The 57671-nt window shown below is 68.2% G+C and carries 50 protein-coding genes (2 of these 50 only partly in view); 26 read left to right on the forward strand and 24 right to left on the reverse strand.

Annotated elements, in window-relative coordinates:
• From ACFXHA_RS13950 to mqo, 9 genes are all read right to left on the reverse strand, one after another.
• A protein-coding gene (locus ACFXHA_RS13950) for a DUF222 domain-containing protein (protein ID WP_379356412.1) crosses the window boundary here: on the reverse strand, window positions 1–140 show its 5' end (the start). Its footprint begins 1381 nt before the window's first position; 140 of the gene's 1521 nt are visible here — the first part of the coding sequence; its start codon is at window positions 138–140; the stop codon falls past the left edge of the window.
• Window positions 141–208: 68 nt separating this feature from the next.
• Entirely contained in the window at window positions 209–562 is a 354-nt protein-coding gene (locus tag ACFXHA_RS13955) for a cobalamin biosynthesis protein (protein WP_379356414.1), read from the reverse strand.
• Window positions 563–566: 4 nt separating this feature from the next.
• The gene (locus ACFXHA_RS13960) at window positions 567–1976 is read right to left on the reverse strand and encodes a cobyrinate a,c-diamide synthase (RefSeq protein ID WP_379356416.1); all 1410 of its coding nucleotides are present in this window, start codon (window positions 1974–1976) and stop codon (window positions 567–569) included.
• Window positions 1970–2590, reverse strand: coding sequence for a cob(I)yrinic acid a,c-diamide adenosyltransferase (cobO, locus tag ACFXHA_RS13965; RefSeq protein ID WP_379356418.1), 621 nt, complete (start codon window positions 2588–2590; stop codon window positions 1970–1972). The genes ACFXHA_RS13960 and cobO overlap by 7 nt, the downstream gene beginning before the upstream one ends.
• An 87-nt stretch (window positions 2591–2677) precedes the next feature.
• On the reverse strand, window positions 2678–3061 hold the full coding sequence (locus ACFXHA_RS13970; protein WP_379356420.1) for a hypothetical protein: 384 nt from the start codon (window positions 3059–3061) through the stop codon (window positions 2678–2680).
• Between the two features lie 90 nt (window positions 3062–3151).
• Window positions 3152–3295 carry a hypothetical protein gene (locus tag ACFXHA_RS13975; protein WP_379356422.1) on the reverse strand — a complete coding sequence of 48 codons (144 nt, stop codon included), beginning with the start codon at window positions 3293–3295 and terminating at the stop codon, window positions 3152–3154.
• 2 nt (window positions 3296–3297) lie between these two features.
• Window positions 3298–5445 carry a VWA domain-containing protein gene (locus ACFXHA_RS13980; RefSeq protein WP_379356423.1) on the reverse strand — a complete coding sequence of 716 codons (2148 nt, stop codon included), beginning with the start codon at window positions 5443–5445 and terminating at the stop codon, window positions 3298–3300.
• A gap of 195 nt (window positions 5446–5640) precedes the next feature.
• Window positions 5641–6090, reverse strand: a complete 450-nt coding sequence (locus tag ACFXHA_RS13985) for a GNAT family N-acetyltransferase (protein ID WP_379356425.1) — start codon at window positions 6088–6090, stop codon at window positions 5641–5643.
• 18 nt (window positions 6091–6108) lie between these two features.
• Window positions 6109–7656 (reverse strand): malate dehydrogenase (quinone), encoded by a 1548-nt coding sequence (gene mqo, locus ACFXHA_RS13990; RefSeq protein ID WP_379356427.1) that lies wholly within the window; start codon window positions 7654–7656, stop codon window positions 6109–6111.
• A 238-nt stretch (window positions 7657–7894) separates the two neighbouring features.
• On the opposite strand from mqo, the gene ACFXHA_RS13995 reads away from it, so the two are divergent.
• Entirely contained in the window at window positions 7895–8833 is a 939-nt protein-coding gene (locus ACFXHA_RS13995; protein ID WP_379356689.1) for an alpha/beta hydrolase, read from the forward strand.
• Here the strand turns inward: ACFXHA_RS13995 and ACFXHA_RS14000 are convergent.
• From ACFXHA_RS14000 to map, 4 genes are all read right to left on the reverse strand, one after another.
• Complete coding sequence (locus tag ACFXHA_RS14000) at window positions 8813–9376, reverse strand: alpha/beta fold hydrolase (protein WP_379356429.1); 564 nt, start codon at window positions 9374–9376, stop codon at window positions 8813–8815. The two genes, ACFXHA_RS13995 and ACFXHA_RS14000, sit on opposite strands and share 21 nt — an antisense overlap.
• A 65-nt stretch (window positions 9377–9441) precedes the next feature.
• Window positions 9442–10983: a cobyric acid synthase gene (locus ACFXHA_RS14005; protein WP_379356431.1), complete on the reverse strand. Its 1542-nt coding sequence runs from the start codon at window positions 10981–10983 to the stop codon at window positions 9442–9444.
• Window positions 10980–11261: a hypothetical protein gene (locus tag ACFXHA_RS14010; RefSeq protein ID WP_379356433.1), complete on the reverse strand. Its 282-nt coding sequence runs from the start codon at window positions 11259–11261 to the stop codon at window positions 10980–10982. Before ACFXHA_RS14010 ends, ACFXHA_RS14005 begins: the two co-directional genes overlap by 4 nt.
• Window positions 11262–11269: 8 nt before the next feature.
• Window positions 11270–12133, reverse strand: a complete 864-nt coding sequence (map, locus tag ACFXHA_RS14015) for a type I methionyl aminopeptidase (RefSeq protein WP_379356435.1) — start codon at window positions 12131–12133, stop codon at window positions 11270–11272.
• Between the two features lie 129 nt (window positions 12134–12262).
• Between map and ACFXHA_RS14020 the strand changes: the two genes are divergently transcribed.
• A complete protein-coding gene (locus ACFXHA_RS14020) occupies window positions 12263–13276 on the forward strand; it encodes an LLM class flavin-dependent oxidoreductase (protein ID WP_379356437.1) in 1014 nt (337 codons plus the stop codon).
• 101 nt (window positions 13277–13377) lie between these two features.
• Here the strand turns inward: ACFXHA_RS14020 and ACFXHA_RS14025 are convergent, their stop codons facing one another.
• Window positions 13378–13998: a TetR/AcrR family transcriptional regulator gene (locus tag ACFXHA_RS14025; RefSeq protein ID WP_379356439.1), complete on the reverse strand. Its 621-nt coding sequence runs from the start codon at window positions 13996–13998 to the stop codon at window positions 13378–13380.
• 111 nt (window positions 13999–14109) lie between these two features.
• Between ACFXHA_RS14025 and ACFXHA_RS14030 the strand changes: the two genes are divergently transcribed.
• Together ACFXHA_RS14030 and ACFXHA_RS14035 are read left to right on the forward strand one after the other, a co-directional pair.
• Window positions 14110–15312, forward strand: coding sequence for an alpha/beta hydrolase family protein (locus ACFXHA_RS14030; protein WP_379356441.1), 1203 nt, complete (start codon window positions 14110–14112; stop codon window positions 15310–15312).
• A 209-nt stretch (window positions 15313–15521) separates the two neighbouring features.
• Window positions 15522–15959: a hypothetical protein gene (locus ACFXHA_RS14035; protein WP_379356443.1), complete on the forward strand. Its 438-nt coding sequence runs from the start codon at window positions 15522–15524 to the stop codon at window positions 15957–15959.
• A 102-nt stretch (window positions 15960–16061) separates the two neighbouring features.
• On the opposite strand, the gene ACFXHA_RS14040 is transcribed toward ACFXHA_RS14035, so the two are convergent.
• Window positions 16062–16754 (reverse strand): GntR family transcriptional regulator, encoded by a 693-nt coding sequence (locus ACFXHA_RS14040; protein ID WP_379356691.1) that lies wholly within the window; start codon window positions 16752–16754, stop codon window positions 16062–16064.
• A gap of 247 nt (window positions 16755–17001) precedes the next feature.
• Here ACFXHA_RS14040 and ACFXHA_RS14045 point away from each other — a divergent pair, with 247 nt between their 5' ends.
• The 7 genes from ACFXHA_RS14045 (at window position 17002) to ACFXHA_RS14075 (ending at window position 24805) form a co-directional block, all read left to right on the forward strand.
• On the forward strand, window positions 17002–18117 hold the full coding sequence (locus tag ACFXHA_RS14045) for a TIGR03364 family FAD-dependent oxidoreductase (RefSeq protein WP_379356445.1): 1116 nt from the start codon (window positions 17002–17004) through the stop codon (window positions 18115–18117).
• Window positions 18118–18141: 24 nt separating this feature from the next.
• Entirely contained in the window at window positions 18142–18828 is a 687-nt protein-coding gene (locus ACFXHA_RS14050) for a phosphonatase-like hydrolase (protein WP_379356447.1), read from the forward strand.
• Window positions 18829–18924: 96 nt separating this feature from the next.
• Window positions 18925–19992, forward strand: a complete 1068-nt coding sequence (locus ACFXHA_RS14055) for a 2-aminoethylphosphonate ABC transporter substrate-binding protein (protein ID WP_379356449.1) — start codon at window positions 18925–18927, stop codon at window positions 19990–19992.
• A 28-nt stretch (window positions 19993–20020) separates the two neighbouring features.
• Entirely contained in the window at window positions 20021–21202 is a 1182-nt protein-coding gene (locus tag ACFXHA_RS14060; RefSeq protein ID WP_379356451.1) for an ABC transporter ATP-binding protein, read from the forward strand.
• Window positions 21199–22092 (forward strand): 2-aminoethylphosphonate ABC transporter permease subunit, encoded by an 894-nt coding sequence (locus ACFXHA_RS14065; protein ID WP_379356453.1) that lies wholly within the window; start codon window positions 21199–21201, stop codon window positions 22090–22092. Before ACFXHA_RS14060 ends, ACFXHA_RS14065 begins: the two co-directional genes overlap by 4 nt.
• Window positions 22093–22095: 3 nt before the next feature.
• Complete coding sequence (locus ACFXHA_RS14070; RefSeq protein ID WP_379356455.1) at window positions 22096–22893, forward strand: ABC transporter permease; 798 nt, start codon at window positions 22096–22098, stop codon at window positions 22891–22893.
• 169 nt (window positions 22894–23062) lie between these two features.
• The gene (locus ACFXHA_RS14075) at window positions 23063–24805 is read left to right on the forward strand and encodes a hypothetical protein (protein WP_379356456.1); all 1743 of its coding nucleotides are present in this window, start codon (window positions 23063–23065) and stop codon (window positions 24803–24805) included.
• Window positions 24806–24823: 18 nt separating this feature from the next.
• Here ACFXHA_RS14075 and ACFXHA_RS14080 read toward each other — a convergent pair whose 3' ends face one another.
• Together ACFXHA_RS14080 and ACFXHA_RS14085 are read right to left on the reverse strand one after the other, a co-directional pair.
• A complete protein-coding gene (locus ACFXHA_RS14080) occupies window positions 24824–25096 on the reverse strand; it encodes a hypothetical protein (RefSeq protein WP_379356458.1) in 273 nt (90 codons plus the stop codon).
• Window positions 25097–25173: 77 nt separating this feature from the next.
• On the reverse strand, window positions 25174–25656 hold the full coding sequence (locus ACFXHA_RS14085; protein ID WP_379356460.1) for a hypothetical protein: 483 nt from the start codon (window positions 25654–25656) through the stop codon (window positions 25174–25176).
• Between the two features lie 65 nt (window positions 25657–25721).
• On the opposite strand from ACFXHA_RS14085, the gene ACFXHA_RS14090 reads away from it, so the two are divergent.
• Together ACFXHA_RS14090 and ACFXHA_RS14095 are read left to right on the forward strand one after the other, a co-directional pair.
• Window positions 25722–26300: a hypothetical protein gene (locus ACFXHA_RS14090; RefSeq protein ID WP_379356462.1), complete on the forward strand. Its 579-nt coding sequence runs from the start codon at window positions 25722–25724 to the stop codon at window positions 26298–26300.
• 61 nt (window positions 26301–26361) lie between these two features.
• Window positions 26362–26997 (forward strand): LysE family translocator, encoded by a 636-nt coding sequence (locus ACFXHA_RS14095; protein ID WP_379356464.1) that lies wholly within the window; start codon window positions 26362–26364, stop codon window positions 26995–26997.
• Between the two features lie 98 nt (window positions 26998–27095).
• Here ACFXHA_RS14095 and ACFXHA_RS14100 read toward each other — a convergent pair whose 3' ends face one another.
• Both ACFXHA_RS14100 and ACFXHA_RS14105 read right to left on the reverse strand, forming a co-directional pair.
• The gene (locus ACFXHA_RS14100; RefSeq protein WP_379356466.1) at window positions 27096–27473 is read right to left on the reverse strand and encodes a hypothetical protein; all 378 of its coding nucleotides are present in this window, start codon (window positions 27471–27473) and stop codon (window positions 27096–27098) included.
• 307 nt (window positions 27474–27780) lie between these two features.
• Entirely contained in the window at window positions 27781–28140 is a 360-nt protein-coding gene (locus ACFXHA_RS14105) for a DUF4254 domain-containing protein (RefSeq protein WP_379356693.1), read from the reverse strand.
• Window positions 28141–28402: 262 nt separating this feature from the next.
• Between ACFXHA_RS14105 and ACFXHA_RS14110 the strand changes: the two genes are divergently transcribed.
• The 9 genes from ACFXHA_RS14110 (at window position 28403) to ACFXHA_RS14150 (ending at window position 48818) form a co-directional block, all read left to right on the forward strand.
• On the forward strand, window positions 28403–29284 hold the full coding sequence (locus ACFXHA_RS14110) for a helix-turn-helix domain-containing protein (RefSeq protein WP_379356468.1): 882 nt from the start codon (window positions 28403–28405) through the stop codon (window positions 29282–29284).
• Window positions 29285–29449: 165 nt separating this feature from the next.
• A complete protein-coding gene (locus ACFXHA_RS14115; RefSeq protein ID WP_379356470.1) occupies window positions 29450–29854 on the forward strand; it encodes an AMP-binding protein in 405 nt (134 codons plus the stop codon).
• A gap of 62 nt (window positions 29855–29916) precedes the next feature.
• A complete protein-coding gene (locus ACFXHA_RS14120) occupies window positions 29917–43272 on the forward strand; it encodes an amino acid adenylation domain-containing protein (RefSeq protein ID WP_379356472.1) in 13356 nt (4451 codons plus the stop codon).
• Entirely contained in the window at window positions 43269–44348 is a 1080-nt protein-coding gene (locus ACFXHA_RS14125; protein ID WP_379356474.1) for an ATP-binding cassette domain-containing protein, read from the forward strand. The genes ACFXHA_RS14120 and ACFXHA_RS14125 overlap by 4 nt, the downstream gene beginning before the upstream one ends.
• Complete coding sequence (locus ACFXHA_RS14130; protein ID WP_379356476.1) at window positions 44345–45178, forward strand: antibiotic transporter; 834 nt, start codon at window positions 44345–44347, stop codon at window positions 45176–45178. The genes ACFXHA_RS14125 and ACFXHA_RS14130 overlap by 4 nt, the downstream gene beginning before the upstream one ends.
• Window positions 45178–45999: an ABC transporter permease gene (locus ACFXHA_RS14135; RefSeq protein ID WP_379356478.1), complete on the forward strand. Its 822-nt coding sequence runs from the start codon at window positions 45178–45180 to the stop codon at window positions 45997–45999. The genes ACFXHA_RS14130 and ACFXHA_RS14135 overlap by 1 nt, the downstream gene beginning before the upstream one ends.
• Window positions 46000–46061: 62 nt before the next feature.
• Entirely contained in the window at window positions 46062–47819 is a 1758-nt protein-coding gene (locus ACFXHA_RS14140; RefSeq protein ID WP_379356480.1) for an LCP family protein, read from the forward strand.
• Window positions 47820–47896: 77 nt separating this feature from the next.
• Window positions 47897–48409 carry a peroxynitrite isomerase gene (locus ACFXHA_RS14145; protein ID WP_379356482.1) on the forward strand — a complete coding sequence of 171 codons (513 nt, stop codon included), beginning with the start codon at window positions 47897–47899 and terminating at the stop codon, window positions 48407–48409.
• A gap of 208 nt (window positions 48410–48617) precedes the next feature.
• A complete protein-coding gene (locus tag ACFXHA_RS14150) occupies window positions 48618–48818 on the forward strand; it encodes a hypothetical protein (protein WP_379356484.1) in 201 nt (66 codons plus the stop codon).
• A gap of 21 nt (window positions 48819–48839) precedes the next feature.
• On the opposite strand, the gene ACFXHA_RS14155 is transcribed toward ACFXHA_RS14150, so the two are convergent.
• From ACFXHA_RS14155 to ispG, 3 genes are all read right to left on the reverse strand, one after another.
• On the reverse strand, window positions 48840–50627 hold the full coding sequence (locus ACFXHA_RS14155; RefSeq protein ID WP_379356486.1) for a penicillin-binding transpeptidase domain-containing protein: 1788 nt from the start codon (window positions 50625–50627) through the stop codon (window positions 48840–48842).
• A gap of 87 nt (window positions 50628–50714) precedes the next feature.
• Complete coding sequence (locus tag ACFXHA_RS14160; RefSeq protein WP_379356488.1) at window positions 50715–51578, reverse strand: GNAT family N-acetyltransferase; 864 nt, start codon at window positions 51576–51578, stop codon at window positions 50715–50717.
• 551 nt (window positions 51579–52129) lie between these two features.
• Window positions 52130–53263 (reverse strand): flavodoxin-dependent (E)-4-hydroxy-3-methylbut-2-enyl-diphosphate synthase, encoded by a 1134-nt coding sequence (ispG, locus tag ACFXHA_RS14165; RefSeq protein ID WP_379356695.1) that lies wholly within the window; start codon window positions 53261–53263, stop codon window positions 52130–52132.
• A gap of 207 nt (window positions 53264–53470) precedes the next feature.
• Here ispG and ACFXHA_RS14170 point away from each other — a divergent pair, with 207 nt between their 5' ends.
• Together ACFXHA_RS14170 and ACFXHA_RS14175 are read left to right on the forward strand one after the other, a co-directional pair.
• On the forward strand, window positions 53471–54157 hold the full coding sequence (locus ACFXHA_RS14170) for an endonuclease V (RefSeq protein ID WP_379356490.1): 687 nt from the start codon (window positions 53471–53473) through the stop codon (window positions 54155–54157).
• A 2-nt stretch (window positions 54158–54159) separates the two neighbouring features.
• Window positions 54160–54576, forward strand: coding sequence for a hypothetical protein (locus ACFXHA_RS14175; RefSeq protein WP_379356492.1), 417 nt, complete (start codon window positions 54160–54162; stop codon window positions 54574–54576).
• Here ACFXHA_RS14175 and ACFXHA_RS14180 read toward each other — a convergent pair.
• Both ACFXHA_RS14180 and dxr read right to left on the reverse strand, forming a co-directional pair.
• Window positions 54560–55765 carry a M50 family metallopeptidase gene (locus ACFXHA_RS14180; protein WP_379356494.1) on the reverse strand — a complete coding sequence of 402 codons (1206 nt, stop codon included), beginning with the start codon at window positions 55763–55765 and terminating at the stop codon, window positions 54560–54562. The two genes, ACFXHA_RS14175 and ACFXHA_RS14180, sit on opposite strands and share 17 nt — an antisense overlap.
• A 22-nt stretch (window positions 55766–55787) precedes the next feature.
• Window positions 55788–56951: a 1-deoxy-D-xylulose-5-phosphate reductoisomerase gene (dxr, locus tag ACFXHA_RS14185; protein ID WP_379356496.1), complete on the reverse strand. Its 1164-nt coding sequence runs from the start codon at window positions 56949–56951 to the stop codon at window positions 55788–55790.
• A 169-nt stretch (window positions 56952–57120) separates the two neighbouring features.
• On the opposite strand from dxr, the gene ACFXHA_RS14190 reads away from it, so the two are divergent.
• Both ACFXHA_RS14190 and ACFXHA_RS14195 read left to right on the forward strand, forming a co-directional pair.
• Window positions 57121–57405, forward strand: coding sequence for a DUF2631 domain-containing protein (locus tag ACFXHA_RS14190; protein ID WP_379356498.1), 285 nt, complete (start codon window positions 57121–57123; stop codon window positions 57403–57405).
• 139 nt (window positions 57406–57544) lie between these two features.
• On the forward strand, window positions 57545–57671 hold the start of the coding sequence (locus ACFXHA_RS14195; RefSeq protein ID WP_379356500.1) for a hypothetical protein. Its footprint extends 185 nt past the window's final position; 127 of the gene's 312 nt are visible here — the first part of the coding sequence; its start codon is at window positions 57545–57547; the stop codon falls past the right edge of the window.

Below are 57671 nucleotides of genomic sequence, written 5' to 3' on the forward strand. Positions count from 1 at the left end.
AGGTGCTGCAGCATCGCCACGAAATCGGGGTCGCTGATGGGTGTGAGGGTGGCGTGCAGGATGGTGGTCGAAAAGTTCTGCACTGCGGTTACCAGGGCGGTGATGCCGCAGCTGTCGAGTGATTCCCCCTTCGAATTCATGTGCTAATACTACCGCTGAATTCGAATGACGGGAACCCGAAATGTCCAGTATTGCAAGGGTTTTCAGATTAGTGTTCGCCAATGATGGCGGCTGCAATAACAATCCCGGATGTTATCGTTTTCGATAGCACCAATTCTCCTCCGCCACTGGCCAAGACAGCTGCGGCCTCGGCGACGCTGCCAGTCCGTGTCGCCGCCGCGACCTGAGGCGAGGGATTCGGGACCGCCGCCTGTGAGAGTTCCTCTGCCGAGAATCCGATTGCCTCTACTCCGAGTCTCTCGGCGGCGTCGATGAATCCGGGTTCCACGGCCCGGCGGTCGAGGGTGGCCAAGCGGCGGATCGCCCCGGACCACACCTGCGCCTGGATCGCGCCGATAATGTCGTCGGCCGATGCGCCCGGGCGGAAGCCCACCCCGACCACCAGGTCAGGCAATGACACGGGAGTGGGCGAAATCGGCTGTGGCGGAGACGAAGCGGGCGATGGCAGTGGGGTTTCCGGCGGGGTGGGTGTGCAGGTAGGAGGCGTGTACTCGGCTCGAGATCGCGCCTTCGCGGACAGCCTCACCCGACGGGGAGCGCCAGGCCCAGGCGGGAGTGGCGGTGCCTGGTGTCGTGAGGCGGGTGCGGTGGAATTCGTGGCCGCGTACCCGTTCGCCCGCGCTCCAGAGCGGAGAGTCGGTGAGGGCCACGGCATCTCGATAGCCGAGCGTGAGGCGGGGGCCGAATTCGGCTTCGGCGTCGATCACTCCGGCCATGCGGTGGCCGTCCAGGGAGCGGGCCAGGTAGAGGAGGCCCGCGCATTCGGCGTGGATCGGGAGTCCGCGGCCGGCCAGTTCGGCGATGGTGGCGAGTAGGTGCGCGTTCGCGGCGAGGTCGGCTGCGTGTTCCTCGGGGAAGCCGCCCGGGACGACCAAACCAGCGGTACCGGAAGGCAATTCGTCACGCAGTGGATCGAAGACCCGGACTCTCGCACCCGCCGCCGACAAGAGTTCCCGATGCTCGGCATAGCCGAAGGTGAACGCCGGGCCGCCCGCGATCGCCACCAGCGGACCGGATTCCCCACCACCCAGGTCGGCCGCCGCCGAACCCGCGAGCTCGGTCGCCGGATCCCAGGCTGGGCCGGAGGTGTCGGAGGCGGCCATTGCCGCGACCGCCGCGATATCGATGTGTGCCGCAACGAGATCCGTCATCGCGTCCACGGCGGACTGGGCTGCCGAACCGTGTTCGATGGCGGGGATCAAGCCCAGATGGCGTGAAGGGACGGCTAATTCGGCGAGGCGGGGCAGCGCACCCAGGACCGGGAGGCCGACGCGGGCGCAGGCGGCGCGCAAGACCTGTTCGTGGCGTTCGCTGCCGACCCGGTTGAGAATCACGCCACCGAGCCGGATTCCGCTGTCGTAGGTGGCGAAACCGTGCAGCAGCGCGGCCAGGCTCTGGCTGTGGCCGCGCGCGTCGACCACCAGGATCACCGGTGCGCCGAGCATGGCGGCGATCTGGGCGGTGGAGCCCTCGGCGATCGGGTCCGGATTGTGTTCGTCGATGCGGCCGTCGAACAGGCCCATCACGCCTTCGACCACGGCGAGATCGCAACCCGCACTGCCGTGCCGGTAGAGCGGCACCACTCGCTCGGCACCGGCCAGCACCGGGTCCAGGTTGCGGCCGGGCCGCCCGGCGGCGAGGCCGTGATAGCCGGGATCGATGTAGTCGGGGCCGACCTTGAACGGCGCGACCCGGTGTCCGGCCCGCCGCAGCGCACCGATCAAACCCGTGGCCACCGTGGTCTTTCCGCTCCCCGAAGCGGGTGCGGCGATGACCACCGCGGGCGTGCTCACCATTCGATTCCGCGCTGGCCCTTGCGGCCCGCGTCCATCGGATGCTTCACCTTCGTCATCTCGGTGACCAGGTCGGCCGCGTCGATCAGCGCCTGCGGCGCGTCTCGGCCGGTGATCACCACGTGCTGGTTGCCGGGCCGGTTGGTGAGGGTCTCGACGACCTCGTCCACATCGACCCAGCCCCACTTGAGCGGGTAGGTGAACTCATCGAGAACGTAGAAGCGATGCTCCTCGGCTCCCAGGCGGCGCTTGATCTCCTGCCATCCGGCCAGCGCGGCCGCTGCATGGTCCTCATCGCTGCCCTGCTTGCGGGTCCACGACCAGCCCTCGCCCATCTTGTGCCATTCGACGGCACCGCCGAGGCCCTTCTCGTCGTGCAGCTGCCCGAGGGTGCGGAAGGCGGCCTCCTCCCCCACCTTCCACTTGGCGCTCTTCACGAACTGGAACACCGCGACATCGAAGCCCTGATTCCAAGCCCGCAACGCCATCCCGAATGCCGCCGTGGACTTCCCCTTCCCCGGCCCGGTGTGCACCGCGAGCACGGGCAGATTCCGACGCTGCCGCGTCGTCAGCCCATCATCCGGAACACTCTCCGGCAGCGGCACACCCTTCGGCATCGACTCCAGCTCCTTCCACGACCGACAATCCCGGCTTCACGGTGCCATACGCGCACGACGCGACGGCTCCCGGCCCCGGGCTGCGGGTCAATGGAAGTCGAGGGTGAGGATGCTTTTGACGACCCCGAGAAAGCCGTGGACGAAGCCGTCCACGACAGCGCCGGGAACAGGTGTCGGCCCCAGCAGGGCTATCCCGGTTTCGACGGCCGCCTCACCGTACTTGCGCTCGCCCGAGGTTCGACCACCTGCACCGCGTCGAGCGGGATACCCGGCCGCCGTGCCATTCGAGGCGGCACGCGTCCTCTCGCGATCGGCCTTGGCGCGCAGCGCCATCTCGGCCTCGATTGGCTTGGACGCCTCTCGCCCGACATCATGGATGCCGCCGTGCGATTCGGCCCAGCCGTGTGTGTAGAACCCCATGATCCACCCGCCCGTACTCCGGATGATCTCGGCGAACGAATCGCCGACCACTACCGCCAATTGTAGTTAGCCGCCGCAGATTTCAGCAGCACCGCAAGGCGCTCGCGGCCGCCCTCAATTATCAGGGCCGCCCCCAACCGGTCAGGTCAAGGCGTGTGCGATGGCCTTGACGACGGCGACCAAGCCGCGGATCAGGATTTCCCCGAGAGCTTGACCGGCGACGTCGGCCGCGACCTCGCGGGAGGTGGAGGAGGTGCGCTCGCCCTTGCGGCGGAACAGGCGCACGGTCAGGCCGCCCGGGTGGCGCGGACGATGCCTGCGACGGAATCGCCGGTGAGGTCGCTCAATTGCAGGTAGCCGCCGCGTAGTTCGGCGGCGAGGTCGCGGGCCAGGCCGAGGCGGATCATGCCGCGTTCGCAGTCGACGACCATGGCGGTGACCGAATCGTGGGCCAGCATGCGGGCGGCGGTGCGGGCGCGCGGGACCGGGTCGGTGCCGCCGGTGGCGCGGCCGTCGGTGAGCAGGACCAGCAGGGGGCGGCGGTGCGGGTCGCGGACGCGTTCGCGGCGAAGGAGGTCGCGGGCCTTCAGGAGTCCTTGGGCCAGTGGGGTTTTGCCGCCGGTGCGCAGGTCGGCCAGGCGGCGGACGGCGATGTCGACCGAGGAGGTCGGGGGGAGGACCAGTTCCGCGTCCTGACCGCGCATGGTGATGACGGCGACCTTGTCGCGGCGCTGGTAGGCGTCGCGCAGCAGGGCTACCACGGCATTCGTGACGGCGGAGAGGCGGTCGCGCGCGGCCATCGAACCGGAGGTGTCGACCACGAAGACCACCAGATTGCCTTCGCGGCCTTCGCGATACGCGCCGCGCAGGTCGTCGGCGGCGAAGGCGAGCGGGCCGGTCAGGCGACCGCGTTCGTACTGGCGCGGCACGGCGGCGAAGATCGTGCCCAGCAGGTGCAGGCCGGTGGAGGTGTCCTCGATGGCTTTCACGACACGGCCCTGCCGGGTGCGGGCGCGGGAGCGGCGGCCGGGTGCGCCCTCTCCGACGCCGGGGACCTCCCAGCGCGGGGGTTTGGGCAGGGCCGCGGTAGGCGCGCCGGTGCGACCCTCACGGGCGGGGCGGTCGGCCGACGGTTCCCGTTGATCGGGGTCGGTCTGCCGCGAGTCGTTCGCCTGCCGAGGATCGGTTCCCGGCGGCCACGGATCGCGGGAATCCTGTTCTGCCCCAGGCGAGTTCGGGTCGCCGTCAGCAGCGTCGGGTCCGTCGTCGGACGCATCCGGTCCGCCGTCATGCGGATTCGGGCTGCCGTCCTGCGCTTCCGAGTCAGCGCCGGAGTTCTCTACATCCGTTTCGCCCGATTCATCCTGTGGGTCAGGCTGATCCTGCGGTCCCGCACCCGGGACCGCCTCACCTTTTCCCAGGCGGTCATCCCCTTCGGCCCGCGCGGCTTCCTCGGCGGCCCGGTCCATGGCCTCGTCCAGCTGTTCCTCACTGATGCCGGGTTCGTCGAACGGGTCGCGCCGACGCCGGTGCGGCAACGCCAGTTCGGCGGCCACCCGGACATCGGCCTCGGCCACGGCGGTCGCGCCCCGCCAGGCGGCGTGCGCGGTCGCGGTGCGCGCCACCACGAGATCCGCGCGCATGCCGTCCACGTCGAAGCTCGCGCACAGGGCCGCGATCCGGCGCAACTCCACATTGTCCAGCGCGACCTCGGCGATGCGATCGCGGGCGGTCAGGATGCGTTCGGCCACTTCGCGATCGGCGGCGGCGTACGCGGCGGCGAAGGCGGCCGGATCGGCCTCGTAGTCCAAGCGCCGGCGGACCACGGCCATGCGCACGTCCACCTCGCGGGAGGCGACCACGTCCACGGTGAGGCCGAAGCGGTCCAGCAGCTGCGGCCGCAGCTCACCTTCCTCGGGATTCATGGTGCCCACCAACACGAATCGCGCGGGATGCGTGTGCGAGACGCCGTCCCGCTCGATGTGCACCCGGCCCATGGCGGCCGCGTCCAGCAGCACATCCACCAGGTGGTCGTGCAGCAGATTCACTTCGTCGACGTAGAGCACGCCGTGATGTGCGGCGGCCAGCAGTCCCGGCTTGAACGCCTGCTCCCCGTCCCGCAGTACCCGTTCCAGATCGAGCGAGCCGACCACCCGGTCCTCGGTCGCGCCGACCGGCAACTCCACCAGCCGCGCGGGCCGCGCCCCGGACTCGTCCACCACCGGCGGCAGCAACTGCGCGAGCGCCCGCACCACCGTGGATTTCGCCGTCCCCTTCTCCCCGCGCACCAGCACGCCACCGATTCCGGGATGCACCGCGCACAGGATCAGCGCCAGCTGCAACCGCTCCTGCCCCACTACAGCGGAGAACGGAAACCCGGCCTCATCGGCGGCCGCACGAACACTCTCGGGATAAGTCACAGGGGAAACGGACACGCCCCCAACTCTAAGCACGCCCACCCTTCCCCCTCCGCCCGCCCCAACCCCGCACCTTCGCCGAGCGGCACAATCTGGCGGGCGACCCGGACAAATCCCCACCAGCATGTGCCACTCGACGGCTGGGGTGAGGTGGAAATGGCCGCGCCCGCTGCGGGTTTCGCAGCGGGCGCGGACGTCGGGATGGGGGCGGGGTCAGCCGCGACGCATCGGGATGTGCGGAATGCCGTCTTCGATGTACTCCTCGCCGTCCGGCTTGAAGCCGTGCTTGGTGTACATGTCGACCAGGTAGGTCTGGGCGTTCAGGCGGACCGTGGCGGAACCCGCCTCGGCCAGCGCGGCCTGGAGCAGGCGGGTGGTGTAGCCGTGGCCGCGAGCCTCCGGAGTGGTGCAGAGGCGGCCGATGCGGAAGGACTTGACGCCGTCCTCATGCTCTTCCATGAGGCGGAGGGTGCAGATGACCTGTCCCTCGTCATCGAGCCAGAAGTGGCGGGTTTCCGGCAGCAGGTCGAATCCGTCCAGTTCCGGATAGGCGCACTTCTGCTCGACGACGAATACTTCGACGCGAAGTTTCAACAGCTTGTACAGCGTCGTGGTGTCCAGGTCTTGGGACCACGACCTTTTGAGAGCAACCGTTGACATCATCGAGTCTTGCTATCACATCTAGGCGTGAGAAGCGATACCGCCATGCTTGGGCGTGTTGTCCGCATCGAGCTGCAGGGTCTTGGAAGTCCAGTCCCACACCTCGCGGTAGAGGGCCTGGTTCTCCGAGAGCTTGACGCCCAGCGACGGCACCATTTCCTTGAGTTTCGGCTCCCACGTGGAGAATTCGCGCGGGAAGCAACGCTTCATCACATCCAGCATGGCGCTCACACAGGTCGACGCGCCCGGCGAGGCACCGAGCAGGCCGGCGATGGTGCCGTCCTCGGCCGCGACGACCGCGGTGCCGAGTTCCAGCACGCCGCCCGCGCCCTTGCGGCGGATCACCTGCACACGCTGACCGGCGATGATCAGCTCCCAGTCGCGGCCGTCGGCGCGCGGGATGAACTCGCCCATCGCGCCGATGCGGTCGGCCTGCGAGTTGAGCAGCTCACCGACCAGGTAGTTGACCAGGCCCATCTCGGTGACACCGACACCCAGCATGGAGAACAGGTTGTTCGGCTTCACCGACTTGAACAGGTCGGTCAGCTTGCCGTCCTTGAGGAACTTCGGCGTCCAACCGGCGTACGGGCCGAACAGTAGGCCCTTCTCACCGTTGATGACGCGAGTGTCCAAGTGCGGCACCGACATCGGCGGTGCACCGACCGACGCCTGGCCGTACACCTTGGCCTCGTGCTGGGCGACCAGCTCCGGGTTGGTGGCGCGCAGGAACAGGCCCGACACCGGGAAACCGCCGAAGCCGTTGATCTCCTTGATGCCCGACTTCTGCAGCAGCGGCAGCGCGCCGCCGCCCGCGCCGACGAACACGAACTTGGCGTTGATGACCCGCACCTTGTGGCTGCGCAGGTTGCGCACCTTGACCAGCCAGGAGCCGTCGGACTGCTTGGTCAGGTTGAGCACCTCGTGGCCGAACGCGATATCCGCGCCGGACGCGCCCAGGTTGGCCAGCAGTTCCTTGGTGAGCTCACCGAAGTCGATGTCGGTGCCGTGCTCGGACCAGTTCAGGCCGATCGGCTCGGAGAAGTCGCGCCCCTTCGCCATCAGCGGTAGTCGCGAGCTGAATTCCGCTGCGTCGTCGATGAATTCCATACCCTCGAACAGCGGGTGCCGCGACAGCGCCTCGTGGCGCTTGCGCAGGTACTCCACGCCGTCCGCACCGTGGGTGTAGCTCACGTGCGGAATGGGGTTGATGAAGTTCGACGGGTTGGCCAGCACGCCGTTCTCGACGGCGTAGGACCAGAACTGGCGCGACACCTGGAAGCGCTCATTGATATCGATGGCCTTGGTGATCTCCACCGAGCCGTCGGCGTTCTGCGGCGTGTAGTTCAGCTCGCAGAGGGCCGAGTGGCCGGTGCCCGCGTTGTTCCACGGGTCGCTGCTCTCACCCGCGGCCTCGTCCAGGCGCTCGAAGATATTGATCGACCAGTCCGGCTGCACCTGCCGGAGCAAGGCGCCGAGGGTGGCACTCATGATGCCGGCTCCGATGAGGACTACATCGGTCTTTTCAATCGTGGCAGCATTCGACACGGCGTTCGTCGACTTCCTTGTCATTTGGGGTCACCAGGTGGGAGTTAGGTTACCCGTCGTTCACTTGGACTCAATTCTGCCCCTGACCATTCCCGGATCCCGCTTCGAAATCCCTGAATGTGAGAGATCCCTCCCAAATGGACATCGTTGTGGTGCGGTCTATCTTGGGCACGTGACCTCCGATACGTCATCCTCCACTTCGTCCACCACCACCTGGCAGCCGGACGTGCTGGGCGACGACTACCAGCAGCTGACCATTCCGATGGGACCGGACCCGGACGGCGAGGGTGACGTGGTCGCCACCCTGGTCCGGTACACCCCGGCCGACGCGCCCGTCACCACGCGGGCCGTGCTGTACGTGCACGGATTCACCGACTACTTCTTCCAGGAACACCTGGCCCAGCACCTGGCCGCGCAGGGGTACGCCTTCTACGCGCTGGACCTGCGCAAATGTGGCCGTTCACAGCGGGCGGGACAGACCCCGCACTTCGTCAGCGATCTGGCGCTCTACGACGAGGAGCTGAACCGGTCGCTGGAGACCATCCGCACCGAGACCGGGCTGCCGCTGCTGATCATGGCGCATTCGACCGGCGGGCTGGTGACCTCGCTGTGGCTCAACCGGCTGCAGGCCGCGGGTGGTGTTGCGGCACAGGGCATTACGGGCCTGGTGCTCAACAGCCCGTGGTTCGACCTGCAGGGGCCGGGCTACTACCGGTCGGTCGGCACGCCGCTGCTGGAAGGGCTGGGCCGGCTGCGGGCGTTCGCGAAGATTCCGCTGGGCGTCTCCACCGCCTACGGCGACAGCCTGCACAAGAGTGTCTCCGGCGAGTGGGACTACAACCTGGATTGGAAACCGTTGAGCGGCTACGCGGTTCACGCGGGCTGGCTGCGAGCCATCCGGCGCGGGCAGTTCCGGCTGCACAAGGGACTCGATATCGGGGTACCGGCGCTGATCCTGCGATCCAAGATCACGAAGTTCATGCGCCAGTACGGTCCGGCCGCCGATCTGGCGGATCTAGTGCTGGACGTCAAGCAGATCCAGCGCTGGTCGGGTTGCCTGGGCGACCGGACCAATATCGTGCCGATCGAGGGTGCGCGGCACGATGTCTTCCTGTCCGCGAAGGACCCACGCACCCGGGCCTTCGACGAACTCGATTCCTGGTTGGAGTGGCTGGCGAAATCACCAGAAGCTGGTGCGTAGCACCACTTCGGTGGCCAGTTCGTGGCCCGCTTCGGCGGGCACATCCGTGACATCCATGGGGACCAGCCGGAATTCGCCGTAGACGAACCGGCTGGAACCCTCGGCCACCGGGCGCGGCAGGCGCTTGGTGGCCAGCAGGGTGGTGGGGATCTCGACCGGCGGGCAGGAGGCGTCGGCGACGGTGCCGTCCGGGCCGGGCGCGGCCGGGTGGCCACCACCCGCGGCGATCAGACTCATGAAGCGGCCGAAGCCGCGAGCGGCCAGCTGCCAGGCCAGATCCGCGCCCGCGCCGCTGCCGACCAGGTTGGCCCACGGGACCTTCAGCTGGTCGAGGAGGGCGAACACCGTGGTGGCGTCGAGGCCGTCGATCGATTCGACGGCGATGGTGTGCAGGTCCGAGGTCTGCAGGCGTTCGCAGACCTGGTCGTATACGTCGGCCGGATCGCCCGCATCGGGGAGCAGCAGGACATGGTGCCGGGATTCGGGTCCGCCAATTCGCACCGCCCACTCGCGGTCACCGACCGTGATCCGCCGAGATTCCATGGTCAGCACGCTACAGGAGCCGTGCAGGGGCCGAATGCGAGTCGGGCGTATTTTTGTGACCTGAGTCACTTCGTGACGGTGAGAATTGGGAGATCCTCCAGTGTTCCGCCGCTGATCAGGCGCTCGAGCAGGTCCTGGTCGAGATGCTTTTCCATCAGGTCGGCCAGCAGATCGAGCTGCTGGTTGCGCACCCGGTCCACCGAAACATCTTCGGCGACAACGAATCCGGTCCGACCCACCCGATCGGCCACCTGCCGCAGCCAGGCGCGGCGAAACTCGTCCGACTCCAACGCACCATGCAGGTGGGTGCCCCAGATCGATTCGCGCACACTGCCTTCGGGCACGCCGTCCAGCTCGAACCAGGCGGGGTCGGCATTGCGGGTGACACGGCCGTGGTGGATCTCATAGCCGTGCACGGGGAGATCGCTATCACCGCCGGGCCCGGCATGATCCCGGACACGACCGCCGGAGCGGCGCAACACCTTCGGGTCGGCGAACTCGATCTCCAGGTCCAGCAGGCCCAGGCCCGGCACCTCGCCCGCGGCCGATTCGACCGGGTCGACGATGGTGCGGGCCAGCATCTGATAGCCGCCGCAGATGCCGAGGATCGGCCCGCCCGCCGCCGCGCGGGCACTGAGAGCGTCGGCGATTCCGTTGCGACGCAACCACTCCAGATCGCCGACGGTGGATTTGCTGCCCGGGATCACGACCAGGTCGGCTCCGGCGAGGCGGGACGGGTCGTCGACCCAGCGAACCGAGACGCCGGGCTCGCAGGCCAGCGCCTCGACGTCGGTGGAGTTGGAGATGCGTGGCAGCCGGATGGCGGCCACGGTCAGCCACTGATCGCCCAGCGGCGGCCGGGGCCGTCCGACCGGGGCGTCGGCCACCGTGCCGAGCGAGTCCTCCGCATCGAGCCAGAGATCCTCCGCGAACGGGATCACCCCGAGCGTCGGCCGCCCGGTGAGTGCGGTGAGCTGATCGATCCCGGGTTTCAGCAGGTCCACGTCGCCCCGGAACTTGTTGACGATGAACCCGGAGATCAGTTGCTGGTCTTCGGGTTCCAGAATCGCGACGGTCCCGAACAGATGCGCCAGCACTCCCCCGCGATCGATATCCCCGACCACCACGACCGGCAACTCCGCCGCCCGCGCCAACCCCATATTCGCCAGATCCGTTGCCCGCAAATTGATCTCGGCAGGCGACCCCGCCCCCTCGCAGATCACCACATCGAATTCGTCTCGCAGCGAAGCCAATTCCTCGGCCACGATCGCCCGCAGTTCGGTCCGATGCCGGAAGTAGTCCTTGGCCCCCACCGTGTCGATCGCCTTGCCCCGCACCACAAGCTGCGACCGTCGATCACTCCCCGGCTTGAGCAGCACCGGATTGAACCGAACACTCGGCTCGAGCCCGCAGGCCCGCGCCTGCAACGCCTGCGCCCGCCCGATCTCCCCGCCGTCCAGGGTGACGACGGAGTTGTTCGACATGTTCTGCGCCTTGAACGGCGCGACGCGCACCCCGCGCCGCGCCAGCATGCGGCAAAGTCCGGCTACGACAACGCTTTTCCCCGCGTCGGACGTGGTCCCCGCGACGAGCAGGGCGCCTTTCACCGGGTGCTGTACTCCGCTCGGGGGCGGTAGACGTAGTGGTCGCGGCCGCTGGAGGTGTAGGCGTCGCGGTTGACGTAGCGGTCGCGGTTCTCGGGGGCGACATCGTCGGCCTTGTCGTCCTCGACCGGGCGGCCCGCGGAGAGTTCGACGTGGCGGCGCATGGTGGCGCGCATGGCGCCGAGGCCCTCGTCGCGGGGGTTCGGGGGGAGGAAGCGGGAGGGCTTGCGGCGGGGGCCGCGGGAGCCGATGCCGCGCTGGGTGACGCCCCGCTGGGGCATGGCGATTTTCACGGGAGCGTCAGAATCTCTGCGCCTTCGTCGGTGACGACGAGGGTGTGTTCGAACTGGGCGGTCCACTTGCGGTCCTTGGTGACCACGGTCCAGCCGTCGTCCCAGATCTCGTAGTCGATGCCACCCAGATTGATCATGGGTTCGATGGTGAAGGTCATGCCGGGCTCGATGACCGACTCCACGGCGGGCTGGTCGTAATGCAGGATGACCAGGCCGGAGTGGAAGGTCGGGCCGACACCGTGGCCGGTGAAGTCGCGGACCACGCCGTAGCCGAAGCGGTTGGCGTACGCCTCGATGACGCGGCCGATGACATTGAGCGCGCGACCCGGCTTGACCGCCTTGATCGCCCGCATGGTGGCTTCCTCGGTGCGCTCGACCAGCAGGCGTACTTCCTCGTCCACGTTGCCGGCGAGGAAGGTCTTGTTGGTGTCACCGTGCACGCCGTCGATGAACGCGGTGACGTCGATGTTGACGATGTCACCGTCCTCGATCACGGTCGAGTCCGGGATCCCGTGGCAGATGACCTCATTGAGCGAGGTGCAGCAGGATTTCGGAAATCCCTTGTAGCCCAAGGTCGACGGGTACGCCCCGTGGTCGAGCATGTACTCGTGCGCGATGCGGTCGAGCTCGTCGGTGGTGACGCCCGGAGCGACGGCCTTACCGGCCTCTTCCAGCGCCTGTGCGGCGATCTTTCCCGCGATCCGCATCTTCTCGATGGTCTCCGCGGTCTGCACCCAGGGCTCGTGCCCCTCCTGGGCGGTTTTCTTCCAGACGTATTCGGGTCGCTCGATATTCTTCGGGACCTCGCGAATGGGCGACTGCTGCCCGGGAACGAGGGGCTTGCGGGTGCGCACAGACATGAGTCCAGACTATCTGCCCCGCACAGCGGCCCTTCCAGCGCATACCGGGTGGCCGGGGAATCTTTCCGGACCGTGGTCCGTTTAAGCTTCTGGTTGACTTGGAAACAAGACAGGGAGAAGGCAACGGCCGTGGAACTGGGACTCACGACATTCGCGGAAACACACCCCGTCGGCGGCGACGGGCCGGTGCCGAGCGCGGGCGAACGGCTGCGGCAGGTGGTCGAGGAAGCCGTCGCGACCGAGGCGGCCGGGCTGGACGTGTACGGCGTGGGCGAGCATCACCGCAAGGATTTCGCCGCCTCCTCGCCCGCCATGGTGCTGGCGGCCATCGCGTCGCGCACCGAGCGGATTCAGCTCACCAGCGCGGTGACGGTACTCAGCTCGGATGATCCGGTGCGGGTGTTCCAGGACTTCTCGACCCTGGACGGACTCTCCAACGGCCGGGCCGAATTGATGGCCGGGCGCGGCTCGTTCATCGAATCGTTCCCGCTGTTCGGGTACGACCTCGACGACTACGACGAGCTCTTCGAGGAGAAGCTCGCACTGCTGCTGAAGATCCGTGAAGAGGGCCCGCTCACCTGGGAGGGCAAGTTCCGTGCGCCATTGAAGGACGCGATCGTCTATCCGCGCACCGAAAACCGGCCGCTGCCGGTGTGGATCGCGGTCGGCGGCAGCCCCGAATCCGTAGTGCGCGCAGGGCTTTTGGGCCTGCCGCTGGCCATCGCCATCATCGGCGGGCAGCCGGCGCGGTTCAAGCCGCTGGTGGATCTCTACCACCGGGCACTGGACGAGGGCGGGCACGAACCGCAGCCGATCGCGGTGCACGCGCACGGGTACATCGCCGAAACCGACAAGGCGGCGGTCGAGGACTTCTACGGGTCTTATGCGCGGGCCATGACCGGCATCGGGCGCGAGCGCGGGTGGGGTCCGATGACCCGGCAGCAGTTCGATGCGCTGCGGTCGCAGAGCGGGTCGCTGTTCGTGGGTACGCCGGATTACGTGGCGGAGAAGATCGCCGACGTGCGTGACACCCTCGGGCTGGATCGGTTCATGCTGCACAGCAGCGTCGGCACGTTGCCGCACGAGAAGGTGCTGGCGAACATCGAACTGCTCGGCGCGAAGGTCGCACCCCAGGTGCGCTGAGCCACAAGGGCGTTGGATTCCGGCCAAGAGCACGCCGGAATGACGGAGGTACGCGGCCCGGTCGTCATGACCGGGCCGTTTTCATGACGCCGCTGCGGTTCTCATGACGCCGTTTCCGTCGCGCCGAAGGCTGCGAGCAGCATGTCGGTGAGTTGGTCGAGGTAGGCGGGGCCGGTGGGGTCGCCGCCGAGCATGACGCGCCAGAACAGGGGGGCGCCGATGAAGTCCAGGGCCAGTTCGAGATTCAGCGACTCCGGCAGTTCACCCCGGTCGATCGCGCGGTGCAGGATGCGGGCGACCCTCGCACGGCGCGATTGACCGATGCCCAGTTGCAGCACCTCGCGGAGCGCGGGTACGCGCACGGCCTGGGCCAGGATGTCCGGAATGATCCGGGCGACAAGGGGATTGGTCAGCACCTCGGCCGATTGGGCGAGGAAGGCGCGCAGGTCGCCGCGCACGCTGCCGGTGTCGGGGGAATCGGCGGCGTCGACCGCGACTTCCGAGATCAGGCCGATCACCAAGTCCTGCTTGGTCGACCAGCGCCGGTAGAGGGTCGGCTTGCTGACGCCCGCGCGCCGGGCGACCGCTTCCATGGACAGCTTGCCGTAACCGACGTCCGCCAGTTCTTCGAAGGCCGCCATGCGAATGGCCGCGGTCACCTGCGGCTGCATCACCGCCGCGCCCGCGGGCTTGCGGCCGCCCGAACCGGATTCCTCACTCATGCCCGGGAGTCTAGCAACGACGATACGGTTGCGTTTCATCGTCGATCGGTCTACCGTTCTAGCCGTACGACGAAACGGTGTCGTATCGACGTAAAGAGCGAGGTAGAAGCCATGAAATTCCTCTTCGACGACGAATCCTTCAGCTACGAGGCGCTGCGTGCCGCCGGGTTCGCGAGCTACGGCGGCGCGGAACTCGGCGAGGTGATCGCCACCGCGAGCCGCATTCCCGACGGCGACGAGGCGGCCTGGCTGCGCGAGTGGGAGGCCACCGCCATGCGGGTCCACGCCATCGGCGAGGCGGCCGCGAAGGCGGGACACCGGGTGAGCGCCCGCGAGGCGCTGCTGCGGGCCTCGAACTACTACCGCACCGCCGAGTTCTACCGCCGCGACGACCCGGCCCACGACCCGGTGCCGCGCGAACTGTCTCGGCTGGCCCGCGAAACCTTCTGGGAGGCAGCGCAACTGCTGGACACCCCGGTCCATCCGGTCGCGATTCCCTACGAGGGCACCACGCTGCCCGGCTACCTGTTCCTGGCCGACGACACCGAACAGGCCCGCCCGACCGTCATCTTCAACAGCGGCTTCGATTCCACGCTCGAGGAGTCCTGGTTCGCGCTCGCGGCCGCGGCGGTGGCGCGCGGCTATCACGTGCTGGCCTTCGACGGCCCCGGCCAGGGTGAGGTCATTCGCGAACAGGGCCTGACCTTCCGCCACGACTGGGAAGCGGTGATCACGCCCGTAGTCGACTACGCGCTATCCCGACCGGAGATCGATCCCGACCGCATCGCGTTGTTCGGCTACAGCCTCGGCGGCTACCTGACCGCCCGCGCCGCCGCCTTCGAGCACCGGATCGCCGCGCTGATCCTCGACGACGGCCTGTTCGACTATCACGCCGCCCACGTGCGGATGATGCCGCCGTTCCTGGCCGACTGGATCGCCGCGGGCCGCGATGAGGAGGCGAATGCCGTTGCGTCCCTGATGATGACGGTCAGCACCACCATGCGCTGGGCGCTGCGCAACGGTCAGTGGACCTTCGGCGCGAGCTCACCGGCGGACTACGTGCGCCGCACCGCCGATTACACCCTCGCCGGTGTGGTGGACGCGATCCGCTGCCCCACGCTGGTCTTCGACGCCGAGAACGACCTGTTCTTCCAGGGCGAGGCCCCGCGCGTGTACGAGGCGCTCACCTGCGAGAAGAAACTCATCATCGGGACCGCGGCCGAGGGCGCGGGCGAGCACTGCCACACGGGGGCCATGGTGCTGACCCATCAGCGCATGTTCGACTGGCTCGACGACATCCTGGCGACTCGATAGGCCGCGCGACGTCGAATTACCAAAATGAAATACCGACCGGGCCGTCAACGAATTCCATTGTCGGCCCGAATATTTCATTCAGATCAAGTGTCCATTAACACCGTCAGCGGGACGAAGCGGACGTATGGTGGACAGGCAGCTGCATTCGTCAGATCCTCGAAAATTCCGCGCCCCGTGAGCATTTCACGCGCGGAGGAAGTAGGTATGCGATGGCACCGATCCCGTCTGGCGTATACGCAATCAGCCGCCCGGTGGAGCAGCTGATCACGCTGATCGGCGAGGAGCCCGGGCATCCGGTCATGATGCTCCCGCCCACCGGCAATCCCGGCGAGCAGGAGTGGGAGGTGATGGAGCTTCCCAACGGGAATGTGGTGATCCGGAACCTGCGGATCAACAACTTCCTGGGCACCGATGGGGACCCCCAGCCCAACCTCCCGATAGTCGGCGTCGGCAAGGAATACGAATGGGTGCTCCAGCAGAGCGCCATGCCGTTCACCTTCCATATCGTGGTGCCCGGCGGACCCGTCGACGGCGCGGAATTGGCCCTCGATCTGAGCCTGTTGCGCATCTATCCGCCGCGGCTGGCCTTGCGCCCGCTCAACCCGGAAAACCAGATGCAGGCGTGGCGTTTCCAGTTCCACGAGTGAAGTGAACACGACCTGGTGAATGAGTGAGGCGAGGCGTATCGGCCGGTTCGGACCCGGCCGATACGCCTCGCACACAACAATATTCAGAAGTCGATTCGTTATTCAGTAGTCGGTGAGATTGGCCTGGAACGCGATGCGGTCACCGCGATACAGCGAGCGCACCCGTTCGATCGGCACGCCCTCGCCGTCGACGCTGCGGCGGTGCAGCAGCAGCATCGGCAGGGCCGTCGTGCATTCCAGCAGCGCCGCCTCGCGCGGTGAGGCGAGCACCGTCTCGATGCGTTCGGTGGCGACCGCGTACACCACACCCATGCCGCGGGTGGCGGCGTAGAGCGACGTCTCCGGGTTGTAGAACTCGCGCAGAACGGCGAAGCGGTGCAACGGCATCCACGTGCTCTCCAGGCCGATGCGTTCGCCGTCGGCGAGCAGGATGCGCTCGAGATGCATGACCACGGTGCCGGGTTCCACCGCCAGATCCCGCGCGGTGTCGGGATCGGCGGGGACGTCGGTCCATTCGACGAGCAGACGGCCGGGCTTGCGGCCGAACTTGATCGCGCCCTCGGTATAGGAGCGCAACGACAAGGGCTGCACCATCTTCGGGCGCGAGACCACGGTGCCGCGACCCTGGCGGCGAATTCGCCCCTCCACCAGCAGTTCTCGCACCGCCTGGCGCACGGTTTCGCGAGCGACGCCGCAGCGCAACGCGAGTTCGCGTTCCGAGGGCAGTGGATCACCCTCGGAGAGTTCGGTCAGCAGCGCCTCGAGTTCCGCGCGGACTCGATACGATTTCGGCATGCGCGCGGCGGTCACCGGATCGCCGCCCGCGGCGAGCACCGGATCGGCTGCCGCATTCGGCACCGAATCCGCTCGTGTACTGGGCGTTTCACCCGGCGGGCGGCCGGGTTCCAGCTTCTGCCCCACCCCGGCGGCCTCCCTCGTCTCCATGGCCCCAGCCTACACAAGATTGGTCTATACCAATTATTAACCTAGCGTTTCCATACGAAACACTCCTAGGTCTAGACCATTGCCCAGGATGTTGGTCATGCGATTGGTCATCATCGGCGGAGGGATCCTCGGAACCGCCCACGCACTCGCCGCCATCGGGCGCGGCCACGAGGTCGTCCACCTGGAACGTGAGGTGGAGGCGCGCGGCGCGACCGTGCGCAACTTCGGGCTGGTGTGGGTTTCGGGACGCAGCGCCAGCGAACTCGAACTCACGCTGCGGTCCCGGCAGCTGTGGGAGGAGATCGGCGGCAAGGTACCCGGCGTGGGCTTCCGGCCCGCGGGCTCGATCACACTGGTGCGCACGGACAACGAACTCGCCGTGGCCGAGGCCGCGATGGCGAACCCGTCGGCCGCCGAGCGCGGCTTCGAACTGCTCGACCCCGACCGGGTCCGGACGCTGAACCCGGCGCTGCGCGGCAAATTCCTTGCGGGCCTGCACTGTTCCACCGACGCGGCCGTCGAATCGCGGCAGGCGCTGCCCGCGCTGCGCCGCTACATGGAGGCCAGCGAGCGCTACACGTTCTTCGCGGGCACCGAGGCGCGCACCGTCACCGGCACCACCGTCGTCGACGACCGCGGCCGCCGCCACGAGGGCGATCTGGTCCTCGTGTGCCCGGGCGCGGCCCACACCGGCCTGACCCGCGAACTGGTCGGCAATATTCCGGTGCGCCGGGTGCGGTTGCAGATGATGCAGACCGCTCCCCTGGGCGAGCCGCTCACCACCGCCATCGCCGACGGCGACAGCTTCCGCTACTACCCCGCCTTCGCCGGCCCGGAGCTGGATCGACTCAATCGTGAAGAGGCGCAGCCGTTCACGGCCGCCCAGCACAAGATGCAGCTGCTGGCCGTGCAGCGCCTGCACGGCGGGCTCACCATCGGTGACACCCACGAGTACGACGAACCGTTCACCTTCGATGTGGACGAGGCCCCCTACGAGCACCTCATCGGCGTGATGGAGGAGCTGCTGGGCCGCAAACTGCCGCCGGTGGTGCGGCGCTGGGCGGGCGTGTACAGCCAGTCCATCGATCCGGGCACCATCGTGACCCGCGCGCAGGCCGCCGACGGCGTCTGGGTGATCACCGGCCCCGGCGGCCGCGGCATGACGCTGGGCCCCGCCCTCGGCGAGCAGACCGCCGATCTTCTCGACCTCTGACCCCTCAACGACGAAGGAATCATCGTGTCCGACAAGCAGATCGAACTCGCCGTCCTGGATATGGCGGGCACCACCGTCGCCGATGACGGGCTGGTCGAGAAGGCGTTCGAGGCGGCCATCACCGCCGCGGGCGTCCCCACCGAAGGCCCCGAGCGCGAGGCGGCCCGCACGTTCGTGCAGGACACCATGGGCCAGTCCAAGATCTGGTGCTTCCGCACCCTGCTCGGCGACGAGGACCGCGCCCAGCTCGCCAACCGCGCCTTCGAGGCCGCCTACGCGGACTTCGCGGACGCCGGGATCAGCCCGATTCCCGGTGCCGCCGAAGCGATCTCGGCGCTGCGCGCAGCGGGCATCAAGGTGGCGCTGACCACCGGGTTCAGCCGCGAAACCCAGAACCGGCTGCTGAACGCGCTGGGCTGGAACGAGATCGCCGACCTGACCCTGGCGCCCTCCGACGCCGGACGCGGCCGCCCCTACCCGGACATGGTGCTCACCGCCGTGCTGCGGCTCGAGGCCGACGCCGTGGATCGCGTTGCGGTGCTGGGTGATACGTCCAGCGATATCGCCACCGGCCTGGCCGCGGGCGCGCGCATCGTCGCGGGCACGCTGACCGGCGCGCACACCGAAGACCAGCTGCGGGCCGCCGGTGCGACCCACGTGGTGCCCTCGGTCACCGAATTCGCGCAGCTGCTGCTGGCCGAGCGCGGCTAGAAGAATTCCGCCGCCCGAGCGCGCCTCGCCCGGGCGGCGGAGTACCCCCACTGTTCCTTCGATTCGACCGTCCCCTGAACTGAAAGTGCAGCCACCGTGCGTAATACGAACAACCGCCTCGCACGCACCATCGCCCGTTCCGCTCTCATCCTCACCTCCGCCACGGCGGTCGCCTTCAGCCTGACCGCCTGCGGCGGCACCGGCAGCAGCGACACCAACGGCGGCAAGACGGTCACCGTCTACTCCGTCGACGGCCTCGGCGACTGGTACAAGCCCGTCTTCGAGAAGTTCAAGGCGCAGACCGGCATCACGGTCAACGAGGTCGAGGCCGGTTCCGGCGAGGTCGTCAGCCGCGTCGAGAAGGAACAGTCCAACCCGCAGGCCGACCTGCTGGTCACCCTGCCGCCGTTCATGCAGAAGGCCGACAAGTCCGGGCTGCTGCAGGCCAGCGGTGTCGACACCGGTGCGGTCGCGGCCGCCGACAAGGACGCCAACGGCAAGTGGGTTTCCCTGGCGGGCAACTACCTCTGCTTCATCGCCAACCCGTCGGTCGACGCCACCAAGGTCACCTGGGACGACCTGCTCAAGCCCGACTACAAGGGCAAGCTGCAGTACTCCACCCCCGGCCAGGCCGGTGACGGCACCGCCGTGCTGGTGCTGCTGCAGCAGCTGATGGGCAAGCAGGGCGCGCTGGACTACCTGGGCAAGCTGCAGGCCAACAATGTCGGCCCGTCCTCCTCCACCGGCAAGCTGCAGGCCAAGGTCGACAAGGGCGAGATCCTGGTCGCCAACGGCGATGTGCAGATGAACCTGCAGAGCGTCAAGGACGGCTCCAAGTTCAACGTCTTCTTCCCGGCCGCGGCCGACGGCAAGAAGTCGACGGTCTCGCTGCCGTACCTGATGGGTGTCACCAAGGGTGCGCCGCACACCGACGCGGCCAAGAAGCTGATGGAGTTCCTGCTCTCGGCCGACGTGCAGAAGTCGCTGCCGGACACCTTCGCCATCCCGGCGCGCACGGATCTCGCGAACGCCCCGGCCACCGGTAGCGGACCGTCGCCCGCGGCCACCATCAAGGATGTGACCGTGCTGCACCCGGATTGGACCACCGTGCTCGACAACCTCGACGCCGACGTGGCGGCCTACACCAAGGCCACCGGCAGCTAGTCCGACACCAGTCCCAGGAGCAGCAACCATGTCCTCCGCGTTGACGACATCCACGGCGACCACCGACACCACCGCCGAACCCGCCATCGTGTTCGACCGGGTCGGGGTCACCTACGGCCGCGGCCGCAAAACCACCGTCGCACTGGCCGATTTCAACCTGCGCGTCGCCGCGGGGGAAACGGTTGCGCTCCTGGGGCCCAGTGGTTCCGGCAAGTCCACCGCGCTCAAGGCCTTGGCCGGATTCGTCCGGCCCACCTCGGGCGCGGTGCGGCTGGCCGGGCGAGACGTCACCGACCTCTCCCCCGCCAAGCGCGGCATCGGGGTGGTCGTGCAGTCCTACGCGCTGTTCCCGCACATGCGGGTGCACGACAATGTGGCCTTCGGTTTGAAGGCACATCATGTGGCGCGCAACGAGATCGGGGCCCGGGTGACCGAGGCCCTGGAAATGGTCGGCATGGGCTCGTACGCCAAGCGGCTGCCGCGCGAACTGTCCGGTGGACAGCAGCAGCGGGTCGCGATCGCGCGGGCGCTGGCCATCCGGCCCAAGGTGCTGCTGCTCGACGAGCCGCTCGCCGCGCTCGACGCCCAGCTGCGTCAGAACATGCTCGGTGAACTGCAGCAGCTGCGAAAGGCGTTGCCGGACACGGCGATGCTGTATGTCACCCACGATCAGGCCGAGGCGCTGGCTCTGGCCGACCGCATCGCGGTGATGCGGGACGCGCGCCTGGTCGACATCGACACCGCCCGCAACCTGTGGCAGCAGCCCGCCACCGAATTCACCGCTTCCTTCCTGGGCGGCGCGAATCTCCTACCGTGCGAGGTGAAGCACGTCTCCGGCACCGCCGCTCTGGTGACCGTCGGCGAGCACACCCTGCGCGCCGACGCCCCGCCCCCGGGTGTCGGCCGTCCCGACTGGGTGCCCAATGCCGATGCGCAACTGTGCGTCCGGCCCCACACCATCGCCGTAGTCCCGCTGACCGACCGTGACGCCCTGCGCGCCACCGTGATCGCCAGCGTCTGGAAGGGCGCCTCCACCCGCCTCCACCTCGACGTGGCCGGCATCCCCACCGAACTCACCGCGGATGTCCTCGGCCACACCGAGATCGCCGTCGGCGACCACGTCGGCATCCGCTTCCCCGACCCGGCCGGTGTCCTCATCCCCCCGGGCATCGGCACCGATGCAGCCGCCGACGGTGAGGCCCGCGCATGACCGCGCTGCTCGAATCACCCTCCGCCGCAGAGGTTCCCGAGAATCGGGAGCCGGGACGGTCGTGGCGGCCGGTGCTGTGGACGCTGCCACCGGTGCTGACCGTGCTGGTGATCGCGGTGTACCCGATCATGCGAGTCCTGTTGGAGTCGACCAAGACCAAGGACGGGCGCGGGGGCGGGAACTGGTCTCGGGTGCTGGCCGAGGAGTCGTTCCGGAATGCGTTGGTGCGGACGGTGACCATTGCGGTCAGCTCCACCATCGGGTGTCTGCTGCTGGGGACGTTCGTGGCGATCGTGCTGGCGTTCATCCCGTTTCCGGGGTCGCAGCTGGTGGGGCGGCTCATCGATTCGGTGCTGACCCTGCCGTCTTTCCTTGTGACACTGGCCTTCACGTTCCTCTACGGGACGGCGGGGGCGGTGAACGCGCTGATCAATCAGATCACCGGCGGCACCAAGCCGGTCATCGACTTTCTGAGCACGCCGTGGGGCGTGATTCTCGCCGAGGTCACCTTCTTCACGCCGTTCGTGGTGCGGCCGTTGCTGGCCGCGTTCGCGCAGATGTCGCGGGAACAACTGGATGTGGCGTCGAGCCTCGGGGCCTCGCCGTGGCGGGTGCTGGCGCAGGTGGTCATGCCGGAGGCGTGGCCGGCGCTGGCGGCGGGCGGCAGCCTCACCTTGCTGTTGACGCTCAACGAATTCGGCATCGTGCTGTTCACCGGGGCCAAGGGCGTCATCACGCTGCCCGCGCTGATCTACACGCGCGGCATCGTCACCTTCGATCTGCCGGGCGCCGCGGTGCTGGCCTCGGTGCAGGTGGTGCTGTCGCTGAGCCTGTACCTCGGATACCGACTGCTGTTCGCGCGCCTCACCCGCGTGCGGAAGGAGAGCTGAACCATGCTGGTGTGGACCAGACGCGGGCGGGTCGCGGTGCTCGCCGTGTTCGCGATCGTGGTCGCCGTCGTATTCGTCGCGCCCATCGCGACCGTGGTCGCGGCGGCGCTGGCCGGACAGTGGACCGGGCCGCTGCCCTCGCAGCTGGGGTTCGCGAACTTCAACCATGCGCTCTCGGGCGAGGAGTCCGCGAGCCTGTCGGTGAGCCTGCAGACCGCGCTACTGGCGGGACTGTTCTCGCTGATCCTCGGCACCTGGGCGGCGCTGGCCTCGATGGAGGCGCCCGGCTGGCTGCGGCGCGTCACCGACGCGGTGTTCCACGTGCCGGTGGCGGTGCCGTCGGTGGCCATCGGCCTGGGCGTACTGATCTCCTTCAACGAGCGTCCGCTGCTGCTGGGCGGGACCAAATGGATTGTCATCCTGGCCCATACGGTGCTGGTGCTGGCATACGCGTTCAGCGGGGTCTCCGCCGCCCTGGACCGCCTCGATCCCGGCTACCGGCAGGCCGCCGAATCACTGGGTGCCGGCCCGGTGCGCGTCCTGACCCGGGTCACCCTGCCACTGCTGCTGCCCGCGCTCGGGGCGGCGGCCGGCCTGGCCATCGCCCTGTCCATGGGTGAACTGGGCGCGACCATCATGGTCTACCCCGCCACCTGGAAAACGCTGCCCGTGACCATCTTCGCCGCCACCGACCGCGGCGCGGTCTTCGACGCGGCAGCCAGCACCACTCTCCTGGTGCTGGTAACCCTGCTCGCCCTGGTCATCCTGGGCCGCTTGAAAGGTCGTGCGGCGCTGCGCTGACCTGCGGGTCAGCACATGTTCGACCGCACCACACCGCTGACCGCGACATGAGGGGACGGTCAGCGGTGTCTTGCGTTTATAGGGAGGCGTGGCGGACAGTAGACCGGTAGGCTCGCCGAGTTGCTGAAGATCGTGTAGATGGATTTACCGTTCGGGCGGGGGAAGTTCGATGGTGGTAGTCGCAGGGTTGTCCGGTGAGTCGTATGACGTGGACGCCGAACCCTTTTATGCCGCGGGCACCCGTTCCGTGCAGTATCTGTGCCGGGATCCGCGTGGTCAGCAACGGCTCTACAAGATGTTTCGCACCCCGGCTACCTCGCCCAACGATATAGAGCGGGCCCGGCAGGTCATGCTCATCGGGCGGCAGACGGTCGTGAACGCCGAGGCCGCGGGGGCTACCGGGCAGCCTGCGGAGGCGATCAACTGGCCGATCGACGTCATCGTGCACGACGGGATGCTGGCCGGGGTGGTGCTGCCGCTGATCCCGATGGACTATCTGCTGCCCGACGGGCGGCCGCGCACCCTCGACCAGCTGTGGTCGACACCGAGCCAGACTGCCTCGTATTTCCGTGCGGGACTGGCGGTTCGGCTCTGCGACATCGTGCGGGTGCTCGAGGAACGGCAGCTCGTCCACGGTGATCTGTCGCCCAGGAACGTGCTCTCGCACGCGTCCGCGCCGCTGGCCTACGTCATCGACACCGCCGGGTTGATGCCCGCCGACGCCGCCTACGACCGATACAAGGATCGCTACGACCTGGCGACGCTGATCTACCGCACCCTGTTCCTCGACGCGGGGACGGCCGCGCCCGGCATGCCGTGGCAGCCGGGGGCCGGGTTCCCGGCGGATCTGGATCCGCGGCTGCGCGCGCTGTTCGATCGGGCCTTCGGCAATGGCGGATTCGGGCCGGACGCCCGGCCGTCGGCGGCCGAGTGGGATGACACGCTGCGCGCCACCTACCTGACTCCCGACGGCACCAACTATGTGCCGGAGACGCTGGCGGTACTGGATCGGCACACCGGGCGGCTGCCCATGGGCGGACCGCAGAGCGCGCCCGCCATGCCGACCGTCGCCATGACCTCCCCGCAGGCGTGGACCGGCGCCACGCCGCAGCAGCCGGTGGGGTATTCGACCGGGCCACAACAGTATTCGACCGGACCGCAGTACCTGGACGCCCCGCCGCCGGGCAACTCCAACACCGGGTTGAAGGTGATCCTCGGCGTGCTGCTGGTCGTGCTGGTCATCGCCATCTCGGTGGGCGCGGTGGTGCTCACCGGCAAGCATTCCAAGAATGACGCCATCGTCACGAGTACGGTCACCACGCCGCCCACGACCACGACGACCGTGCCCCCGACCACCACGCCGGCCTTGGACAAGTCGACCCTCAACCAGCAGGCCACCGATAAGACACCGTTCACCGCCGACGCCCTGCTGCCGTCGACCTTCACCGACAGCAAGGGCGTGGTCTTCACCCGCACCTCCTCCGGCGCGAAGGACTGCATCGCCAGCAATATGTCGCAGAACGTGAAAACCGCACTGCAGAACAACAAGTGCCAGCAGATGATGACCGGCGTCTACTTCAACCCCGACCAGACGATCCTGCTGTCCATCGAGGTCTTCACCTTCCCGTCCGACACCGAGTCCAGCGCCGTCTACACCGGCCTCAAGGGCGCGAACCAGACCTGGGACGTCTGGTGCCCCACCGACGGTGTCGGCGCCTCGGTCTGCAAGGCGAACCTCGACACCATGTTCGCGGCCACCTACTCCAGCTGGGGCCGCCAGCAGTACCGCTACCTCTACGAGTCCTACGCCCTGTACGTCAACCTGGTCCAGGACTCCTCCCTCGAGCCCAACCTCGACGCCCCCGCCCACACCATCATCAACAACGTAGGCCCCGACAACTACTGGAAATAGCCACTGCGCCATACCTTTTCACTCGGTAGTCTTCGGATGCCCGGTACCGGCGTGCACGATCCACGCGGTGTGCTTGTCGTCATCGATCAGATACCAGATACGACCGCCCGCAGTCACCTCGTACTGCCAGCGTTCCAGCATCGCTCCTTTCCACAATGCCGTTCCCAGTTCGCCTTTCAGGCGGTGATGGCGGTCCGGATTCGTGGTGGAGCGCGGATCGGCACGAATGGCCTCGAACGCGCGGCGGAGATTGGCGGGTGCCTGCCGGGCTAGATCCTCCCACCCCGTCACAGCCTCGGCTGCTGCGAAACGGATCTCGTACTCGGGAGGTATTGCTGGTGGGGAGACACGATCACCTCGTTTGGGGCTCACTCATCACCCCCAGGGAGACCGGGGGGCTCGACCCCGCCCAAATCCCCTTCGGGCTCGCGGGTGAGCAACGCCAATAGCGCTGGGTCCGCATGGATTTCGGCGGTGTGGCGCCACTGGGTCAGAAGAGTGGCCAGGGGCGCCAGGTTTTCGAGCGAAGCCGCGCCCTGAGCGACGGCCACCAGCTCGGTCACGAAGCGATCGAGGTCCGCGCCCGGCAGAAACGTCACCCAGGGCAACGCATCGGGCAACACTTCTTGCACCGCACTCGCCCCCAGACGCCGGACCAACCCGGCCAGCAGGCGCGACGTGAAATCGACAACCGCGCCCTCCGCATCGAGCTGCTCCACGCGCATCAGTGCGAGATCCCCAGCATCGCGCCGCCGCAGCCGCAGCGCGCGAACCCGCTCCAACCGCCCGGCGGTCACCCCCGGCTTGTGTAGCAAATCGCTGAAAGGGACCACATCATAGGCAGCGCTCATGACATCCACACTACCTCGGATGTCCTGGATGGAGTCGTGGATGCATGTAGTCCGGCGGATACGCCGTGTCGAGCTGGGGTGTCGAGGAGAATTCGCACATGGGGGTGAGCTCGCAACTCTTGCCGCTGATCGGCGTGTTCCTCGGCGCTGCATCGACCTTCTCGGGCACGGCCTGGCATGAGCGAACCAAATGGCGACGGGGTCTCGATACCCGGTGGGATGAGAAAAGGCTGGCCGCCTACAGCGAGTACGCGGACGCACTGAAGAGGTACTTCACACTGGTCGGCCGGGTAGCTACGGCCCGCGGATACCCCACGGCGGTTCAGCCCATCGATATCGATGAAGGCCTCGCGGGGATGGCGGCGGCCGACGACGGAAAGACGGTGAAGTGGGAGCTGGTCCTGCTGCTCGGGTCATCGCAAGTTGTTGCGGCAGGACGCAGTTGGAGCGAGGCGGTCTGGCGGTTGAGTCATGCCGCGCGCGGACTCGATATGAGGCATGACGAGTTCGTTCGCCTGTACGAAGAGGCCGGGAGGCGCCGCGATCGCTTCTATCTGTGCGCCCGCGCCGATCTTGGGGTAGGTGGGGGCGGGTTGCCTGCCGGGGACGTGGCCTGGCTGCTACCGGGCGGGCTCGACGAATAGATCGTCAGCAGGACAAACGATTCGAGCGCATGCGGCCTCGACCGGTGGATACCCTGGAGTGATGGTGCCTTTGTCGCATGTGGTGGCGTTCGGGGTGGCCGCGTTGGTCATCATCGTGATTCCCGGGCCCAATGTGATGTTTGCGGTGGGGCGGGCGTTGGTGTTGGGGCGGCGGGCTGCGGTGATGTCGGTGGTGGGGACCGGGATGGGGACTGCGGTGTGTTTGGTGGGGGCCTCGCTGGGGCTGGGGGCGCTGTTGATGGCCTGGGCGATGTTGTTTCTCGCGGTGAAGATCGCGGGGGCGGTTTACCTGATCTTTTTGGGGGCCATGGCGATTCGGGAGCGGAAGAAGCTTTCGGAGGCGCTGCGGACTGCGGTGCCGGTGGAGGCCGAGCGGCGGGTGCTGCGGCAGGGGTTCTTGGTGGGGGTCACCAATCCCAAGACGGTGGTGTTCTTCGCGGCGGTGTTGCCGCAGTTCGCGGTGCAGTCGGCAGGGTGGTTGCCGGTGCAGTTCCTGGTGTTGGGGGCGATTTTCCCGGTGCTGCAGGTGCTTTCGGATGTGGTGTGGGCCGTCGGGGCCGCGTCGGCGCGGGCGTGGTTCGCGCGGTCGCCGCGGCGGGTGGAGGCGGTGGGGGCCACCGGCGGGGTGATGATCATGGGAGTCGGTGCGGGCGTGGCCTTTTCCGGCAACGGCTGAGCCTTTTCGAGCAACAGCTGAGACCAGCTGGTACGCAATAGAGTTGGGCCGGCACCCGAGGGTTCGGGTACCGGCCCAACTGTTCTCCGGGTGAGGGATCAGGTCCCCGAAGTTCCGAGGCCGGCGGTGGCGGCCAGTAGGGGGCGGGCGTGGGCGTCGTCGGTGATCTGGATGAGGCCCGCGGCCAGCAGATAGGCGGCGGCCATCTCGAGCGCCGAATCCCGCAGGGCGGTCAGGGCTTCGGTGAGCTGCTCACCCTTGTGCTCGAAACCGCGGCGGAGCTGATGGGCGGAGTCGAAGTCGCCGAAGCCGGTGAGGGCGTGAGTGTCGTGGCTGCCGGCGATCTGCGGATCCAGGGCGTCGGCGAAGCGCAGGAAGTTCGCGGCGCACTTGCGCGCGGTGTCGACCTCCAGCCGGAAGTCGCCGTCGCGGGCCCGGCGGTAGAGCTCGGTGGCGGATGCCTCGCCCGTGTTCACGAATGAACTCCCTCCCGTACGCATTGTGCCGAATGCCCGAATCCCGAATGCCCCCGCGCCATTGTGAAAATGACACAGTGCGAATGAACTTCGGGCGCTCCGCAACAAAGATTTCAGGGCGGGCGTGCCGCGCCAGTCGACCACGCGGCACGCCGGGCGGGGCGCCCCGTTGCGCCCGCCGTCTCGAGGCGGGCGACGTCGTGCGGTTCGAGCAGAGCTATTGGTCCTATAGCATTACTCGGCTGACGTCACCGCTGACGATCAACGATTCGGTAGCAATACATTAATTGTGTCAATGCATTTGGAATCATTGTTCTGGTAAACGGCGGCGGCCACCGGCCACGTCGATTACGAGATCAGTGTAGCCGTCAACCAGTTCCGCGAGATGGTACCAGTGTTTATGGGTGTTATCACTGGCAGCGCCCTCGTGATCGATCACCTGATTGGCTTCGACCCAGCTCCGGGCCATGCGGTCGACGACCGCGCCGAGGCTCTCGGTGTGTAGCGCGGCGCCGTTGCGGTGTTGGGGCAGTTCCTGTTCCACCCAATCGTTGATATCGTCAACGAGTTCACCGCGGCGACAATCGATCTCATGCACCATCATGGGATCCCGCACCTGGCCACGACGTTCGTGCAGTTCGGCGAGGGCATGCGCCGAACGCAACAAAACTCGATCTTGAAATCGCCGCCCCTGGAAGGCACAGAGCAATTGCGGAGCGGTCGGTAGAACTCCGGCTATGGACATGGTCATCGCGACTCCCCATACACACCCGACAGCATCACTAATCGCACCAACATGATTGGTCTCCGGATTCAGCTATACCGGTCATCGGATCGGCCGTACACGAATAGGCTAGCTGGATCATGCTCTTACAAATGCAAGAACGCAACAGTGCGTTCTTGCTTGTGCGACAAGCGAAAGGGTTGTCATGGCAGGCAAGCGAACCGTGCTTACCGTCCGTTTGCGGCGGCTCGCCGCGATGCTGCACGAGATGCGCGAGCACGCGCAGCTCAGCAAAGAGGTGGTCAGCAGCAAGACCGGCATCAACGTCACCACGCTGTACCGCATCGAGACCGCTCAGGCCAGGCCACAGCGCCGCACCCTGACGGCCATGCTGGATCTCTACGGCATCGGCGAGCCACAACGTTCAGATGCCTTGCAGTTGCTGGTGGATGCGCTCCGCCCCGGCATGGCGCGCTCCTTCGAGGATGCCGTGTCGGAGGTGTACGGCGCGTACATCAACTTCGAGGCGGAAGCGTTGTCCGCCAGGTTCTTCCAGTCCACCTTCGTCCCCGGCCTGCTGCAGACCGAGGCGTACGCGCTCGCGGTCTATCAGACCACTATGCCCAAGGTCTCGGATCAGGTTATCGAGCAACGCATTCGGGCTCGGCAGGAGCGTTCCAAGGTGCTCACCAAGGACGATCCGCTGGAGTTGTGGATGGTGCTCGACGAGGCCGTCGTCCGCCGGGTCGTGGGTGGCCCGGAGGTGATGAGCCAGCAGTTCAGCCAGCTGCTGTGGCACACCGAGAAGCGCAATGTGATCCTGCAGATCCTGCCCTTCGACGCCGGCGCGCATCCGGGCATGCTGGGCTCGTTCACGCTGCTCGATTTCCCGGATCCCGCGGACCCCGAACTGGTCTACGTGGAGGGCATCGCCAGTGACGAGTTGATCGAGGGTCACCCGGAGGTCCGCCGCTACGGGGTGATGTTCGATCAGCTCCGAGCCATGGCGCTGAGCCCTCGCGATTCCATCACCATGATCCAGGAGACCATGGCGGAGCTGGACAAATCGAGCGGGGAGAAATCATGATCGCCGGGCAGACCTGATCTTCCACCCACCCCAGGGTGGGTGAGCCCGCACCCTCGGAGCGGAATTGCGCAGCACTGTGGTCGCTATCGACCGCGGCACGCGGCGGCGAGAGTGGATACATACCGAACGCCACCGCAAGCGCCCCCTCCGAGAGGATGATGTTCGATGTGCAAGCCGGTCGAATCGCCCGCCACCGCCGTGGTGACCGCCGCCGATCCCGAGCCGCGTCAGACGGAACTGGATCGCTGGAGCAATCGTGTGGCGCGCATGCTGCTGGCCCGCGGAGCCCGCCCGGGGGTCCGGATCGCGATCGTCGAGGTCCCGCGGCTCGAGAGCGAGGTCGCCCGGCTGGCCATTGCCAAGACCGGCGCCACCGCGCTGCCGTTGACCACCGAAACCACTGTTGCCCGAGCGGATTTCGGTATCACGACGAAGGCAGGACGCGACCTGATCACCGATCCGGCCCGCTGGCTGGTGCTCGACGATCGCTCCACGCTGGTGGGTTACCTCACCGGCTCCGACGCACCGATCACCGAGGCGGAGCTGCTCGTCGCGCGGAAGGCTTCCTGAGCCCGCGCGGCAGCGCTCCGGCCGGTCACAGAACCGTCATAGAACGCAGATTGTCGTAACTTATGGCTTCCAGCTTCGCCGTGCCCGGATCCCCCATCACCGATTCCTCGTCGGCCTTCACCCTGTCCGCGGCGCAGCGCGGTATCTGGTTCGCCCAGCAGCTGGCCGGTGACACCCCCGTCTCGATCGCCCAATATGTCGAGTTCACCGGCGATTTCGAGGTCGCGACACTCGCCGACGCGGCGCGCCGGGCCGGACGCGAGTTCGGCACCGGCTACCTGCGCCTGATCGAAATCGACGAGCTGCCTTGGCAACTCGTGGACACCAGCCTCGACGACGCCATCGAGACCGTCGACCTGAGCGGCGCGCCCGATCCGGCGGCCGCGGCCCGGGCCTGGATGCGCGCCGAGTACACCGCGCCGCTGGATCTCACCCGCGACCGCCTGTGCAAGGTCGCCATGCTGCGGCTGGCACCCGACCATTTCTACTGGTATTCGCGCTTCCACCACATCCTGCTCGACGGTGTCGGCGCGCTCACCATGCTGCAGCGCACCTCCGAGATCTACAACGCCGTCGTGGCGGGTCGCGAGGTGCCCGAGGGCAAGGCCGAACCGTTGCAGCGCATCGTGGAAGCCGATGCCGCATACCGGGATTCGGACAAGCTGGCGGCCGACCGCGACTACTGGCGCACCCACCTGACCGCTATGCCCGAGCCGGTGGCTCTGGGCCGCCGCACCGGGGCGGTCGACGCGCATCCCCGCCTGCTCAGTGGTGCCCTGCCGGAATCCACGGCGGCACTGCTGGATTCGATGACCGCCGCACTGTCCACCAGTCCCGCGCCGGTGGTGGTGGCCGCCTTCGCCGCCTATGTGGCCGCCATGACCGGTGCGGGCGAGATCGTGCTGAGCCTGCCGGTGTCCGGCCGCACCACCGCCACCCTGCGCCGTTCCGGCGGCATGGTCGCCAATGTCGTTCCGCTGCGCCTGTATCCGTCCCCGACCGCCACCGTCGGCGATCTGATCCGCGCCACCCAGGGTGAGCTGACCGCGGCGCTGCGACGGCAGCGGTACCGGCAGGAGGACATCATCCGTGACCTGGGCTGGGCCATGGACGAGGTCGCCGGGTTCGGTCCGACGGTCAACCTCATGCTCGCCGACACCCGCATCCGGCTGGGCGGGGTGACCGGGCAGCTGCACGTATTGACCTCCGGGCTCATCGACGATCTGTTCGTCAATGTCTATCCGGGCGTGGGCGGGGAACGCACCCACATCGACTTCCAGGCCAATCCGAACCGTTACGGCGACACCGAACTCGCCGGCCTGCACGCCCGCTTCCTGACCTTCCTGCACCGCTTCCTGGCCGGCGGCATCGAGCATCGTCTGACCGCGATCAGCGCGCTGTTCGACGGGGAGCGCGCGGAACTGGCGCCCGCGCGCGGGCGCGACGGCACCGGAGCGCGCACGCTGCCGGAGATCCTCACCGCCGGAGCCGAACGCGCACCCGCCGCCATCGCCCTGCGGGTGGACGGCACCGCCTACACCTATCGGGAACTCACCGAGCAGGCGCATCGGCTGGCCCGGGTGCTGATCGCGGCGGGCGCGGGACCCGAACGCACGGTGGCGATCTCGATCCCCCGCTCGGCGGAATCGGTGCTCGCCATGTGCGCGGTGGCCTACACCGGGGCGGCGTTCGTGCCCATCGACCCGACCTATCCGACCGACCGCATCGAGCACATGATCGCCGACAGCGGCGTGATCGCGGGCGTGACCGTGGCGGGCTCGCGGGCCACGCTGCCGGATCGGGTCGACTGGCTGGTGCTCGACGCTCCCGAGACCGAGAAGCGGCTCGCCGCTACGAATTCCGGCCCCATCGGCGAGGCCGAAAGGCACACGCCGGTGCGGCTCGACCAGATCGCCTACCTGATCTACACCTCCGGTTCGACCGGTCTACCCAAGGGTGTCGCGGTCACCCACCACGGGCTGAACGATCTGGCGACCGGGTCGGGGGCCGCGTTCGGGGTGGGCGCGGACGCGGTGGTGGCACACGCGGTGTCGCCGAGCTTCGACATCTCGATCGAGGAACTCCTGGTCGCCTTCGCCGTCGGGGCGACGGTGGCGGTGGTGCCGCCGACCGCGTACGCCGGTGACGAGCTGGCACGCGTGCTGCGCACACTCGAGGTCACCCACCTGAATGTGACTCCCGCGGTGGCGGGTTCGCTGGAGCCCGAGACGCTGCCGCGGCTGCGGACCGTGGTGGTCGGCGGCGACTCCTGTCCGCCCGAACTGCCGGTCCGGTGGGCCGGGCGTTGCGTCCTCAATGGTTACGGTCCGACCGAGACCACCGTCACCGCCACCCTGAGCGCGCCACTGGGGCCGGGCGATCCGATCACGATCGGCGCGCCCGCGCGCGGCGTATCGGCGATCGTGCTGGATCCGTGGCTGCGACCGGTGCCACCGGGTGTGGTCGGCGAGTTGTATCTGAGCGGCAAGGGGCTGGCGCGCGGCTACCACCAGCGCCTCGGGCTGACCGCGCGACGCTTCGTGGCCGACCCGTTCGACCCCGGCAATCGCCTGTATCGCACCGGCGATCTGGTGCGCTGGCGGCGGCGCAACGGACGCTGGGAACTGGAGTATCTCGGGCGCGGCGACACCCAGGTGAAGGTGCGCGGCTTCCGCATCGAACTCGGCGAGGTGGACGCCGCGGTGGCCCGGCATCCGGGCGTCGAGATGGCGATCACGGTGGGCGCGACCACGCCGGGCGGCGCGACGACTCTGGTGTCGTATGTGCTCGCGACGGCGGTGATCGACGCGGAAGACGTGAAAGCCACCGTGGCACAGCTGCTTCCGCAGCACATGGTGCCGTCGGTGGTGATGGTGCTGGACACGCTGCCGCTCACGCCCGCGGGCAAGGTGGACCGCCGTGCGCTGCCCCGGCCCGATTTCAGCAGTCGTGCCCGGGCGGGGCGAGCGCCCGCGACCGAGCGCGAACGCATGCTCGCCGAGGTGTTCGCGGCCGTGCTGGGCGTGGAATCCGTTGCGGCGGACGATAATTTCTTCGCCCTCGGCGGGGACAGCATTGTCGCCATCCAGCTGGTGGCCCGCGCCAAGGCGGCCGGGCTCGGGCTGCGCGCCCGGGATGTGTTCGAGCACAAGACCGTCGCCGCCCTGGCCGTGGTCGCGACGGAGGTGACCGCCCCCGCGGTCGAGGAACTGCCCGGTGGCGCGGTCGGGCCGGTGGCGCTCACGCCGATCGTGCACACCATGCTCGAACAGGGTGACACCTGGCCGAGGTTCGCTCAGGCCGTGCTGATCCCGCTGCCGCGCGCCATCGACGCGGCCCGGCTCACTCCCGCCGTGCAGGCGTTGCTGGATCGGCACGATCTCCTGCGCAGCACCCTCAGCCACCCAGCCAACGGCACGCAGGCGTGGGAGTGGCAGGTCGGCGCGCCCGGCACCGTCGAGGCCGGAGCGCTCATCGAAACCGTCACGGCCGCCGCCGACAGTGACGGCGAGGACGAATTGCAGCGGGCGGCAGATCTACTGGACCCGGCCGCCGGGATCGTGGCCCGATTCGTGCTCATCGACCGCGAGGACGCGCTGCCGCTGCTGTGGGTGGTGCTGCACCACCTCGTCACCGACGGCGTGTCCTGGCGCATCCTGCTCCCGGACCTGGCCACGGCGTGGGCGGGCGGCACGCTCGCTCCGGTCGGCACCTCCTTCCGGCGCTGGGCGCACGGGCAGGTCGAGCAGACACCCGCCCGGATCGCCGAAATCCCGTACTGGCGAAAGGTTCTCACCACGGCGGACCCCCGGCTGGGGACCCGGGCCCTGGATCCCGGGCTCGATACCGTGCTCACCCAGGGACAGTTGCGCACCATCGTCGACGCCGACACCATGGCGGCCGCACAGGAATACATTCCGGCCCGCTTCCACTGCGGATTCGACGACGCCCTGCTGACCGCGTTGGCCATGGCCGTCGGCCGGCTGCGCGGCACCCGGCGGACCCTGCTCATGGTGGAGGGGCACGGGCGGGAGGAGTCGATCCTGCCGGGCGCCGACATCTCGCGCACCATCGGCTGGTTCACCAGCCTGTTCCCCGTCGCGCTCGACCTCGGCGACATCGATCTCGACGACGCCTTCCACGGTGGACCGGCCGCGGGCGCGGCCCTGAAGGCGGTGAAGGAACAGCTGCGCGCGATCCCCGACAAGGGCGTCGGGTTCGGCATGCTGCGCCACCTCGATGCCGAGACCGCCGCCGAGTTCGCGGGCGCGCCGGTGCCGCAGCTCAGCTTCAACTATCTCGGCCGGACCGGGGCCGGGGTCGAGCATCCCGGTGGTGCGGAAACCCCTTGGGTGCCGGTGCGATTCGCGGCCACCCAGGACGACGCGGCACCGTTGGAGGCCGTCGTCGACATCAATGCCTTCCACACCGCCGCCGGACTCGAGGTGACCTGGGCCTACGCGTCGCGGGTACTGAGCTCCAAACAGGTGCGGGAGCTGGCACAACTGTGGGGGCGTGCGGTCACCGCGCTGGTCACCCACGCCCGGCACGCGGGGGCGGGCGGGCACACGCCGTCGGACTTCGGGCTGGTTCCGGTGTCGCAGCGGCAGATTCAGACCTGGGAACGCGAGTATCCGAGCCTCACCGACGTCTGGCCGCTGTCGCCGCTGCAGTACGGGCTGCTGTTCCACGCGCGCTACGACACCGACACCGCCGACGGCTACACCGTGCAGACCCGGCTGTCGCTGGCCGGGCGGGTCGACGCGGCCCGATTGCGGGCGGCCGCGGCGGCACTACTGGAGCGGCACGAGGTGCTGCGGGTCGCGTATGTGGAGACCGTCGACGGGCCCCGCCAGCTCGTACTGGGTGAGGCCGAGATTCCTTGGCAGGAAATCGATCTCACCACCCTCGCCGAACCGGCCGAGCGGCAGCGGGAGTTGACCCGGCTGCTCGCGGTGGACGCGGGCACCCGCTTCGACCTGGCCCGGCCGCCGCTGCTGCGGTTCAGCCTGGTGCGCACCGACACCGAGGCGTACACGCTGCTGATGACCAATCACCATCTGGCGCTGGACGGCTGGTCCACGCCGCTGGTGGTGCGCGAACTGCTGGCCGGGTATCTGGCGGCGGTCACCGGGCACGAGATCCCGCGCACGCCCCCGCACTCCTATCGCGAATTCCTGTCCTGGCTGGGCGACCAGGACGAACAGGCGGCACTCGCCGTATGGACCGAGGCGCTGGCCGGGGTCGACTCCCCCACCCGGGCGGTGCCCACGCTGGCGGGCATCACCTCCACCGAATCCGGCATGGTGTCGGTCGATTTCGACACCGCCCGCCTCGCCCGACTGACCGGGACCGTGCGGGCGGCCGGGGCCACCGTGAACACCGCGGTGCAGGCCGGATGGGCGCTGTTGCTGGCCATGCTCACCGGCCGCACCGATGTGGTGTTCGGCGGCACCGTCTCCGGGCGGCCGCCGCAGCTGACCGGGGTCGAAGAGATGGTCGGGCTGTTCATCAACACGCTGCCGGTGCGGGTGCGGCTCGATCCCGCCGAGCGCGTGGCTGATCTGCTGGCGCGCGTGCAGGGTGAGCAGGCGCGGCTGCTCGATCATCAGCAGGTGGGGCTGGCCGCCATCCACCGGGCGGTCGGGCTGCCCGAACTCTTCGACACCCTCACCGTGTTCGAGTCCTACCCGATCGACCGCGAAACCCTCTCGCGCGCACTGGATATCGCGGGCATGCGGATTCTCGACGTGGCCGGCACGGATGCGACGCCGTACCCGCTGAACCTCATGGTCATCCCGCAGCGCGCCGCCGACGGCAGCGAAAGTCTCTGCCTCACCGTCAAATTCATGGCCGACGAGCTGCCCGAGGCGGCCGCGCGGCGACTGCTGGACCGGTTCGTACTGCTGCTCGACCAGATCGCCGAGCATCCCGGATGGCGCACCGCGCAACTGCAGCACTGCGATCCACTCGAACGCGCGCAACTGCTGCCCGTACGTGGCGGCGAACCCACACCGCTGCGTACCCTGCCCGACATCCTCGCCGCCGGGGCGCGCGCCAATCCGGAAGGCATCGCGGTGAGCTCCGGCGCGCTCAGCATGACCTACCGGGATCTCGACAGCTGGTCCAACCGGTTCGCGCGAGTGCTGTTGCGGCGCGGCGTGAGTCGCGAGACCTTCGTGGTGCTGGCCTTGACCCGGTCGGTGGAATCGGTGGTCGCGGTGTGGGCACTGGCCAAGACCGGGGCCGCGTTCCTGCCACTGGACCCCAACTATCCGGTCGAGCGCATCGAGCACATTCTCACCGACTCGCGCGCACCGATCGGGGTGACCGTCAGCGAGGTCGGCGACAGCCTGCCCGGGACCATCGACTGGCTGCTGCTCGACGACCTCAACACCATCCGGCGCGTCATGACACTCTCGGACGCGCATATCACCGACGCCGAACGCGGCGGGCCGATCAACCTGGCACAGACGGCGTACCTCATCTACACCTCCGGCTCCACCGGCAAACCCAAGGCCGTGCTGCTGAGCCATCGCGGCCTGGCGAATCTCGTTGCCTCCCAGCAGAGTCTGCTGGACCTCGACGAGACCACCAGCGCATTGCAGGTGGCCTCGCCCAGCTTCGACGCCTCCGTGCACGAACTGCTCATGGCGCACGGCGCGGGCGGACGGCTGGTCATCTCCCCACCCGAGGTGTACGGCGGCAGCGCGCTCGAGGAGCTGCTGCGCACCGAGAGCGTCACGCACGCGGTGATCACGCCGTCGGTGCTGGCCACCATGAATCCCGACGGGCTCAGCGAACTCTCGTGCCTGTCGGTGGCCGGAGAAGCGGCCGGGGCGGAACTGGTGGCCGCCTGGTCGGCCGGGCGGCGCATGGTGAACCTGTACGGGCCCACCGAATTCAGCGTGTGGGCCACCGGGCCCGGGGAGCTGCGGCCCGGGGAACCCATCACCATCGGGGCACCCATTCGCGGCGCGGCCGCGCTGGTGCTCGACAGCTGGCTGCGGGCGGTCCCGCTCGGGGTGACCGGTGAGCTGTATCTGGCCGGGCCCGCACTGGCCCGCGGCTACTTCAACCGATTCGGGCTCACCGCGGCACGGTTCGTGGCCAACCCGTACACCCAGCCCGGTGCGCGCATGTACCGCACCGGCGACATGGTGCGCTGGGTGGAGGTCAAGACGCCCGACGGGGCGCAACTGGAGCTGGAATACCTGGGGCGCAGCGACTTCCAGGTCAAGATCCGCGGACTGCGCATCGAACTCGGCGAGATCGACGCGGTACTCGCCGCCGACGACGAGGTCGACTACGCCGCCACGCTGGGCTGCCCCGGACCCGCCGGGCAGACCGTCCTGGTCTCCTACGTCGTGGCCGCACCCGGCCGCACCCTCGACACCGAACTGCTGCGCACCCGCATCGCCGCCGCCCTGCCCGGCTACATGGTGCCCAGCTACCTCATCCAACTCGACGACGTGCCGCTCACCCCGGTCGGCAAACTCGACCGGAACGCCTTGCCCGCACCGGATTTCGCCACCCTCGACCAACGCTACCTGGCCCCGCGCACGCCGGTCGAGACCGCCGTCGCCAAGGTCTTCGCCGACGTCCTGGAAACCGAGCGCGTCAGCATCGACCGCTCCTTCTTCGAACTCGGCGGCAACTCCCTCACCGCCACCCGCGTGGTGGCGCGGGTGAACGCCGCCCTCGGCGCGACCGTCGCCCTACGCGACCTGTTCGACGCCCCGACCGTCGCCCAACTCTCCGCCCGGGTGGTCCCTGGCACCGAGATCCCGGGCCTCCCGACCCTGGCCCCACGCATCCGCCCCGACCGAATCCCGTTGTCCCCGGCCCAGCAACGCATGTGGGTCCTCAACCGCCTCGACCCCGACTCCGCCGCCTACAACATCACCGCTGCCCTGCGCCTGACCGGTGACCTGAATATCGAGGCGCTGTACGCAGCCGTCGCCGACGTAGTGCGACGGCACGAAACCCTGCGCACCATCTACCCGGCCGACGCGGACGGCCCCCGCCAAGTGGTGCTCGGCGCCGACGCCGCCACACCCGTACTCGAGGTCGGCCACGTCGAAGACGGCGCCCCACTGCGCAAGCGGATAGCCGAGCTGACAGGCACCGGCTTCGACCTTACCCGCGAAGCCCCGCTCCGAGTAGGGCTGCTCCGCGTCACCCCGCCCCTCGGCGCATCCCGGCCGTCTACTACCGGCTTGGTCCCACCTCGTCATTCCGGCATGGGTTTGGCCGGAATCCATACCGCCGCGTTGGATTCCGGCCAAGAACACGCCGGAATGACGGAGGGTTCTCCGGCGGGAAGCACCCCCACGGAGCCGACGACCCATATCGTCGTGCTGGTCGTTCATCACATCAGCGCGGACGGCGCGTCCATGGCGCCGCTGGCAACCGACCTGGTTGCGGCCTATCTGGCCCGCAGCGCGACCGGGGCACCGGCCGATCGGCCGGCACTTCGGGTGCAGTACGCCGACTACTCGCTCTGGCAGCGCGAGCTGCTCGGGGATGAGAAGGATGCGGAATCGCGAGCGGCGCAGCAGATTCGGTACTGGAGCGAGCAGCTCGCGGCGACGCCGGATGTGCTGGAGTTGCCGACGGATCGGCCGCGGCCCGCCGTGCAGAGCATGCGGAGTGCGGATCTGGGGTTCCGGCTGGATGGGGCATTGCATTCGGCGCTCGTGGAATTGGCGGCGACTACCGACACCAGCTTGTTCATGGTGTTGCATGCGGCGTTGGCGGTGTTGTTGTCGCGGCTGGCGGGGACGCACGATGTGCTGATCGGGACCGCCGTGGCCGGGCGCGGGGAGGCGGCGCTGGACGAGCTGGTCGGGATGTTCGTCAATACGCTCGCCTTGCGGACGCCGGTGGATCCGGCCAAGGGGTTCGGGGAGTTCCTGGGGCAGGTGCGGGCGACCGATCTGGATGCGTTCGCGCAGGCCGAGGTGCCGTTCGAACGGCTGGTGCAGGTGCTGGATCCGCCGCGCTCGACCGCACAGCATCCGCTGTTCCAGGTATCGCTGTCGCTGCAGAACTTCACGCCGCCGAGTGTGGAATTCCCGGGGCTGCGGGTGGAGGTCGAACCCATCGAACGGGATGCCTCGCAGTTCGATCTGACCTTCGACCTGCGTGCGCCGCTGCCGGGGACGGACGCGGACGGACTGGACTGCACCCTCACCTTCGCCACCGACCTGTTCGACGAAGCGACCGCCGCCCGGCTGGTGACACGCTGGCAGCGGATCCTCACCGCGATCACCGCCGACCCCGGGGTACGACTGTCGGACATCGACCTGCTCGACGCGGCCGAACGCGCCGCCCTGGTGCCGCTGCGCGGGCCGGGCCGCGCCGGAACCGCCACGCTGGCACAGGTTTTCCGGGCCGCCGCCACCGCGCACCGCCTGTGCCCGGCCATCATCGCCGATGGGCGGGTGGTGTCCTATCGGGAACTGGATACCGCCTCGCAGCGACTGGCCATGCAGCTCTCCGCCGCCGGAGCCGGATCGGAAACCATTGTGGCGCTCGCACTTTCCCGGGGCACGGAGCTGCTCACCGCCATCTGGGCGTGCGCCAAGGCGGGAGCCGCCTTCCTGCCGATCGACCCGCGCCACCCCCTCGACCGCATCGACCACATGCTGACCGATTCGCGCGCGGTCCTCGGGCTCACCACCAGCGCGCACCGACCGCTGTTGCCCGATACGGTCGGCTGGCTGGTGCTCGACGACCCGGATGCCTCGAGCGTGCGAATCGACCTGGGGCGCGGGCGGGTTCGCGCCATGACCACCCACCTCGATCAGCCCGCGTGGCTCATCTACACGTCAGGATCCACGGGCACCCCCAAGGGCGTGTCGGTGTCGCATCGCGGCATCGGCGACCTGGTCCGGGCGCAGCGGGAACTGCTGTGGCTCGGCGAACACTGCCGCGTACTGCAGGTCGCCTCACCGAGTTTCGACGCCTCCGCCTTCGAAGCGCTGATGGCCTTCGGGTCCGGTGGCACCGCCGTGGTCGCGCCGCCCGACGTCTTCGGCGGCGAGCCGCTCACCGAACTCATCGCGGCGCAGGGCGTCACCCACCTGGTCATCACCCCGTCCGCGCTGGCCACCCTCGACCCGGACGCCGTGTCCAGCGTGCGGGTGCTCGCGGTGGCGGGCGAGGCCATCGGCCCGGATCTGGTGGCGCGCTGGTCCACCGGCCGCACCTTGGTCAACCTGTACGGCCCGACCGAATTCACCATCTGGGCAACGGCTTCCGAGCCTCTGGTCGCCGGGCAGCCGGTCACCATCGGCACTCCCATCCGCGGCGCGGGCACGCTCGTTCTCGACGAGCGGCTGCGCCCGGTACCCATGGGCGTGGCCGGGGAACTGTATCTGGCGGGTGCGGCCCTGGCCCGCGGCTACCACAACCGGCCCGGCCTGACCGCCGCCCGCTTCGTCGCCGACCCCTACGGGCGGGCAGGCGAAAGGCTCTACCGCACCGGCGATCTCGTGCGCTGGACCGGCTACCTCGACGAACCCCGCCTGGAATACCTGGGCCGCACCGACTTCCAGGTGAAGGTGCGCGGCCAGCGCATCGAACTCGGCGAGATCGACGCGGCACTGGCCGCCGCCGACGGCGTCGAATTCGCGGTCACCCTCGGCGTTCCAGGGCCGGGCGGCGCGACCGCGCTCGCCGCCTACCTGCTGCCCGAACCCGGCGCGCACGTGGACCCGGCGGCGGTGCGCGCCCACGCCGCCGACCGGCTGCCCGGCTACATGGTGCCCTCGGCGTTCGTGGTGCTCGACGCCATCCCGCTCAACGCGGTCGGCAAACTCGACCGCAAGGCGCTGCCCGCACCGGTTTTCGAGGCCGCCACCGCATACCGCGCCCCCACCACCGAACTCGAGACGGCGCTCGCCGAGATCATCGCCGAACTGCTGGGCCGCGACCGGGTCGGCGTGCACGACTCGTTCTTCGCGCTCGGCGGCGACAGCATCCTCGCGATCCAGCTGGTGTCGCGGGCGCGGCTGCGCGGCATCGAACTCACGCCGCTGCAGGTGTTCGAGCATCGCACCGTCGCCGCGCTGGCCGCGCTCGCCGCCGCCGCGGGCGAGACCGTCGTGCTCGAGGAGCTGCCCGGCGGCGGGGTCGGCGAGATCCCGCTCACCCCGATCGTGCGGTGGATGCTCGAAAGGGGCGGCGATCACCGCAGATTCGCGCAGACGGCGGTGCTGGAACTGCCGCGCGGCATCGGGCGTGAGCAGCTCGTCGCAACCGTCACCGCGGTCGTCGATCAGCACGACATGCTGCGGGCGCAACTGGCTTTCGTGGACGGCGACTGGCGGTTGCGCACCCGGCCGCCCGGCGCGGTGAACGTGGACGCACTGCTGCACCGCATCGAGTTCGATACCGGCGACGGGGCCGAGCTGCGCGAATACGCGGTCACCGAACTGGATTCCGCGCTCGGGCGACTCGATCCCGACCACGGCACCGTGCTGCAGCTGGTGTGGCTGGATCCGGCACCCGACAGCCCCGCCGACCGGCGTGGGCACCTCATCCTGGTGGCCCACCACCTGGTCATCGACGGTGTGTCCTGGCGCATCCTCATCCCGGACCTGATCGCGGCCTGGGCGCAGGTCAGCGGGGGCGCGGACCCGATCCTGCCCGACACCGGAACCTCGGTGCGGCGCTGGGCCTACGCCCTGGCCGAGGCGGCACGGCAACCGGCACGGGCCGCCGAACTCGAGTTCTGGCAACAGGTCTGCGCCACCGCCGATCCGCGCCTGGGAGCTCGCGAACTCGATCCGGCCGTCGACCGCGTGTCGACCGTGCGCACGGTCGAGGTCGAACTCGACGCCGACACCACCACCACACTGCTCACCACCGTGCCCGGCCTGTTCGACGGCACCGTCGAGGACGCCCTGCTGGCCTGCCTCGCGCTGGCCATCCGACGCTGGCGGATGGAACCGATCGAGGCGGTGCTGATCCGGCTCGAAGGACACGGGCGGCAGCAGGAAATCATTGCGGGAGCCGAACTCTCGCGCACCCTCGGCTGGTTCACCACCGTGTATCCGGTGCGACTCACCTTGTCGGGCATCCCGATTCGCGACGCGCTGGCGGGCGGGCCCGCCATGGGCGAGGCCATCCGCGCGGTGAAACACCAGCTGGCGGCCGTGCCGGACAAGGGGATCGGCTACGGCATGCTGCGGTATCTCAACGCCGACACCGCCACGCGGCTGCCCGAGCGGGTGCCCGGACGCATCGGCTTCAACTACCTCGGCCGCTACGCCACCGCCGACATTCCGGCCGGGCTGGAGGATCTCGGCTGGCTGCCCACCGACAAGTTCGGCGACCTGCACGCGAACGAGCACGCCGACGTGCCCGTCACCGCCGAGATCGAGATCAACGCCGTGGTGGTCGGCGACCGATTGCAGGCGAGCTTCACCTTCCCCGAAAGCCTGCTGCCCCGCCACGAGATCACCATGCTGGCCCACCTGTGGACCGACGCGCTCTCCGCCGCAGCGTATTTCGCGACCACCCCGGCCGCCGAACTCGCCGCCGAAGCCGAACGCCAGGCCATGGCCGAACTGCGCGAACAGCGCGCCGCCGCCGAACTCGCCGCCGCGCAGGCGAATTCCTCGCCCGGACTCGGGCTGGACGTGGTGCTGCCGATCCGGCCCGGCGGGGGCGAGCCGCCGCTGTTCTGCATCCATCCGTCCTCGGGCATCGCCTGGACCTACCTCGGGCTCGCCGACGCCCTGCGACCCGGACGCCCCATCTACGGGCTGCAGGCCCCCGATCTGTCCGGGGAACCGCACGCCCGCAGCATCGCCGACTTCGCCGACCGCTACGTGGCCGAAATCCGCCGACTGCAACCGCACGGGCCCTATCATCTGCTCGGATGGTCCTTCGGCGGCCTGATCGCCCACGCCGTCGCCGCCCAGTTCGAGGCAACCGGAGACGAGGTCGCCACCCTGGCCCTGCTCGACGCGGACAGCACCGATATCGACGGCGGCAGCATCGACAAGCTCACCGCCGGATCCTTCGTCGCCACCTTCGGCGCGGTCTTCGGCATCACCGACATCCCCGCCGACACCACCGCCGAGGCGGCCGCGGCCATGATCCGCGAACGCATGGGCGGCGTCTCCCTCGTCGACGCCGCCACGCTCGAACGCATGGCCGCCTCCTACAACGCCTCCGCCGACACCCGCACCGGATACCAGCGGCCCGTATTCCACGGCGACGCACAGTATTTCAGCGCCACCGTGCACACCTCCGACATCTTCGGACCCGACGGCTGGCGGCCGTACATCACCGGCACCATCACCAACCACGACATCGACGTCAGCCACGAAGAACTGACCGCACCGCATGCGCTCGCGGCCATCGCCCGGATTCTCGACACACATTGGGGAGGGACGCCGTGAACACCGAGCAGGGCAAACCCGATACAACACACGTGGAAACCAGTACGGACTACGGCGTCGTCGTCGAAGGCGTCGAAAAGTCCTTCGGCACGGTCCAGGCGCTGCGCGGCATCACCTTCAAGGCCGCACCCGGCGAGGTGCTCGGCATCCTCGGACCCAACGGGGCGGGCAAGACCACCTGCGTCAATATCCTGTCCACGCTCATCGCCCCGGACGCCGGGCGCGCCATGGTCGCCGGGCACGATGTCGTCACCGACGCCGCCGCCGTGCGCCGCAGCATCATGCTGACCGGGCAGTTCGCCGCCCTCGACGACGCGCTGTCGGGGTACGAGAACCTCGTCATGTTCGGGCGGCTCATGGGGTTGCGCAAACGCGCCGCCCGCGCCCGCGCCGACGAACTCGTCGAGGAATTCGACCTCGTGCAGGCCGCCGGACGTCGCGTCGGGACCTACTCCGGCGGTATGCGGCGGCGCATCGACATCGCCTGCGGACTCGTGGTGCGACCCGACGTGGTGTTCCTCGACGAGCCCACCACCGGGCTGGATCCCCGCAGCCGCCAAGGCGTGTGGGACCTCGTCGGCGGGTTCCGCAAGCACGGCATCACCACGCTGCTCACCACCCAGTACCTCGAAGAGGCCGACGCGCTCTGCGACCGCATCATCGTCATCGACCACGGCGTGGTCATCGCCGCCGGCACCGCCGACGAACTCAAGGCGCGCACCGGCGGCAGCTACTGCGAGATCGTGCCGCTGCGCATGGAGGACCTGCCCGCCCTCGTCGCCGCCCTCGGCGATCTGCTGCCCGCCGCCAATCGCGAAGCACTGACCGGGGATTCGGACCGGATCGCCATTCCGGCACCCGGCGGTGCCAAGACGCTCGCCGAGGCGCTGCGGCGATTGGACTCGGCCGGAATGGAATTGGTGGATATCGCGCTGCGGCGGCCCTCGCTCGACGACGTCTTCCTCGAACTCACCGGGCACATCGCCAAGGTCGAAGAACCCGAGGACGATTCGCCCTCGGTCCGATTCCGGACCGCGGACGGGCGCTTCACCGCCGAGGATCGGACCCGGGCATGACCGCCGTCGCGCCCGCACCCGGCAACTGGCTCACCGACCTGCGCGCCACGCCCGCCACCTTCGCCCAATGGTGGGTGCTCACCGTGCGGCTCATCGTGCCCTCGGTCGTGACCGGCGAAATCATCACCGCCATCCTCGCGCCCATCACCTTCACCGCCAGCTTCTACATCCCGCTCAACCGCGTCATGACCTTCGCCGGACTGGGATTCAGCAGCTACGCGCAGTTCATGGCACCGATCGTCATCCTGCAGGCCGCGGCCTTCACCGCCGTATCCGCCGCCTTCCGGGCCGCCACCGACGCCGTGTCCGGGCTCGATCGGCGCTTCGACGCCATGCCCATGCACCCGCTGATTCCCGCGGCTGCCCGCATGTCCTCCAACATCTTCCGGCTCGCCATCGGCATGGTCGCGGCCGTGGCGAGCATCTACTACATCGGATTCCGCTTCGTGGGCGGCGCGCTGCACACCCTCGGGTTCCTCGCCCTCGGCATGCTCATCGGCGTCGCCTTCTGCCTCGGCGCGGACGCCATCGGCACCTTCACCCGCAGCCCAGAAGCCACCACACAGATGCTGGTGCTGCCGCCACTGATCCTCGGCATGCTGTCCACGGGACTCGCTCCGGCACACCAATTCCCGCACTGGGTCCAGCTTTTCGTGCGCAATCAGCCGGTCTCCCAGTTCGCCGAGGGGCTGCGTGCGCTCGGCGGCGACAGCCTCGGCAAATCCGCGCCCGTCACCTGGTCGCTCATGACACCGCCGCTGCTGTGGATCGCGGCCATCATCGCGGTGTCACTGTTCTTCATCGCCCGGCAGAACCTGAAGAGGTCGTGATGGCAACCCTCGACCGCCCGGAAGTCAGTGACACCCTCGTCTTCGGCGAGGCCACCGCCCCGGCCCTGTTGCGCCACACCTGGATTCAAACCCAGCGACTGCTGCTGCGCTGGGTCCGCGACCCGATCACACTGCTGGAAACCCTGATCGTGCCGTGCCTGCTGCTGCTCATGCTCGACATCGTGGTCGGCTCCCAGATCCAGAAATTCTCCGGACAGAGCGCCCTCTACGGATCCACCCCGATGGTCACCCTGGTCGGCGCTCTCTCGGGGACCGTGGCCAGCGGCGTCATGCTCGGCCGCGAACGCGAAGCGGGCATCCTGTCGCGGTTCTGGGTGCTGCCCGTCCATCGCGCCTCCGGCCTGGCCGCCCGCATCCTCGCCGAAGGCTGCCGCATCTTCGCGGGCACCGTCGTCATCATCTGCTTCGGCATGCTGCTCGGCTTCCGATTCCGCCAGGGCCCGCTGCAAGCCTTCGCCTTCCTCTGGATCCCGGTCCTGTTCGGGCTCGCCTTCGCCACCATGGTCACCGCCATCGCCGTCTTCACCGCCAAGGCCACCCTCGTCGAAGGCGTGGCCCTGCTCTCGTCGCTGCTCATGTTCTTCAGCACCGGCTTCGTTCCCCTCGCCGCCTACCCCCGCTGGATCCAACCGGTCGTGCAGCACCAACCCATGTCCGTCGCCGTCGACACGATGCGCGCCTTGGCCTCCGGCGGCCCGATCGCCGCGCCCCTCACCAAAACCATCGCCTGGTCCCTAGGCCTGATCGTCGTCTTCGCCGTGCCCGCCGCCTACGGCTACCGCCGGGCCAGCCGCCGCTGAGTGGGCCGCGGCACGCCGGACCGAATGGTCGGGATCGGCGGCGGTGCCTATATTCGATTGTTATGAGACATGCACGGGATAGCCATCGGGCGATCGTGGACCCGGTGACTACGCCGTTGCGGCCTTATCAGGAGAGCCCGAAGCCGGAGAGCCCGAAGGCCGAGGCGCCACGCAAGAGTCCGAACCGGCGACGCAAGCCGCCGACACAGCGGGCCAGGCGGGCGCTGCTCGCCGGGCGAGGTTCGGCCGTGGTGCTGACGGCCGTGGTGTTTCTGGCCACAGGGTTCGGGTGGCGCGAGTACAGCAAGGCGATGGCCGGGGTCATCACGACCCACATCACGGGGTTGGACAAGCCGGCCGGGGGAAAGCACGTCGATCAGAACATTCTGATCATGGGATTGGACAGCCGGCTCGACGAGCGGGGAAATCCGCTGCCGCAGGATATGTACGACGCCATTCACGCCGGGGACGACAGCGTCGGCGGCTACAACTCGAATGTGCTGATCCTGCTGCATATTCCGGGCGACGGGTCGAAGGCCACCGGCATCTCCATTCCGCGTGACGACTACGTCACCCTGGATCCGGCCTCGTGCACGTACGGTGGCACCTGCAAGGGAAAGATCAAGCAGGCCTACGGTTTCGCCTACGAGAAGGAAAAGGAGAAACTGCAGGCGGCGGCCGCCAAATCGAGCGGCAAATCCCTCACCGCGATCCAGACCGGACCCGTCGACGAGGACATGGAACAGCAAGCCCGCAATGCCGGACGCATGGCCGAAATCAGTACGGTACGCAGCTTTCTGGGCAACAACGTGCAGATCAACAATTCCGTCGAGGTGACCCTCGCCGCGTTCTTCCAGATCGCGGAGGCGGTACAGCCGATCACGGTCTGCCTGAACGAGCGGACACAGGATTCGTTCTCCGGCGCGGACTTCCAGAAGGGCAGCCAGGAGATCGACGCCTCGCAGGCGATGGCGTTCGTGCGACAGCGACGCGACCCGGACGAGTCGCTCAACTTCACCGACCTCGACCGCACCCGCCGCCAGCAGGCGTTCATCGTGTCGCTGGCGCACAAGCTCAATGACAACGGCACCCTGTCCAATACGGGCACGCTGCAGAAGCTGCTCGATGTGGCCAAACAGAACATGTGGTTCGACGACTCACTGGACCTGGTCGATTTCATGCATCGCGCGACCGGGCTGATGGGGGGCGGCATGTCGCTGTTCACGTTGCCAGTCAAGGACTTCGGGCAGGACGATCAGGGCGAGGACATCAATATCGTCGACCTGGACCAGATCCACGGCATCGTGAAGGGCCTGCTCACCCCGGCGAGCGGGTCCACCCCGGCCACCTCGGCGACTCCCACCCCGACCACCATCCCGGGCGCGGCCTCGATGACGGTGAACGTGATCAACGACTCCGGCAAGACCGGTTTCGCCGGGAAGATCGAAACCGCGCTGGCGGCAAAGGGCTTCACCCAGGGTTCGGTGTCCACCGGCTCGGAACGCAGCACCAGCACCCTCACCTACGGTCCGGGCGCGGACGCCGCGGCGAAGGCACTGGCCGCCCAACTGGGCCTGACCGCCACCAAGAACACCGATCTGGACAACAACACCATCCAGCTCGCGGTCGGCACCGACGCGACCGCCTCGGGCCCGATCTTCGACCTCGCCGCCACCGTCCCCGACACCTCCACCAGCGCGGCGGCCACCTCGACCACGCCCCCGCCCGCACCGGTCGCGGCCACCGCCACCGGCGACAACGCCCCGGCACCGACCGACCTGTCGACCATGGACGCCGGCGGAATCCCCTGCGTGAAGTGATCGGCGATCCAGTCCCCTTTCCGTAAATACCGGACGACGGGTGCGTCGAGCGGCCGCCATGATCGGCCGGGCGCACTATGCTGGCCGCCGTGCTCGAACCCGAAACCCCCGTCGCCCCCCACCCCGATATCGCCCACCTCGCGCCCTTGCTGGGCACCTGGCGCGGTCGCGGACAAGGGGAATACCCGACCATCTCCTCGTTCGAGTACCTGGAGGAAGTGCACTTCGGCCACGTCGGCCGCCCCTTCCTCACCTACCGGCAGCGCACCCGCGCCGCCGACGGCAGCCGGCCCATGCACAGCGAGACCGGCTACCTGCGCGCCACCGGACCCGACCGCATCGAACTGATCCTGGCCCACCCCACCGGGATCACCGAGATCTGCGAGGGCCGACTGGTCAACGAGGACGGCGAGCTGCGCCTGGAACTCGACTCCACCTCGATCGGCATGAGCAGCAGCGCCAAATCGGTGACCGCGCTCGGCCGGACCATCACCGTCGCGGGCGACACCCTCGAGTACTCGCTGCGAATGGCGGCGGTCGAGCAACCGCTGACCCACCATCTGGCCGCGACCATGCAGCGCACGAACTGACGGTGAACTTCCGGTAGCAAATTCCGCCGTGACCTGCTGCCCCCTCATTTGAGGGGTGCGCAGCAGCGCATTTACACCTTGCCTTCGGCGTAAGTGACCGATTAACGTTTCTTGCATTGGCAAACAGTCAGCCAACCCTAATGAGCAACGGACAACCGAATTACACAGTTCGGGTTTCCTCACTCATCCCCAAACAAGGGAGAGGGATATGAAGCGCTCGGCCCTTTTGCTCCTCACCACCGCCGGCATGATTCTCGCGGGCGCGGGCGTCACCGAAATCCTGGGCGACGGGTCCGCGGACGGACCACCCGGCAAAGTATTGGCACAACAGCGCTTCGTCACCGATTCCCTCGGACAGCTTCATCCGGCCGCCTGCCTGCGCGATGACGCGGCATTCGGCGACCGCTGACCCTCGAACAGCGGCAGTAGTTCAGTAGCCCGACGGCAGCGCCGTGAGCATGTCCCGCGTGACCGCCACCGCATTGTCCGAACTCCCGCCGCGCACCACCAGCGTGGCCCAGGCCAGGTCACCGCGATAACCGATGAACCACGCGTGCGAACCGCCGTCCACCTCGGCCTCACCGGTCTTGCCGTAGACCTCACCCTGATCGACGATGCGCTCGGCCGTACCGCCGAGCACCACCTTGCGCATCATCAGCCGCAACCCGTCGATCACCTCCGGGCGTAGCTGCGGGCGGTCACCCGAGACCTTCGTCGGATGGCCCGCGATCAGATACGGCACCGGGGTCGACCCGTGCGCGACCGTCGCCGCCACCACCGCCATGCCGAACGGGCTGGCCAGCACCTTGCCCTGGCCGATGCCGTCCTCGGCGCGCTGCACCAGATCGTCGTCGGCCGGCACCGAACCCGACACCGTCGGCAGGCCCGCCACCGTGTAGTCCGGGCCCAGCCCCAAAGCCGAAGCGGCCGTGCGCAGATCCTCGCCGCCCAGTTCCGAGGCGAGCTTGGCGAAAGAGGTGTTGCAGGACCGCTCGTAGGCGGTCGCCATGGAGACGGTGCCGACGCTGAAGTGGTCGTAGTTCGGAATCGTGCGCTCCCCCACCACGATCTCACTCGGGCACGGCACCGACGTGTCCGGTGTGGCATTGCCGGTGGTGATGGCCGCGGCGGCGGTCACCGTCTTGAAGGTCGAGCCCGGCGGGTAGAGGCCGGTCGCGGCGACCGGGCCGTCCTTGTCGGCCTCCTCGTTCTGGGCGATGGCCAGGATCGCGCCCGAAGACGGCTGCAGCACCACCATCATGGCCTGCTCGGTGCGGGCGTCCACCGCACGCTGCGCGGCATTCTGGACATTGCGGTCGACACTCAGCGAAAAGGACGGGGAGGTTTGAGGATCGACCTCGGTGAGCACGTCGGTGTCCACGCCATTGGAGTTGACCGTCACCACGCTCCAGCCCGCCTTGCCGTCGACCTCGTCGATCACCGTCTTGCGGACCTGGGTCATCAGATCCGGGGCGAAGCGGCGATCGGTGGGGACCAGATCGAATTCCTTGCTGAAGGTGACGCCCGACAGGCCCAGCAGCTCCGAATTGACCTGGCCGAACTCCCATTCCGTGAGCAGGGCCGTGGTGTACGGGCCGTCGGCCTTGCGGGCGGTGCTCAGCAGTGTGTCGGGGCTGAGATGTTCGTCGAAGCGGCGCAGCGTATTCGCCAGCGTGGCCGAGACGCCGCGCGGATCCGTGGAGGCCGACGGCTTGAACAGCACCCGGTACAGCGAACCGGGCACCAGCACATCGCCGCCCGAGCGTTCGTTCACGCGGGCGCGGGGGGCCGGGGTCGAACGCAGTTGCAGCGTCTGGGTATTGCCGAGTTGCGGGTGGATGTCGGCGGCGCTCCAGCGCACCTGCCAGCGGCCGTCGGTGCGGGTCATCTGCAACTGGCCCTTGTAGGTCCAGACGCGGTCCTTGGGCATGTGCCACTCGTAGGTGTAGTCGACGACGGCGGTGTCGCCGGTGACCCGGGTGTCGCCGGTGGTGGCCACCAATTTCTCCGCCTGCAGCTGATCCCATGCGGAAGCCATTGCCGCACCGGCCTTTTCGGGCTGGCTGGTGCGGTCGGCGGCGGCCTGCACAGCGCGGCTACCGAAGTCGGAGACGAACGCTTCGGCGGCCTGCGCGGCACCCGGCGGAGCCGACGAGCAACCGGCCGCGGCGAGGCCGAAGGCGGCGGCGATCAGCATGGTGAGGGCCCGAGTTGACATCGGGACAGATGCTAGAGCCAACTACTGGCAAACCGGCGCGACACACTGCACCGGAAAGGATTTCAGGGTTACGTCACAGATTCGGGGTCAGTCCAGCAGCACGGTCGCGAAGGTGGCGATTTGCCGGAAGCCGATCTTCTTGTAGGCGCGGCGCGCAACCTCGTTGTAGCAGTTGACATACAGGCTGGCCGTGCGACCGGACGAAATCACGACATTCGCGACAGCGGCGGTGCCGGTGGTGCCATAACCCTGCCCACGTTTGTCCGGATGCACCCACACCCCCTGGATCTGCCCGGTCCGCTTCGACAAGGCCCCCACCTCGGCCTTGAACACCACTTCGCCGTCCTCGAAACGCGCCCAGGCCCGGCCGGATTCGATGAGCCCCGCCACCCGGCGGCGATAACTGCGCCCGCCGTCACCGCTGCGCGGATCGATACCGATCTCCTCGGTGAACATGGCGACGGCGGCGACCATGTACCGGTCGACCTCCTCCGGCCGCACGCGGCGCACCCGCAGATCCGGTCCGACAGTCGCCGGGCGCTCCAACGCCAGCAGCGGCTGATCGTCCCGCAGCTCCCGCGGCGGCCCCCAGTGCTCACCCAGCAACTCCCACAGCGGCAACGCCAACTCCCGTCGCCCCACCACCGACGAACACACTCGAGGCCCCTTGATCGCCCGCTCCGCGAACGCCTTCAAGTCCTCGCGGCCACCCCGCAACGGCACCAGATTCGCCCCCGAGAAGCACAACGACTCCCCCGGCCCACCCCGACTCCACAACTCCCCGTACACCCCGCGCGGATCCAACCCGAACTCCTGCAGGCGCGCGGCAACCATGCACGTCGCCACAGGATCAGCGTCGAGCACCCTCAAAACTTGACTCAAATCGCGGTTCGCTAGCTGACGGGCCCCGGCCACCCGGCCCCGGCGAGCAGGCTCCAGCACACTCCGCACGCTCACAGCCTGCCAGAACTTCCCCACCCGCGCCGCCCGATTGCCCCCAACCGCCCACCCACCAGCGAAAACCCGCCCGCCGTCAGCGCCCGGGCAGCACATCCTTCGTCTGCCCGTTCAATGGTGGACGCCTCCCCGAGCCTTCAGGTCCCGCGGACTCGGACAAGGCTCTTCCGGAACGGGCTTATTGTTCGACTCGAATCCGCCCCACACGGTAAGGAGATACAAGCCGACGATCACGCAAACAGGCAACATACCGACCGCGATCCATCTAGCGGCGCTTGAATTGGTTTTGAACGCTATGGCAAAAGAACTCACGGCACGATCGTCGCGACGGTCGATGCTATGGGCAATGCGATCCAGCGTGCGTCCCTCACCAGGCCACCTTCAGTTACACGATCTCCAGCTTCTTCCCCAGGTCACCATTATCGAGAAAGAATTAATGATCGAGTTAAGGCTCCATCGAAGACTTTGTCCAAGTCCCGACCGGGGACAGCGAACGGCCCGGCGCTCGGGGGTGCCGAGGACCGGGCCGGTTGGAGGTTGGGAGGCTAGCCCGCGGTGACTACGGGGGCGCCGGATTCGGTGGTGTCGGCCATTTCCTCGGCGAGGCGCATGGCCTCTTCGATGAGGGTTTCGACGATGAGGTGTTCGGGGACGGTTTTGATTACTTCGCCCTTGACGAAGATTTGGCCTTTGCCGTTGCCGGAGGCGACGCCGAGGTCGGCTTCGCGGGCCTCGCCGGGGCCGTTGACGACGCAGCCCATGACGGCTACGCGGAGGGGGACTTCCATGCCTTCGAGGCCGGCGGTGACGGCGTCGGCGAGGGTGTAGACGTCCACCTGGGCGCGGCCGCAGGAGGGGCAGGAGACGATTTCCAACTTGCGCGGGCGCAGGTTGAGGGACTGGAGGATCTGGGTGCCGACCTTGATTTCCTCGGCGGGCGGGGCGGAGAGGGAGACGCGGATGGTGTCGCCGATGCCCTCGGAGAGGAGCGCGCCGAAAGCTACCGCGGATTTGATGGTGCCCTGGAAGGCGGGACCGGCTTCGGTGACGCCTAGGTGCAGGGGGTAGTCGCACTTCGCGGCTAGCTGGCGGTAGGCCTCGACCATGATCACCGGGTCGTTGTGCTTGACCGAGATCTTGATGTCGCCGAAGCCGTGCTCCTCGAACAGCGAGGCCTCCCACAGCGCGGACTCGACGAGGGCCTCGGGGGTGGCCTTGCCGTACTTCTCCATCAGACGCTTGTCGAGGGAGCCCGCGTTGACGCCGATGCGCAGCGGGATGCCCGCCGCACCGGCCGCCTTCGCGACCTCCTTGACGCGGCCGTCGAATTCCTTGATGTTGCCCGGGTTCACGCGCACCGCGGCACAACCCGCGTCGATGGCGGCGAAGATGTAGCGCGGCTGGAAGTGGATGTCGGCGATCACCGGGATCTGCGATTTCTTGGCGATGGTCGCCAAGGCGTCCGCGTCTTCCTGACGCGGGCAGGCCACGCGCACGATGTCGCAGCCGGACGCGGTGAGTTCCGCGATCTGCTGCAGGGTGGCGTTGATGTCATGGGTCTTGGTGGTGGTCATGGACTGGACCGAGACAGGGAACTCACTGCCCACTCCGACATTGCCCACCATCAGCTGGCGCGTCTTGCGCCGCGGTGCGAGGACGGCCGCCGGTGCGGCCGGCATCCCCAAAGCGATGGCACTGCTCACGATCGGCTGCCTACTTTCGACTAAGTCCTCACCCTTACCGGCTCCGAGCTTACCGAGGCTCGAATACCGGTCGCCCTGTGACGGCGGCGACAAGGGTACCCGGGCCGGATGCAGGACTCGGAATCGGCCGGGGCCTACAGTTCTTATTCGTTGCAGATGACGCGAAGGTTTACGGTACGAATTGTGAAGGTAGCGAAACCCGATTCGTGGCCGACCAGCCCCGAAGAGGCTGCGGCCCTGCAAGATCTACTGCGCGCGCGGGTGATCGCCGACAACCCCCGGCCACCGGATTTCCGGACGATAGCGGGCCTTGACTCCGCCTACGACGACAACGGCAACGTGGTCGCCGCCGTCGTGGTGCTGAACGCCACAACATTGGAGACCGTCGAGGTCGCCACCGCGCAGGGAACCACCGATTTCCCTTACGTACCGGGCCTGCTCGCCTTCCGCGAACTCCCCACCACCCTGACCGCCCTCGAAAACCTCACCGTCACACCCGATCTCCTGATCTGCGACTCCCAGGGCCTGGCCCATCCCCGCCGCTTCGGCTTCGCCTGCCACATCGGCCTACTGACCGGCATCCCGACCCTCGGCGTCGCCAAGAACGTCTGGGGCGACTACGACGAGCCCGCCCGCGTCCGCGGCAGCTCCACCGTCATCACCATCGACGGCGACCCGGTAGGCCGCGCCCTGCGCACCCGCACCGACGTCAAACCCGTCTTCGTCTCGGTGGGCCACCTCATCGACCTGGACACCGCCTGCACTCAGGTCCTCGCCCTCACCCCGGACTTCCGTCAACCCGAAACCACCCGCCGCGCCGACCGCCTCTGCAGAACCATGCTGCGCGACCTCGCAACGGAATACCGCTAGCCATGGCCGACCCGGAAGTAGCGCCGGTGGACGAACTCGAACGTCGCCGCCTGCTCGCGGAGAGCGTGCGCGATGAATTGCGGCGAGCCGGTCTCCCAGCACATGCGGCAGCAGACGGTCCGCGCGCAGGCGGGGCCGAAGTCGACGTCGATCCCGGAACCGATTCTCTGGGAGGCGTATTCGTCGACTGGAATCCGGATCCCGCTCTGACAAAGGCCGTGGTGGCGGCGGCCGAAGCAGGCGATTTCGAGTCGGCGGCCGCCCGTCAGAGCTCCGCGATCCACGCGTACATGAGCACCGCCATAGTCGGGATTCTGCGGGCGGCGGGACTGCAGGCTGAGGCCGGTCGGAACGACCTCAGCCCGGACACCGTCTACGTCGAGTCTCCAAGCGGGACAACCGCTATGGGAACAGCTTGACCGGGTTCACGATGTCGGCGACGAGGGTGAGGATCATGTACGCGCCGCCTAGTACGACGACGACATACGTTGCTGGCAACAGCTTCAGGTAGTCGACGGGGGCTCCGTCGGGGAGGCCCTTGCGGTTGCGGAAGAGGTTGCGGAGCTTCTCGAAGAGGACGACCGCCATGTGGCCGCCGTCGAGGGGGAGCAACGGCAGCAGGTTGAAGGCACCCAGGAAGAAGTTCAGGCTGGCCAAGGTCAGGATGAACATGGACCAGAGGCCGTGCTGGGCGGTTTCGCCGCCGATCTTGGAGGCGCCGTAGACGGAGACGGGGGTTTCCGGGTCGCGGACGCCGCCGGTGACCGCGTGCCAGAGGTCGACGACCTTGGACGGCATCTTGGCCAGGGATTCGACGGTGCGGACCGCGATCTGGCCGGTGAAGGCGCCGGAGGCGGGGATCGCGGAGAGGATGTTGTAGTGCCGCGGCGCGTAATAGTCCTGCTGCACACCGACCTTCGCGACGGTCTTGGGGGTGCCGTCCTTCTTGTCGTAGACGGTCGCCAGCTGCGGGGTGACCTCCGCGGTCTGCGTCTTGCCGTCACGCACGAAGGTGTAGGTGAAGGCGCCGGTCTGCTTCTGGGTCTGGACCTGGAAGTCCTTCCAGGTCTTGATCTCCACGTCACCGACCTTGGTGACCTTGTCCCCCGGCTGCAGCCCGGCCAGCGCGGCGGGGCTGTCGCCGGTGCACGGCAGCAGCGTCAGGTCCTTCGGGTTCATGTTGGAGACGCAGCTCAGCTTGCCGATCTGGGTTTCCGGCGGCTGGTCGAAACGCGGCAGCCCCCAGCCCACGGCCAGCACCACGATGAGGATGTACCCGATCAGGAAGTTCATCATGATGCCGCCGGACATGACGAGCATCCGCTTCCAGGTGGCCTGCCGGTACATGGCCCGGTCGAGTTCCTCGGGTTCGAGTTCGTCGAGCGCGGTCATGCCCGCGATATCGCAGAACCCGCCCAGCGGCAGCGCCTTGAGACCGTATTCGGTCTCACCGCGCCGCCACGAGAACACCTTGGGTCCGAAACCGATGAAGTAGCGGCGCACCTTCATGCCGGTGGCTTGCGCGGTCCACATGTGGCCGCATTCATGGAGGGCGACCGAGGCCGTGATCCCGAGGGCGAACAGTACGAAGCCGATCGCGTAGCCCATCCGGTTGGAAACCCTCCTGCTGTCAGCCGCGCACGATCGTGCGTGCGGTGTCACGCGCCCACGTATCGGCCGCGAGCACCTCGTCCAAGCTACCGGGTTCGGCACTCCAGCGGTCGGCGGACTCCACGACGCGCGAAACGGTGCGCACGATGTCGGGGAATCGGATGAGTCCGTCGAGGAAGGCTTGCACGGCAATCTCGTTGGCGGCGTTGTAGACCGCGGTCACGCAGCCACCGGCGATTCCGGCACGCCGGGCGAGTTCGACGGCCGGGAAGACCGTGTTGTCGACCGGTTCGAAGGTCCAGGTGGAGGCGGTGGAGAAGTCGCAGGCCGCGGCCGCGCCGGGCACCCGGTCCGGCCAGCCCAGGGCCAGCGCGATGGGCAGTTTCATATCGGGCGGGCTGGCCTGGGCAAGCGTCGAGCCGTCCTTGAAGGTGACCATGGAGTGCACGATCGACTGCGGGTGCACGGTGACGTCGATGTCCTCGTACGGGACGCCGAACAGCAGATGCGTCTCGATCAACTCGAGGCCCTTGTTCACCAGCGACGCCGAGTTGAGCGTGTTCATCGGCCCCATGGACCAGGTCGGATGTGTCTTGGCCTCGGCCGGATTCACCGATTCCAGCATCTCGGTGGTCCAGCCCCGGAACGGCCCGCCCGACGCGGTGAGCACCAGTTTCGCGACCTCGTCGGCGCGCCCGCCGCGCAGGCACTGCGCCAGCGCCGAATGTTCGGAGTCGACCGGCACGATCTGGCCGGGCTTGGCCGCGCGTGTCACCAATGAGCCACCGGCGACCAGAGATTCCTTGTTGGCCAGCGCGAGTCGGCGTCCGGACTCCAGCGTCGCCAGCGTCGGCTCCAGTCCCAGCGAGCCGACCAGCGCATTGAGCACCACGTCCGCGTCGGTGCGCCGCACCAGTTCGGTCGCGGCGTCCGGGCCCGCCAGCGCCACACCGAGTTTCGCCGCTGCGGCCTCGTCGGCGACCGCCACGTTGGTGGTCCCGGTGGCCGCGATCTGCGCCGCCAGCAGTTCCGTATTGCCCCCGCGCGCCGCCAGACCTACCACTTCGAAACGGTCGGGGTTGGCCGCGATCACCTCCAGTGCCTGCGTACCAATCGAACCGGTGCTGCCCAGCAGCAGAACTCTCACAACGTCGGACACAGGGCCATTGTCTCTTGACACCATCGGCACCGTTCCCCGGCCCTGCACGCGGGCGACACGCCCTTGCTCGGCCGGGGTTTCAGGGGCTTGCCCCTGAGAGTTACGAGAGTTGTCCCTCCCCCTGGTCGCTACGACAGTGGGTCGTATGTCACGATATTGGCCAGCAATCGATTCGAGCCGTAAAGGAGCCGAAGTGGCCGCCACGGAACTGGAACCCGCGCACCCGAAGGATGTCGTGACCAAGGTCGACACCGCTGAGGTTCCGTCCGCAGCGTGGGGCTGGAGCGGTGAATCGCGCCGGACCGCCCGCGCCGCCGGTTGGGTCGTCGTCGTGATCCTGCTGGCCATGCTGTTCGAGAACCAGCAGGGCAGCTCGTCAGGCAGCGGCAATGTCGGTTATATCTTCCTGGTGCTGTTCGCGATCGGACTGGCATTCGTGCTGATTCGCGACTCCATCCTGTCGCGCCGCCCGCGCTAGCAGACACCCGGTCGGGCCTGCCCGACACGCGGAATCCCTTGCCCCACGGAGACTTTCCGTGGGGCTTTCGGGTTTTGTCGGTGTCCTGCGGCACACTCGCTACCGTCACAATGCAGTACCGAGTAACCGGAGACATCACATGCGCAAGATTCTGACGTCCGGCCTGCTGGCCGTGGCCACCACCGCCGCCCTGCTGGCGCTGCCGACCGCGACCGCGTCGGCGCAGTCCGCCGCCTGCAGCACGGCCATCGATTTCATCAATGCGG

This window comes from Nocardia sp. NPDC059240 (assembly GCF_042753865.1).
Classification (GTDB): Bacteria; Actinomycetota; Actinomycetes; order Mycobacteriales; family Mycobacteriaceae; genus Nocardia.

What these genes read in the sequence shown, in the direction of transcription:
- ACFXHA_RS13960 (WP_379356416.1), bottom strand. Translation starts at nt 1,976, where the DNA reads ATGGTGAGCACGCCCGCGGTGGTCATCGCCGCACCCGCTTCGGGGAGC.
- cobO (WP_379356418.1), bottom strand. Translation starts at nt 2,590, where the DNA reads ATGCCGAAGGGTGTGCCGCTGCCGGAGAGTGTTCCGGATGATGGGCTG.
- ACFXHA_RS13985 (WP_379356425.1), bottom strand. Translation starts at nt 6,090, where the DNA reads ATGATGTCAACGGTTGCTCTCAAAAGGTCGTGGTCCCAAGACCTGGAC.
- mqo (WP_379356427.1), bottom strand. Translation starts at nt 7,656, where the DNA reads ATGACAAGGAAGTCGACGAACGCCGTGTCGAATGCTGCCACGATTGAA.
- ACFXHA_RS13995 (WP_379356689.1), top strand. Translation starts at nt 7,895, where the DNA reads ATGGGACCGGACCCGGACGGCGAGGGTGACGTGGTCGCCACCCTGGTC.
- ACFXHA_RS14000 (WP_379356429.1), bottom strand. Translation starts at nt 9,376, where the DNA reads ATGGAATCTCGGCGGATCACGGTCGGTGACCGCGAGTGGGCGGTGCGA.
- ACFXHA_RS14010 (WP_379356433.1), bottom strand. Translation starts at nt 11,261, where the DNA reads ATGCCCCAGCGGGGCGTCACCCAGCGCGGCATCGGCTCCCGCGGCCCC.
- map (WP_379356435.1), bottom strand. Translation starts at nt 12,133, where the DNA reads ATGTCTGTGCGCACCCGCAAGCCCCTCGTTCCCGGGCAGCAGTCGCCC.
- ACFXHA_RS14025 (WP_379356439.1), bottom strand. Translation starts at nt 13,998, where the DNA reads ATGAGTGAGGAATCCGGTTCGGGCGGCCGCAAGCCCGCGGGCGCGGCG.
- ACFXHA_RS14030 (WP_379356441.1), top strand. Translation starts at nt 14,110, where the DNA reads ATGAAATTCCTCTTCGACGACGAATCCTTCAGCTACGAGGCGCTGCGT.
- ACFXHA_RS14035 (WP_379356443.1), top strand. Translation starts at nt 15,522, where the DNA reads ATGGCACCGATCCCGTCTGGCGTATACGCAATCAGCCGCCCGGTGGAG.
- ACFXHA_RS14040 (WP_379356691.1), bottom strand. Translation starts at nt 16,754, where the DNA reads ATGCCGAAATCGTATCGAGTCCGCGCGGAACTCGAGGCGCTGCTGACC.
- ACFXHA_RS14045 (WP_379356445.1), top strand. Translation starts at nt 17,002, where the DNA reads ATGCGATTGGTCATCATCGGCGGAGGGATCCTCGGAACCGCCCACGCA.
- ACFXHA_RS14060 (WP_379356451.1), top strand. Translation starts at nt 20,021, where the DNA reads ATGTCCTCCGCGTTGACGACATCCACGGCGACCACCGACACCACCGCC.
- ACFXHA_RS14065 (WP_379356453.1), top strand. Translation starts at nt 21,199, where the DNA reads ATGACCGCGCTGCTCGAATCACCCTCCGCCGCAGAGGTTCCCGAGAAT.
- ACFXHA_RS14070 (WP_379356455.1), top strand. Translation starts at nt 22,096, where the DNA reads ATGCTGGTGTGGACCAGACGCGGGCGGGTCGCGGTGCTCGCCGTGTTC.
- ACFXHA_RS14075 (WP_379356456.1), top strand. Translation starts at nt 23,063, where the DNA reads ATGGTGGTAGTCGCAGGGTTGTCCGGTGAGTCGTATGACGTGGACGCC.
- ACFXHA_RS14085 (WP_379356460.1), bottom strand. Translation starts at nt 25,656, where the DNA reads ATGAGCGCTGCCTATGATGTGGTCCCTTTCAGCGATTTGCTACACAAG.
- ACFXHA_RS14095 (WP_379356464.1), top strand. Translation starts at nt 26,362, where the DNA reads ATGGTGCCTTTGTCGCATGTGGTGGCGTTCGGGGTGGCCGCGTTGGTC.
- ACFXHA_RS14110 (WP_379356468.1), top strand. Translation starts at nt 28,403, where the DNA reads ATGGCAGGCAAGCGAACCGTGCTTACCGTCCGTTTGCGGCGGCTCGCC.
- ACFXHA_RS14115 (WP_379356470.1), top strand. Translation starts at nt 29,450, where the DNA reads ATGTGCAAGCCGGTCGAATCGCCCGCCACCGCCGTGGTGACCGCCGCC.
- ACFXHA_RS14120 (WP_379356472.1), top strand. Translation starts at nt 29,917, where the DNA reads ATGGCTTCCAGCTTCGCCGTGCCCGGATCCCCCATCACCGATTCCTCG.
- ACFXHA_RS14130 (WP_379356476.1), top strand. Translation starts at nt 44,345, where the DNA reads ATGACCGCCGTCGCGCCCGCACCCGGCAACTGGCTCACCGACCTGCGC.
- ACFXHA_RS14135 (WP_379356478.1), top strand. Translation starts at nt 45,178, where the DNA reads ATGGCAACCCTCGACCGCCCGGAAGTCAGTGACACCCTCGTCTTCGGC.
- ACFXHA_RS14140 (WP_379356480.1), top strand. Translation starts at nt 46,062, where the DNA reads ATGAGACATGCACGGGATAGCCATCGGGCGATCGTGGACCCGGTGACT.
- ACFXHA_RS14145 (WP_379356482.1), top strand. Translation starts at nt 47,897, where the DNA reads ATGCTGGCCGCCGTGCTCGAACCCGAAACCCCCGTCGCCCCCCACCCC.
- ACFXHA_RS14150 (WP_379356484.1), top strand. Translation starts at nt 48,618, where the DNA reads ATGAAGCGCTCGGCCCTTTTGCTCCTCACCACCGCCGGCATGATTCTC.
- ACFXHA_RS14155 (WP_379356486.1), bottom strand. Translation starts at nt 50,627, where the DNA reads ATGTCAACTCGGGCCCTCACCATGCTGATCGCCGCCGCCTTCGGCCTC.
- ispG (WP_379356695.1), bottom strand. Translation starts at nt 53,263, where the DNA reads ATGCCGGCCGCACCGGCGGCCGTCCTCGCACCGCGGCGCAAGACGCGC.
- ACFXHA_RS14175 (WP_379356492.1), top strand. Translation starts at nt 54,160, where the DNA reads ATGGCCGACCCGGAAGTAGCGCCGGTGGACGAACTCGAACGTCGCCGC.
- ACFXHA_RS14180 (WP_379356494.1), bottom strand. Translation starts at nt 55,765, where the DNA reads ATGGGCTACGCGATCGGCTTCGTACTGTTCGCCCTCGGGATCACGGCC.
- dxr (WP_379356496.1), bottom strand. Translation starts at nt 56,951, where the DNA reads ATGGTGTCAAGAGACAATGGCCCTGTGTCCGACGTTGTGAGAGTTCTG.